Below are 56,654 nucleotides of genomic sequence, written 5' to 3'. Positions count from 1 at the left end.
CAGTGAGTCACAAGGAGCGCGGCGGAGCCGCACGTTGTCACAGCGTCCGGGGAGCTATATGTCCAGCGAATACGCCAAACAGCTCGGGGCCAAGCTCCGCGCCATCCGTACCCAGCAGGGCCTTTCCCTCCACGGAGTCGAGGAGAAGTCCCAGGGTCGCTGGAAGGCGGTAGTGGTCGGGTCGTACGAGCGCGGCGACCGTGCCGTGACCGTGCAGCGCCTTGCCGAGCTGGCGGACTTCTACGGCGTTCCGGTGCAGGAACTCCTCCCGGGCACCCCGCCCGGCGGTGCCGCCGAGCCCCCGCCCAAGCTGGTCCTCGACCTGGAGCGGCTCGCCCACGTCCCGGCCGAGAAGGCAGGCCCCCTGCAGCGTTACGCCGCCACGATCCAGTCCCAGCGCGGCGACTACAACGGCAAGGTCCTCTCCATCCGCCAGGACGACCTGCGCACCCTCGCCGTCATCTACGACCAGTCGCCCTCGGTGCTCACCGAGCAGCTGATCAGCTGGGGCGTTCTCGACGCCGACGCGCGCCGCGCCGTGGCCCACGAAGAGGTCTGATTCTCCCAAGGGAGAGTTGAGCAGAAACGTGCCGCCGGGGTGGCCGGAACCGATTGGGTTTCGGCCACCCCGGCGGCGTTTTTGCGGGCTGCCCACAGGCGACATGTCCCCCGGAATCGGTCGGCGCACGGAAAACGCCCGGCCATGCGCGCCGGCGCGGAATGGAAAACGCCGTAGGGCCCGCAGCCAAACGGCTGCGGGCCCTACGGAGTCCGAGAAAAGAGGCGGCGGCCTACTCCCCCCGGCGAAGACTCGGCTTCAGCTCCTTGAAGCGGCCGAGCAGCCCATTGATGAAGGCCGGCGACTCGTCCGTGGAGAATTCCTTGGCGAGCTGGACGGCCTCGTCCAGAACCACCGCGTCGGGCGTTCCGTCGACCCAGACGAGCTCGTACGCGCCGAGACGCAGGATGTTCCGGTCGACGACGGGCATCCGGTCGAGCGTCCATCCGACGGCGTACTGCGAGATCAGCTCGTCGATGCGGGAAGCGTGCTTCTCGTATCCCTCGACGAGTTCCATCGTGTACTCGCTGACCGGCGGCTGCCGGGTGTCGGAGCGCGCGTGGCGCACCCAGTCCGCGAGGACCGTCAGGACGTCTGCACCGCGCTGGTCGGCCTCGAAGAGGATCTGGAAGGCGCGCTTGCGGGCCGTGTTACGGGCGGCCACGGTTAGCTGTTCACCCGGCCGAGGTAGCTGCTGTCACGCGTGTCGACCTTGATCTTCTCACCGGTCGTGATGAAGAGCGGCACGTTGATCTGGTGGCCGGTCTCCAGGATGGCGGGCTTGGTGCCACCGGTGGAGCGGTCGCCCTGGACGCCCGGCTCGGTCTCCTGGATGACGAGCTCGACAGCGGCCGGCAGCTCGACGAAGAGCACCTCGCCCTCGTGCTGCGCGACGGTGGCCTCGAAGCCCTCGATCAGGAAGTTCGCGGCGTCGCCGACGACCTTCTTGTCGATGTGCAGCTGGTCGTAGGTCTCCATGTCCATGAAGACGAAGTAGTCGCCGTCCATGTACGAGAACTGCATGTCGCGCTTGTCGACGGTGGCCGTCTCGACCTTGACACCGGCGTTGAAGGTCTTGTCGACCACCTTGCCGGAGAGCACGTTCTTGAGCTTGGTGCGCACGAAGGCCGGGCCCTTGCCGGGCTTGACGTGCTGGAACTCGACGACGGACCAGAGCTGGCCCCCGTCGAGCTTGAGCACCATGCCGTTCTTGAGGTCGTTCGTGGAAGCCACGGTTGCGGAATCTCCTGGACTGACGTGGACGACCCCGGGGCACGCGCACGCGCTAGAGCGCGAGCAGCTCCTTGGTCGTGATGGTGAGTAGCTCGGGTCCGCCGTCCGCTTCGCAGCGGACGACGAGCGTGTCATCGATCCGGACCCCGCCCCGGCCCGGGAGGTGGACCCCCGGTTCGACGGTGACCGGCACGCAAGCGTCCAGTTTACCCATGGCCGCGGGCGCCAACTGCGGGTCCTCGTCGATTTCGAGTCCGACGCCGTGTCCGGTGCGCGGAGGGAGCCCGTCCGCGTAGCCCGCGGCGTCCAGTACGTGACGTGCCGCGCGGTCCACGTCACGGCAGGCGGCGCCGGGGGTCAGGGCCTCGCGACCGGCCCGCTGAGCGGCGAAGACGAGGTCGTACAGCTCGATCTGCCAGTCCGCGGGCGAGGTGCCGATGACGAAGGTGCGGCCGATCTCGCTGCGGTAGCCGCGGTAGCAGGAGCCGAGGCAGACGGAGAGGAAGTCGCCCTCCTCGACGCGCCGGTCGGTGGGCCGGTGCCCGCCGCGGCCCGAGTTCGGCCCGGTGCCGACGGATGTCGCGAACGCCGGTCCGTCGGCCCCGTGGTCCACGAGGCGGCGCTCCAGCTCCAGCGCGAGGTGCCGCTCGGTGCGGCCCACCAGGATCGACTCCAGGAGCTCCCCCAGCGCCTGGTCGGCGATCTCGGCGGCGATCCGCAGACAGGAGATCTCCTCCTCGTCCTTCACCAGGCGCAGCTGCTCCACGCCCTGCCCGAGGTCCGTCAGGCGCACCCCCGGCGCGACGGAGGCCAGCGCGTGGTGCCGGGCCACGGTGAGGTGGTGCTCCTCCACGGCCAGCGTCTCGGCCCCCTGCGCGGCGGCCTGCCCCGCCCCCACGACGGCCGGATCGCCCCCGGGGGCCTCGAGGACGTGCGCCCGCAGCCCCGCGTCGGCCAGCTCCGTCCCCGGCTCCTCGCCCGGCGGCCGGCCGCACACCAGTACGTCCTCGGTCCGCCCGAGAAGCAGTACGGCCCCGGTCGGCGCCGTGCCCGCGAGATAGCGCACGTTGGCGGGCCGCGACACGAGCGCGGCCGCGCTTCCCCCACCGGCACAGCGCTCCCTGAGCCGCTCCCTGCGCGCGGCGTACACCTCTGACATGGGGCGAGCCTATGAGCGCGGAGGGGGCGCGGCCGGTTCAGCGCGTCCGGATGGGGTCCGCCCACCGCGAGGGCGCCCCGTGTGGCCGGGGCCGGGGTCGGGCCCCGTCAGGGGTACCCCGTGCGCGACCGGGCCCCGTCAGGGGCACCCCGTGCGCGACCGAGCCCCGTCAGGGGCACCCCATGTGCGACCGAGCCCCGTCAGGGGCGCGGGGAACTGCGCGACCAGCCACAACAAAGCCGCAGCCGCATCTGCCGGGATCTCAGCAGACGCGTCTGCGACTTCTCGCGCGCTGAGCGCGCAGTTCCCCGCGCCCCCTACAGGGCGCACCACCCCCGGACGGCGGGGGCCGTCCCAAGAAGCGGCCAGCGATCACGTGTCGCGCCGCACGGGCAGCGGTCGCGGTGACCGTGGACCGCGCCGCGGCCTGCGTGGACTTCGTGTCGCCCCCGGCGAAGCGCTTGCGGGCCCACCCGCAGAGCCGTACCGGCGGATGTGAAGGAGCTTCGGGGACGGGGTGACCTACTCGTGGCTCATGGGCCGGGAGACTCAGGCCTTACCACTGCGGCGGGCTCGCGATCGCGCGGGCCAGGACGTCGTCCAGGAGCCGGGCGGTGGCGGGGACGTCGAGCTGGGAGTTGTCGATGATCGGCAGCCCCGAGCCGTACCACCCGGCCATGCGGCCGTGGATGCGGGCCACCTCTTCGTCGGTGAGCCTGCGGTTGCCGCTGCGCTGGGCGTTGCGCTCCAGGACGACCTCGAGGCCGGGCAGCAGGACGACGGGCAGCAGGCCGGGGCCGACGTGCCGCTTCCAGCCGCCGAGGCCGACCACGGGCCGGTCGGGGAAGACGGCGTCGTCGAGGATGCAGGAGATGCCGTTGGCCAGGAAGTTCCGCGCGGCGAAGCCGCAGGTGCGGCGGGCCAGGCGGTACTGCGCCTCGGAGTGGTCGTTCCAGCCCGACTGGGGGTCGGCGAAGCCCGAGCGCACCCATTCGCGGACGTCGTCGAGGCTGATGTGGGACGTCGGCACGCGCCGGTGCTCGGCCCAGAACTTGGCGACGCTGGTCTTGCCCGCGCCCGCGGGGCCGATGAGGAGCACGGCGAGCGTGGTGGAGCCCGTGTCGGCCCGGGCCGTGCCGGGCGGCGGGCTCGGCATGGCGACGGGGCCGCCGGGCGGGAGCTGGATGTGGCCGGTGGTGTCGCGGGCGGGCGGCGCGGGGGCGTGGTGCGCGGCGGGGCCGGTCTGGGCGTGCCCGGTGGCCGCGGGGTGCGGGGCATGGCCGGGCGCGTGCGGGGCCGGTCCGGGCGCGTGCGACGTCGGGCCCGGGGCGTGCGGGGCCTGCGGCGCCCCCGGTGCGTGCGCGGGCCCGGGGCGTGCGGCCCGCCCGGGACATGCGGGGCCGGTGCGTGCGAGGCGCCCGGTGCCCCGGGCACGGGCGGCGGAGGGGAGCCCGGAGCCGCACCCGGCGGCGGACCGCTCGGGTGGTGTGCGGCCGGGGACCAGCCGGTGGCCGGTCCGTGCCCCGGCTGAGGGGGCGGCGGCAGCGGAGACCCCACTGCGTGCTGCATCCGGTGCCACTCCGTCTCGTACGACTGCTGATGCGGGCGGCAGCCGGGGCCACCCTTACCGAACGGTACCGTCCCCGGCCGATGTTGTGTGAACGGCCGGGGCGGCCGAGAAGTGCCCATGGCTGATTCATTCCGCCCCGAACAGGGCGGAACGGGCGGTCAGTCGGCGACTTCCCCGTACGCGGCGAGCAGCATCGCCGGGTCCGGGCCCTCAAGCACGGTGGGCTTGGCGAGACCGTCGAGGACGATGAAGCGCAGCAGGTCACCGCGGGACTTCTTGTCGACCTTCATGGTCTCCAGGAGCTTGGGCCACTGGTCGTAGCGGTAGCTCAGCGGCAGCCCGACGGACTCCAGGACGGTGCGGTGACGGTCGGCGGTCGCGTCGTCGAGGCGGCCCGCCAGGCGGCCGAGTTCGGCCGCGAAGTGCATGCCGACGGCGACGGCGGCGCCGTGCCGCCACTTGTAGCGCTCGTTCTTCTCGATGGCGTGCGCCAGCGTGTGCCCGTAGTTGAGGATCTCGCGCAGGCCGGACTCCTTGAGGTCGCCGGAGACGACCTCGGCCTTGACCTTGATGGAGCGCTCGATCAGCTCGGAGGTGTGCGGCCCCGCGGGCGTGCGGGCCGCCTCCGGGTCGGCCTCGATGAGGTCGAGGATGGCCGGATCGGCGATGAAGCCCGCCTTGATGATCTCCGCGAGCCCGGAGACATAGTCGTGCACCGGCAGCGAGTCGAGCGCCGCCAGGTCGCAGAGCACGCCCGCGGGCGGGTGGAAGGAGCCCACCAGGTTCTTGCCCTCGGCGGTGTTGATGCCGGTCTTGCCGCCGACCGCCGCGTCCACCATGCCGAGCACGGTCGTCGGCACGGCGATCCACCGCACCCCGCGCAGCCACGTCGCGGCCACGAACCCGGCCAGGTCGGTGGTGGCACCGCCGCCGACGCCCACGATCACGTCGGTGCGCGTGAAGCCGGACTGGCCGAGCGCCTTCCAGCAGTACGCGGCGACCTCGGCGGTCTTGGCCTCCTCGGCGTTGGGCACCTGCACCGCCACGACCTCGTAGCCCTGGTCGGCCAGGTCCTGGCGCAGCGCGTCGCCGGTCTCGGCCAGCGCCTCGGGGTGGATGACGGCGACGCGCTTGGCGGCGTCGCCGATCAGGGCGCCGAGTTCACCGAGCAGCTGCCGCCCGACGAGCACCTCGTACGGCTCGGTGCCCGCCGTGCCGCCGACGTGGATGCGCGTCACTGCCTCGCTCATGCTTCTTTCAACTCCAGTGCGTCGAGGACCGCTTCCGCGACCTCTTCGGGGGTGCGGTCGTCCGTGGCGACGACGGCGCGGGCGACTTCTTCGTACAGATGGCGGCGCGCGTCCATCAGCTCGCGCCACTGCTTGCGCGGGTTGACCAGGAGCAGCGGCCGGGCGGCGTTGAGCCCGACCCGGCGGACCGCCTCCTCGACGTCCATCGCGAGGTAGACCACGGGCAGGCCGCGCAGCAGCGCGCGCGTGCCCTCGTCGAGGATCGCGCCGCCGCCGAGGGCGAGGACGCCGTCGTGCCCGGCGACGGCGGCCCGCACCGCCGCACGCTCACGCTCGCGGAAGTACGGCTCGCCCTCGTCGAGGAAGAGGTCGGCGATCTCGCGGCCCTCGGCGGCCACGATGTCGGCGTCGGTGTCCCGGTAGGCCACGCCGAGCCGGTCGGCCAGGAGCGCGCCGACCGTGGACTTGCCCGAGCCCATGGGGCCCACGAGCACGACGCGCGGCCCGCTCACCGGTCCGGTCGCGTCGGCCGTCACCGGATCTGGAGGTTGTCGAGGTACGAACGGACGTTGCGGCGGGTCTCGGTGACGCTGTCGCCGCCGAACTTCTCCGCGACCGCGTCCGCGAGCACCAGCGCCACCATGGCCTCGGCCACGATCCCGGCCGCGGGGACGGCGCAGACGTCGGAGCGCTGGTGGTGCGCCTTGGCCGCCTCGCCGGTGGCCACGTCGATCGTCGCGAGGGCGCGCGGCACGGTCGCGATGGGCTTCATCGCGGCGCGCACCCGCAGCAGCTCGCCGGTGGAGAGGCCGCCCTCGGTGCCGCCGGAGCGGCCGGTGGCGCGCTTGACGCCGTCGGCGGTGGCGACGATCTCGTCGTGCGCCTGCGAGCCCGGCACCCGCGCGAGGTCGAAGCCGTCGCCGACCTCGACGCCCTTGATCGCCTGGATGCCCATGAGCGCACCGGCGAGCCGCGCGTCGAGGCGCCGGTCCCAGTGCACGTGCGAGCCGAGGCCCACCGGCACGTCGTACGCGAGCACCTCGACCACACCGCCCAGGGTGTCGCCGTCCTTGTGGGCCTGGTCGATCTCCGCGACCATCGCCTTCGACGCGTCGGCGTCGAGGCAGCGCACGGGGTCGGCGTCGAGCTTCTCGACGTCGGCGGGGGTCGGGTACACGCCGTACGGGGCCTTGGCCGCGGCCAGCTCCACGACATGGCTGACGATCTCGATCCCGGCCGTCTCCTTCAGGTAGGAGCGGGCGACCGCGCCGAGGGCCACGCGGGCCGCGGTCTCGCGGGCGGAGGCGCGCTCCAGGATCGGCCGGGCCTCGTCGAAGCCGTACTTCTGCATGCCCGCGAGGTCGGCGTGGCCGGGCCGGGGGCGGGTCAGCGGGGCGTTGCGGGCCAGGTCGGCGAGGACGCCGGGGTCGACCGGGTCGGCCGACATGACCTGCTCCCACTTGGGCCACTCGGTGTTGCCCACCATGACCGCGACGGGCGAGCCCATGGTCAGGCCGTGCCGGACGCCGCCGATGAACGTGACCTCGTCACGCTCGAACTTCATCCGGGCGCCGCGCCCATAGCCGAGGCGCCGCCGGGCGAGGTGGTCCGCCACCATGTCCGTGGTGATCGGGACGCCGGCCGGAAGGCCCTCCAGCGTCGCCACCAGTGCGGGTCCGTGGGACTCCCCCGCGGTCAGCCAGCGCAACCTGCTCAACGGTGCTCCTCATGCTCGCGCCTGGAACTGCTTGCGGCGCGACCGGGTGCGCGGCCCTGGCCCGCCACCCCGATCCTCCCACGTCTGGGGGCGTGACCCGGCGCCCGGTCCATCTGACGGACGCCAGGACGGGGGTCGGGGCGACACCGCGGCAGCCCGCGCCCCGTCCTGCGGCCGTCAGCGCCCCGCGAGCGCCCGCTCCCCCGCCTTGCGCATCACGTCGAGCGGTCCGGGCGTCCGCCCCGTCATCTGCTCGACCTGAAGCACCGCCTGGTGCACAAGCAGGTCGAGCCCGCTGACGACGGCGCCGCCGTACGCCGACCAGCGCGCCGCGAGCGTCGTCGGCCAGGGGTCGTACAGCACGTCGAAGAGCGTGGTGGGCCGCTCCGGCACGGCGTGGGACAGCGCGTCCGTGGTGCCCGCCGGGGTGGTGGCGATGACGAGCGGCGCGTGCAGGGCCCGCGCGGCATCCGCCCAGTCGGCGGTGCGCACCTCGACGTCGAGCCGCTCGCCCCACTGCCGCATCTCGGCGGCGCGGGCCTCGCTGCGTACGTACGCGACGACCTCGCCGGTGCAGATCCGGGCGAGCGCGGCCAGGGCGGAGGACGCGGTGGCGCCCGCGCCGAGGATCGCGGCGGACTCGACCTGCTCGATGCCGCGCTCCCGCAGGGCGGCGACCATGCCGGGGATGTCGGTGTTGTCGCCGGTGAGACGCCCGTCGCCGGTCCGCACGACCGTGTTGACGGCCTCCACGGACGCGGCGGTGTCGCTGACCGAGTCGAGCAGCGGGATCACGGCGCGCTTCAGCGGCATCGTGAGGGAGAGCCCCGCCCACTCGGGCCCGAGCTGTTCGACGAACCCGGGCAGCGCCTCCTCGTCGACCTCGAAACGGTCGTACGACCAGTCGTCGAGGCCGAGTTCGGCGTACGCGGCGCGGTGCAGCACCGGGGAAAGGGAATGAGCGATGGGCGAGCCGAGTACCGCGGCCCGCCGGTTGTTGACGCTCACTGTCCGTTCTGCTCCTTCAGGTATTTCTCGCGGTTCCGGTTCTGCTCCTCGTTCGTCTCCGCGAAGAGCGTCTTGTCTGCGCTGACGGAGACGAAGTAGTACCAATTACCCTTCGCCGGATTCAGCGCGGACTTGATCGCGACCTCGCCCGGGTTCCCGATCGGCCCGGGCGGCAGGCCCTTGATCTTGTAGGTGTTGTACGGGTCCTTCAGCTTGCGGAGCTCGTCGACGGAGCCGATGGCGAGCTTGGACTGACCCTTCAGGTAATTCACCGTCGAGTCGAAGTCGAGGAGTCCGTACGTCTCGGTGTTGCCGGGCTTCAGTCGGTTGTAGACGACCGTCGCGACCTTCTCGAAGTCGTGCTTGTACTTGCCCTCGGCCTGCACGAGGCTCGCCACCGTGACGACTTCGAGCGGGTTCTTCAGACCCAGCTGCGAGGCCTGTTCCTCGACGCCCATCGCGTCGTACTTGGCGGTGGCTTCGGCCACCATCTTCCGCAGGACGTCCGCGGGCTTCTGCCCCTTGGCGACGGGATAGCTGGCGGGGAAGAGGAAGCCTTCCAGCGGGTCCATGGCCTCGCTGGACATGTTGGCCGTGGCCCACTTGGGGAGGCCGAGACTCTTCCATTCCTTGTGGGCGATGTCCTTCGTGGTGCCCTTCTTCAGCTGCAGCCGCTCATCGATCTGGCTGTACACGCGCACATTTCGCGTACCTTCCGGAATGATGAGGTTGCTACGGCTCTTCGGGCTGAGCATCAATTCTACGGCGGACGCGGCCGACATCTGTTTCTTGAGGGTGTAGACGCCCGCCTGGATCTTCTGTCCGTCCGGGTTCTTGCCCTGCGCGGAGACGAATGCGTCGACGCTCTTGACGACCCCGGCGGCCTTGAGCCGATTGCCGATGTCATAGCCGCCGGAACCCTTTTCGATGGTGACGGTGACATTCGATGCGGTGCCGTCGCCGGAATAGTCGGGGGCCGTGCCGAAACGATCCTGGTAGAACTGGTAGCCGAAGTAGCCGATGCCGCCGAGGCCACCGGCGAAGACCACGGTCACGACCAGGCAGGCGCAGCCGCTGCGGCGTTTCTTGGGTTTCTTGCCGCCGCGCCCGCGCCGGTCGCCGCGACCGGAGCCGCGCCCCGGTTCGTCGTCGTCCTCGTCGGCGCCGTCCGCGAAGAAGGCGTGCTCGCCCTGGTCGGGCCCGGGGTCCCAGTCGGTCTCGGGCTCCGGTTCGGGCGCGGGGCGCCGACGTCCCGGCGGCTCGGGCGGCGGGTAGGCCTCCGGCGTGCCGTAGTAGTCGGGGCGCTCCTCGGCGTAGGACCCGGGCTGGCCGCCGTAGGGGTCCACCGGGTCGCCGCCGTACGGGACCTGGCCGTGCTGTCCGCTGTCCCAGCCGCCGTCGCCGGGCCGGCCGCCCCCGCCGCCGTACTGTGCCTGGGCGGGCGCGTATCCCTGCTGGTCATAGCCCTGCTGGTCGTATCCCTGGGAGCCGTAGGCCTGCTGCTGGCCCGAGTTCCAGTCGCCGTAGGGAGCCTGCTGCTGCGGATGCTGGGGCTGCTGGGCCCCCTGAGAGTGGGGCTGCTGGTGCGGGTACTGCCCTTGCTGCGGGTGGTGCTGGTGGTGCGACTGCTGGGGGTGCTGCTGGTGCGGCTGCTGCTGGTGAGACTGGTGCGGCTGCTGGGAGTGGTACTGCTCCTGGCCGCCGTAGGGGGACGAGCCGTCGGCCTGCTGTCCTCCCCATCCGCCGTCCCCGTACAACGGGTCCTCGGGATGCCACGGTTCGGAGCCTGGGCCCCGGCCATACTCAGTCATCGATCCCCTACGAGCCGCGAGGCGGGGGCCGCCGGCTGGATGTCAGGGCAACCGTTCCGCCTCTTGATGCTGTGCGGCAGCTGTTCGAACGCCGCCGCATCGCGCGGAACGTTACCGTATCGCGATCAGATGACCACTTCGACGCCCTCGCCGGGGGCCCTTCCTGACGCCCGTTCGGACTCCAGCGCCTGCTGCAGGATCACGACGGCCGCCGCCTGATCGATGACAGACCTGCCCTTTTTGGACTTCACACCGGAGGCGCGCAGGCTCTGACTGGCCGTCACTGTGGTCATCCTCTCGTCCACGAGTCTCACCGGAACGGGGGCGATCCCGGCGGCGAGCTCCTGGGCGAAGCCGCGGACCTTCACGGCGGCCGGGCCCTCGCCCCCCTTGAGGGAGCGAGGGAGCCCGACGACGACCTCGATCGGCTCGTACTCCTCGACGAGTTGCCGCAAGCGACGCTGCGCGGCCGGGACGTCGCGTCCCGGCACGGTCTCCACCGGTGTGGCGAGGATCCCGTCGGGGTCGCACGAGGCGACCCCGATCCGGGCGTCCCCGACGTCGATCGCGAGCCTGCGCCCGCGACGGATGCCTTCGGTCATCGGGACGGGCTTCAGACCGTCTCGGTGACGAGGCGCTCGACGGCGGCGACCGCGTCGCCGATGGCGGCCACGTTCTGGCCGCCGCCCTGGGCGACGTCCGGCTTGCCGCCGCCTCCGCCGCCGAGGGTCTTGGCGGCGGTGCGCACCAGGTCACCGGCCTTGAGGCCGCGCTCGCGCGCGGCCTCGTTGGTGGCGATGACCGTGAGGGGCTTGCCGTTGGCCGAGGCGAACAGGGCGACCACGGCCGGGCGGTCGCCCGCCCCAGACAACTGATTCAGCCGGCCGCGCACGTCGAGGACCAGCTTGCGCAGGTCGTCGGCGCCGGTGCCGTCCGGGACCTGGCCGGTGACCAGGGCGACGCCGTGGACGTCCTTGGCGCCCTGGGCGAGACCGGCGGCGGCCTGAAGCACCTTCTCCGCGCGGAACTTCTCGATCTCCTTCTCGGCGTCCTTCAGCTTGGCGAGCATGCCGGAGATCTTCTCGGGCAGCTCCTCGGGACGGCCCTTGACCAGCTCCTGGAGCTGGGCGACGACCGTGTGCTCCTTGGCCAGGAAGTTGTACGCGTCGACACCGACCAGGGCCTCGATGCGCCGCACGCCCGAGCCGATGGAGGACTCGCCGAGCAGCTTGACCAGGCCGAGCTGGGCGGTGTTGTGCACGTGGGTGCCGCCGCACAGCTCCTTGGAGAAGTCGCCGATGGTGACGACGCGCACGCGCTCGCCGTACTTCTCGCCGAACTCGGCGATGGCGCCCTGCTTCTTGGCCTCGTCGATCGACATGACCTCGGCCTGGACGTCCAGCTCGCGCGAGAGCACGTCGTTGATCCGCTGCTCGACGTCCGTCATCACGGTCGTGGGCACGGCGGACGGCGAGCCGAAGTCGAAGCGGAAGCGGCCGGGCTGGTTCTCGGAGCCGGCCTGGGCGGCCGTCGGGCCGAGCGCGTCGCGCAGCGCCTGGTGCGTGAGGTGCGTGGCGGAGTGGGCGCGGGCGATGGCGCGGCGGCGGTGGGAGTCGATCGAGGCCCACACCGGGGCGCCGACGGTGATCTCGCCGACCTGCACGACGCCCTTGTGGACGTGCACGCCCGGCACCGGCTTCTGGACGTCGCGGACCTCGACGACGGCGCCGCTGTCCAGGCGGATGCGGCCGGTGTCGCCGATCTGGCCGCCGCCCTCGGCGTAGAACGGGGTGCGGTCGAGGACGATCTCGACCTCGTCGCCCTCGGTGGCCGCGGGCGAGGACACGCCGTCGACGAGGAGGCCGACGATCACGGCCTCGTTCTCGGTGGCCGTGTAGCCGGTGAAGTCGGTGGCACCGGCGTTGTCGGCGATCTCGCGGTAGGCGCCGAGGTCGGCGTGGCCGGTCTTCTTGGCCTGGGCGTCGGCCTTGGCGCGCTCCCGCTGCTCCTTCATCAGGCGCCGGAAGCCGTCCTCGTCCACGGTCAGGCCCTGTTCGGCGGCCATCTCCAGGGTGAGGTCGATCGGGAAGCCCCAGGTGTCGTGGAGCAGGAACGCCTTGTCGCCGGGCAGCACCGTGGAACCGGCGGCCTTGGTGTCGGTGACGGCGGTGTCGAGGATGTTCGTGCCGCCCTTGAGGGCCTTCAGGAAGGCGGCCTCCTCGGCGAGGGCGACGGTCTCGATGCGCTTGCGCTCGGTGAGCAGCTCCGGGTACTGCTCGCCCATGGTCTTGATGACCGTGTCGACCAGCTCGGCGACGACAGGGCCGGTGGCGCCGAGCAGGCGCATGTTGCGGACGGCGCGACGCATGATGCGGCGCAGGACGTAGCCGCGGCCCTCGTTGCCGGGCGTGACGCCGTCGCCGATGAGCATCACGGAGGTGCGCATGTGGTCGGCGACCACGCGCAGCGAGACGTCCGTGCCGTGCTCGGCGCCGTAGCGCACGCCGGTCAGCTCGGTGGCCTTGTCCATGACGACGCGCAGGGTGTCGGTCTCGTACATGTTCTGTACGCCCTGCAGGATCATGGCGAGGCGTTCCAGGCCGAGGCCCGTGTCGATGTTCTTCGACGGCAGGTCGCCGAGGATCGGGAAGTCCTCCTTGCCCGTGCCGGCGCCGCGCTCGAACTGCATGAAGACCAGGTTCCAGATCTCCACGTAGCGCTCGTCGTTGACGGCCGGGCCGCCCTCCTCGCCGAACTCGGGGCCCCGGTCGTAGTTGATCTCCGAGCACGGGCCGCAGGGTCCGGGGACGCCCATGGACCAGAAGTTGGGGCCCATGCCGAGGCGCTGGATGCGCTCGGCGGGGACGCCGATGACGTCGCGCCAGATGCGCTCGGCCTCGTCGTCCTCCTTGTAGACCGTGATCCAGAGCTTCTCCGGGTCCAGGCCGTAGCCGCCCTTGTCCTGGGGCGAGGTCAGCAGCTCCCAGGCGAGCTGGATGGCGCCTTCCTTGAAGTAGTCGCCGAAGGAGAAGTTGCCGCACATCTGGAAGAACGTGCCGTGCCGGGTGGTCTTGCCGACCTCTTCGATGTCGGGCGTGCGCACGCACTTCTGCACGCTGGTGACGCGGGGGGCGGGCGGCTTGGCCTCGCCCAGGAAGTAGGGCTTGAAGGGGACCATGCCCGCGGGGACGAGGAGCAGCGTCGGGTCGTCTGCGATCAGCGACGCCGACGGCACGACCTTGTGCCCACGCTCCTCGAAGAAGCTCAGCCAGCGGCGGCGGATTTCAGCCGACTCCATCAGTGGTCCTCATTCCGGTTGTACGAGTACGTCGTGTCCGTCGACTTGGCGAGGGACTTGGGGTTCTTCTTGGTCACGGGCTCGACGAGCGCGAAGCGACGCTGTGCGGGCAGTTCGGGGTCGACCGGGGCGTTCACGCCGAGGGCCTCGCCCAGCTCGGCCTCGCGCTCGGCCATGCCGTCGCGGACGTCGAGCGCGAAGTCCTTGAGCCGGTGGCCCGCTTCGAGTGCCTTGTCGGCGGCCCGGGCGGCGAGGCTCTCCGGCGTCAGCTGCTTCAGCTTGCGGTTGACCTTGGTGGTGGCCCAGACGCCGGCGGCTGCGCCCGCGGTGAACCAGAACGTACGTCGGAACATCGCTGCGTCAGTCCTTCTTCCGCTTGCCCCGCCGTGCGGACGGGAGGGTGCGGCCCACGATCACCGTACGACGTGACGGCTTGGCGGGCACTTCCTTACGACTGAGGGCCTGGCGCACTCCGTAGCCGAACGCCGCCACCTTGACCAGGGGGCCGCCGAAGGTGGAGGCCACGGTCGTGGACAGCGCCGACGCGTTCGACGTGACTTCCTGGACATCCGTGGCGATGGCGTCCACGCGGTCGATCTGGGTCTGCGCCGAGCGCACGGCCGTCGAGGCGTCGGCGAGCAGCGGCACCGCCTGCTCGGTCACGTCCGCGACGAGCTTGGTGGTCGCCCTGAGCGTCTGCGCGAGCCTCGCCAGCGCCACGGCCAGGAAGGACACCAGAATCGCCCAGAAGACGGCCACCAGGATCCCGGCCACCTCGCCACCGGACACCGCTCACCGCTCCCTGAGACATCGCCTCGGATCCGCTGGGGATCCCGAGGTCGTCGAACGTCGAAAAGTCGTCCTCCGACCCTATCGCGCCGGGGCCCCGGCTCCGTACCGCATTACCGCACGCGGTACTTGAGCGCGGCAGGACACGCAAGCTCGGGCGAACTGATTGTACGGAATGCTTACGCCTGAGTACGCTCCGTACCCCATGCGACGCTCTCAGCGCCCCGACGACCGTCGGAACGACTCCGCACGCTCCCACGGCTGCCCGCCCGTCGCGGGCAACCTCCCGGCCGAGCTGACCGCCTTCGTCGGGCGCACCGCCGAACTGGCGACGCTGCCCGCGGCCTTGGCCTCGGCCCGTCTGGTGACCGTGACGGGCGTCGGCGGCGTGGGCAAGTCACGGCTCGCGGCGCGGGTGGCGGCGGCGGTCGGGCCGCGGGACGGGGCCTGGCTGGTGGAGCTGGCGGGGGTGCGCGACCCGTACCTCGTGGAGCACGCCGTGGCCGGTGCCCTGGAGCTGACGGACCACACGAGCCGCTCGCCGCGGCAGGTGCTGCTCGACCGGCTCGCGGGGCGTGAACTGCTTCTCGTCGTGGACGGGTTCGAGCACCTGGTGGACGCGACGGCGTCGCTGGTGCGGGACCTGCTGCTGCGCTGCCCGGGTCTGCGGGTGCTCGCGGCGGGCCGCAGGCCGCTCGGCACGGCCGGTGAGCGGGTCCTTCCGCTCGCGCCGATGCCGGAGTCGGACGCGGCCGCGCTGTTCACCGACCGGGCGGCGGCCTGCCTGCCGGGCTTCGCGCCCGAGGGGCGCGACCTCGCGGACGTGCGGGAGCTGTGCCGCCGCCTCGACGGCATCCCGCTCGCCCTGGAGCTGGCGGCGGGGCGGCTGCGGGTGCTGTCCCCGGGGCAGCTCCTGGCCCGTCTCGACGACCGGTTCCGGCTGCTCGCCGGTACGCGCCGCGATGTGCCGCCGCGCCATCAGACGCTGCGGACGGCGATCGGCTGGAGCCATGAGCTGTGCACGGCGCGGGAGCGGCTGCTGTGGGCGCGGCTCTCCGTCTTCTCCGGGCCGTTCGACCTGGAGTCGGTCGAGTACGTGTGCAGCGGTGCCGGGCTGCACGCGGACGACGTCCTCGACGTGCTCGACGAGCTGCTCGCGCAGTCGGTGGTCTCCCGCGAGGAGAGCCCGACGGGGGTGCGCTACCGGATGCTCGACACGGTCCGGGCGTACGGCTCGGAGTGGCTGGAGGCGGCGGGCGACGCGGCACGGATGCGGCGCAGGCACCGCGACTGGTACATGGGGCTCGCCACCTGGTGCGAGCTGGACTGGTTCTCGCCCCGGCAGCAGGAGGTGGCCACGCTCGTCGAGTGCGAGCTGCCCAATCTGCGCACCGCCCTGGAGTTCTGTCTGACCGAGCCGGACGAGACGCACCTCGGCCAGTACCTGGCGGGCACGCTGTGGTTCTGCTGGGTGGGCTGCGGGCGCCTCGCGGAGGGCAGGCACTGGCTGGAGCGGGCCGTCGAGCTGGAGGGCGCGCACGAGGAGTCGCGGCTGAAGGCGCTGTGGGTGCTCGGGTACGTGGCGATCCTCCAGGGCGACACGGTGCCCGCGCTGTGCGCGCTCCAGGAGTGCAAGGACACGGCGGAGCGCACGGGCAGCGACGTCGCGGCGGCGTACGCGGTGCACCGCATGGGCTGTCTGGCCCTTGTCACGGACGACATGCCGCGCGCGGAGCAGCTGCTGCGCACGGCGCTCGAGCAGTACCGGCGGATCGGGGAGCTGAACAGCAACGTCCTGATGGGCCAGGTCGAGCTGGCGATGGCGCTGGCCTTCCAGGGGGCGCTCGGGGACGCGGTGGAGCTGTGCGAGGACGCGCGCCAGGTCTGCGAGGACCACGGGGAGCGCTGGGCGCTCGCGTACGCCCTGTACGTCCTCGGCTACGCGGCCTGGACGCACGGCGAGCACGGGCAGGCGCGGGACCTGGTGACCCGGTGCCTCGACCTGGACCACGCCTTCCACGACCTGCTGGGCACGGTGCTCGCCGTCGAGCTGCTCGCACTCTTCACGGTCGCGGAGGGCGACGCGGCGGAGGCGGCGGTGCTTCAGGGTGCCGCGGCGCGGATCTGGCCGTCGGTGGGGCTGCCGCTGTTCGGCTCGGAGCACTTCGGCGGGCCGCACGTCCTGTGCGAGACGCAGGCCCGGGAGCGGCTCGGCGACGAGCGGTACGAGGCGTGTGTGCGGGCGGGCGCCGAGCTGAGCCCCGATGTGGCGGTCTCGCGGGCGCTGCGCCGCCGCGTGGAGACGCCCGGGACGTGCCACCCGGGCCGTGGTGAGGCGCCGGGCCCGCCGGGGGCCCCGGAAACGCGCGAACCCGCCGTCTCCCCGACCACGCGGGGCGGGGAGACGGCGGGCTGAAGCAGGTGAGGCTACGTCCGGGTCAGCGGGCGTAGTACTCGACGACGAGCTGCTCGTCGCAGATCACGGGGATCTCCTTGCGGTTCGGCTCGCGGTCCAGGCGGAAGGCCAGGGCCTTCAGGTTCACCTGGAGGTAGCGCGGGGTCTCGCCGTCGGCGGCGAAGCCACCCTCGCGCGCGACCTCGAACAGCGGCTTCTGGCGGCTGCGCTCACGGACCATGACGACGTCGTCCGGCTTCACGCGGAAGGACGGCTTGTCGACCTTCTGGCCGTTGACCTCGATGTGGCCGTGGACGACCATCTGGCGGGCCTGGTAGATGGTGCGGGCGATGCCCGAACGCAGAACCAGGGCGTCGAGACGACGCTCCAGCTCGATGACCAGGGCCTCACCGGTCTTGCCCTGGGTCTTCGCGGCACGCTCGTAGGCGCGGACGAGCTGACGCTCGGACACGTCGTACTGCGCGCGCAGCCGCTGCTTCTCGAGCAGACGGACCTTGTAGTCCGAGTTCTGCTTGCGGCCACGGCCGTGCTCGCCCGGCGGGTAGGGGCGGGCCTCGAAGTACTTGACGGCCTTCGGGGTCAGCGCGATGCCGAGGGCACGCGACTTCTTGACCTTGGGGCGGGACTGGTTCGGCATGAACCAAACACCTCTGTTTTCTGTACGGAATCGGCTTCACCAGGGTTAGGGGAGGTCGCATCCGCAGCCTGGGAAACCCGATGGGTCCGGTCGGTCGGACTCACCTGGCAGCCGTTCCCTGGTCTGGGCACTATGTGCAGCACGCGAGTGGCCCACCGACCGTGTCCCGGGATCCGGGAGGGTGGTGGGCTGCCCGCGACACCTTCGACGGTGCGCGACGCTCCTGGAACTTCCCTGCCCTAGGGCGGGGGCTCCGGCTGGATGTCCCGTTCTGGTGGTGCCGGTACGAGACCGGACACGGGACGCAGCACTTCGAGGGATTCTACAGGGCGGTCGGGACCGCTTGCGACACAGGTCGCGGCGCAGGGCTGTCAGGGCCGCTTGCGGCCGAGGTGCTTCCTGGTCCACTCCACGGCGTCGGCGTACCGTGCCTCGGCGCCGTGCCGGGTGGGGGTGTAGTACTCGCGGTCGCGCAGGGCCTCCGGGGCGTACTCCTGGGCGGCGATGCCCTCGGGCAGGTCGTGCGGATAGACATAGCCCTGGGCGTGCCCCAGCTTGGCCGCGCCCTTGTAGTGGCCGTCGCGCAGGTGTGGCGGGACGGGGCCCGCGTGGCCCTTGCGGACGTCTTCGAGGGCGGCGCCTATGGCCGTCGTCGCGGCGTTCGACTTCGGGGCCAGGGCGAGGGCGATGGTGGCGTGGCTGAGGGTGAGGGCCGCCTCCGGGAAGCCGATCATGGCGACGGCCTGGGCGGCGGCGACGGCGGTGGGCAGGGCCGTCGGGTCGGCGAGGCCGATGTCCTCGCTGGCCGAGATCATCAGCCGGCGGGCGATGAAGCGGGGGTCCTCGCCCGCCTCGATCATGCGGGCCAGATAGTGCAGGGCCGCGTCCACGTCCGAGCCGCGGATGGACTTGATCAGCGCGCTCGCGACGTCGTAGTGCTGGTCTCCGGCGCGGTCGTACTTGACCGCGGCCCGGTCGACGGACTCCTCGAGCGACTGGAGCGTGATCTCCTTCTCGCCCTTGGAGAGGGCCGAGCCCGCGCCCGCTTCGAGGGCGGTGAGCGCACGCCGGGCGTCGCCGCCCGCGATCCGCAGGAGGTGCTCCTCGGCGTCATCGGGCAGGGTGACGGCGCCGCCGAGGCCGCGCTCGTCGGTGAGGGCCCGCTTCAGGAGTCCGCGCAGGTCGTCGTCCGTGAGCGGCTCGAGGGTGAGCAGCAGGGAGCGGGACAGGAGCGGGGAGATCACGGAGAAGTACGGGTTCTCCGTCGTCGCGGCGATCAGCGTCACCCAGCGGTTCTCGACGGCGGGCAGCAGGGAGTCCTGCTGGGCCTTGCTGAAGCGGTGGATCTCGTCGAGGAAGAGGACGGTCTCCTTGCCGTGGCCGCCCATCGCGCGGCGGGCGCCGTCGATGACCGCACGGACCTCCTTGACGCCCGCGGTGATCGCGGACAGCTCCACGAAGCGCTTGTTCGTCGCCTTGGAGACCACGTACGCCAGGGTCGTCTTGCCGATGCCGGGCGGGCCCCAGAGGAACACCGACGACGGTCCGGCCGGGCCGCCACTGCCCTCGACGAGTCTGCGCAGCGGCGATCCGGGCCGGAGCAGATGCTGCTGTCCGACGACTTCGTCAAGGGTGCGCGGGCGCATCCGGACGGCCAGGGGACTGCTGGACGGGTCCTTCTCCTGGCGGTCTTCGGCTGCGGCGGTGAACAGGTCGGGCTCCACGTCGAAAACCCTATGTCACCCCACTGACAACCGGCCCCGGCCGCCTCGGATCCAGCCTCAGATCCAGAGGTCGGAGCCCCAGCGCGTGAGGATCAGCATCGCGATGATCCCGACGTGCACGACCGGCAGGGCCCAGGAGAAGTCCTCGAAGAAGGACTTCAGCCAGCCCGGCGCGGGCAGGAAGCCGTGGCGGACGTTGAAGGACGTGACGTACCAGAACATCACGATCGTGGCGACCCAGGCCAGGCAGCACCACAGGCACAGCGCGTTGATGCGGTACAGCGACTGGAACTGCAGCCAGGTGCAGAAGCCGACGCCGAAGAGCGTGCCCGCGTTGAAGGTGAGCCAGTACCAGCGCGGGAAGCGGGCGCGGCCGAGCAGGCTCATGCCGACACCGATGACGACGGCGTACGCGGCGAGGCCCAGCATCGGGTTCGGGAAGCCGAACGCCTCGGCCTGGTCGCTCTTCATGATGCTGCCGCAGGCCACGACCGGGTTGATGCTGCAGCCCGGCTGGAAGTTCGGGTCCTTCAGGAGCTCGAACTTGTCGAGCGTGATGACCCAGGAGGCGAGCAGCCCGGCGGCTCCGGTGATCACCAGGAGCAGCGCGAGCGCCCTGCTGCCACCGACGGCTCCCGGCGCGTCCTCGTGGTCCTGGCCGGCCGCGGCGCCGTCCTTCACTGGCTGCTTCACCGAGGTGGGTTTACTCATCACGCCGTTCCGTCGCTCGTGGTGGCCTGCGGGCAGGGACATTGTGCCGTACGTAGCTGTGTGTCCACCGATCGGTGGACACAAGCAGATACGTATGGGGGTCCCGCCGTGTTCGCCGCGGCGGGAGGCTCGATGTCATGACAACGCATCAACTGGCCGTCGACGTCCGTGGGCTGCGCAAGAGGTACGGCCCCGTGACGGCCGTGGACGGCATCGATCTGACGGTGACGCACGGCGAGGTGTTCGGCATCCTCGGGCCGAACGGCGCGGGCAAGTCCACGACCGTCGAGATCCTCCAGGGCCACCGCACGCGCGACGGGGGCGAGGTGTCCGTCCTGGGCGCCGACCCGGCGACGGCGGGCCGCGCCTGGCGGGCCCGCGTCGGCATCGTCTGGCAGGACGAGTCGGCGCCCGCCGAACTGACGGTGCGCGAGACGGTGAGCCACTTCGCGCGGTACTACCCACGACCGCGCCGACCACAGGACGTGCTGGATCTGGTCGGCCTCCGGGAGAAGGCGGACAGCCGCATCAAGGCGCTCTCCGGTGGGCAGCGCCGCCGACTCGACGTGGCGCTCGGCATCATCGGCGACCCGAGCCTGCTGCTGCTCGACGAGCCGACGACGGGCTTCGACCCGGCCGCCCGCCGCCAGTTCTGGGACGTCATCCGGGCCCTGGCCGACGAGGGCACCACCGTCGTCCTCACCACGCACTACCTCCAGGAGGCCGAGGCCCTCGCCGACCGCCTCGCGGTGATCGCCCGGGGCCGGGTCGTGGCCGAGGGCGACCCCGCGGCCCTGCGCAGGGAGTACGGCAGCGAGGCCGTCGTCGAGTGGACCGAGCCCGACAGCGGCCCCCGCGACCTGCGCACCACCACCCCGACCCGGACCGTCGCCGAGCTGATGAGCCGCTTCGACGGCGAGATCCCCGGCCTGCGCGTCAGCCGCCCCAGCCTGGAGGACGTGTATCTGCGCCTGACCGGACAGGAAGACGGGCCGAAGTCCGAGGAGGACGAGCGATGACCACGACGACCTCGCACGGCACACCCGGGACTCCGCGGACCCCGCGTCTCCCTGGGCGCACCCGGGCCGCGTCCGGTGCCGAGCGGCTTCCCGGCGCCTGGTGGCTGGGGCTGCACCAGGGCACGCTGGAGCTGAAGCAGTTCTTCCGCCAGCGCGAGCAGGGCGTGTTCACGTTCGCGTTCCCGGTGGTGCTGCTCTTCCTGTTCGCGTCCATCTTCAAGGACGACGTGCAGGGCGCGGGCATCACGGCGTCACAGTTGTACGTCGCCGCGATGATCGGCGCGGGCATCATGTCCGTCAGCTTCCAGTCGCTCGGCATCGCCATCGCGATGGAGCGTGACGAGCAGGTGCTGCGACGCCTGCGCGGCACCCCGATGCCACCGGTCTCGTACTTCCTCGGGAAGGTCTGGCTCGTCCTGATCACCGGCCTCCTGGAGACCCTGCTGCTGCTCGTCGTCGGCGCGGCGCTGTTCGACCTGGACCTGCCGACGTCCCCGGAGAAGTGGTTCACCTTCGCCTGGATCTTCGTGCTCGGCCTGACGGGCTGCGCGCTGCTCGGTGTCGCCGTCAGCAGCGTCCCGCGGTCCGGCCGCAGTGCCTCGTCCGTGGTCGTCCTGCCGTTCCTGGTGCTGCAGTTCATCTCCGGTGTCTATATAGCCATCGACACGGTCCCGGACTGGATGCTCACGCTCGGCGCCCTGTTCCCGCTCAAGTGGATGTGCCAGGGCTTCCGCGGAGTGTTCCTGCCGGAGTCGGCCCAGGTCCTTGAGCAGGCGGGAAGTTGGGAGTACGGGCGCATCGCGCTGGTGCTCACGGCCTGGTGCGTCGGAGGATTGGCGCTGTGTCTGTTGACCTTTCGTTGGAAGAGCCGCCGGGACGGGTGAGCGCGGAGCCCGGTCCCCGGGACGGCGACCAGTGGGACCGCGGCTTCCTGCTCTGGGACTGCTACTTCGCCGTCGTGTGGGTCGGCACGCTGGTCCTGACGTTCAGCGTCGAGGAACCCGGCGGCGCCGCCCGCGCGGCGGCGGCCGCACTGGTCGTCCTGCTCCTCGCCTGGTACGTGGTCAGCGGCCGCGCGGTGCTGCTCACGGAGGGCGCCGACCAGCGCAGGGCGGTGCGGTATCTCACCGTCGCCACGGCCCTGTTCGTGGCGTCCGGCGCCCTCATCACCGAGACCCGGCTGCTGACGTTCGCCCTGGTTCCGCAGTGCTTCATCGCGCTGCGGATCCGTCGCGCCCTGGTCACCCTCGCCGTGATCAACGTCGTGCCGGTGGCGGGCTGGGCGCTGCTGTGGCGACCGGACCCGCAGGACGTCTTCCTCAACTCGGTGGGCGCCGTGGTGTCCCTGGTGTTCGGCACGGCGGTCGGCACCTGGATCATCCGCATCATCGCCCAGAGCCAGGAGCGCGCCGACCTCATCGCGGAGTTGGAGGCGAGCCGCGGGGAGGTGGCCCGTCTCTCCGCCGAGCGCGGCGCCCTCGCCGAGCGCGAACGCATGTCCCGCGAGATCCACGACACCCTCGCCCAGGGGTTCACCAGCCTCCTGATGCTGGTCCAGGCCGTCGACGCGGAGCTGGACCACGACGTGGCGGCGGCCCGTCGCCATCTGGAACTGATGCAGGCCACGGCCCGGCAGAACCTCGCGGAGGCCCGGTCCCTCGTGGCCGGGCGCGCTCCGGACGACCTGCGCGGCGGCTCCCTCCCGGACGCCCTGCGCCGGGTCGCCGCCCGCCACGGCGCCGCCGTCACGGTCACCGGCACCGCCCGGCCGCTGCCTCCGGGCCTGGAGGTCGTCGCCCTGCGCTCCTGCCAGGAGGCGCTGGCCAACGCGGCGAAGCACGCGGGCGCCGACGCCGAGGTGCGGGTCGCCCTCGGCTACCGGCCGGGCGAACTCACGCTGGCGGTCACCGACTCCGGGTGCGGCTTCGACACCGGCGCCCCCCACGAAGGCTTCGGGCTGCGCGGGCTGCGCACGCGGGCCGCCGAGGTCAGCGGCACGGCCGAGGTGGTCAGCGCTCCTGGCGGGGGCACGACGGTCACGGTCCGGCTGCCGCTCCCCGAGCCCGACGGCACACCTGCCGCCCCCGAACCGCCGCACCCCACCGCCGCGCCCGCCCCCACCCCCGCAGCACCCTCGGAAAGGACCGCGCCGTGATCCGTGTCCTGCTCGCCGACGACCACCCCGTCGTCCGCGAAGGCCTGCGCGCCATGCTCAGCGCCGAGCCCGACCTGGACGTCGTCGCCGAGGCGGCCAACGGACCGCAGGCCGAGGCGCTCGCCGCCCGACTGCGCCCCGACATCGTCCTGATGGACCTGCGGATGCCCGGCGGCGACGGCGCGGACGCGATCGTACGGATGACGGAGGCGGGCCTTCCGTGCCGGATCATCGTGCTGACCACGTACGAGACCGACCGGGACATCCTGCGTGCCGTCGAGGCGGGCGCGGCGGGCTATCTCCTCAAGGACCTGGCCCGCGGTGAACTCGCCGACGCGGTACGGGCGGCGGCCCGCGGCGAGACCGTCCTCGCCCCGTCCGTGGCGGCCCGGCTCGTGGACCAGTTGCGTGCCAGGCCGGAGCGGCCGCGTCTTTCGGAACGTGAGACGGCCGTCCTGCGGCTCGTCGCGGAGGGTTGCACCAACGCCGAGATCGGCCGTCGGCTGCACATCGGCGAGTCGACGGTGAAGACGCATCTGCTGCGCGTCTTCGGCAAGTTGGAGGTGACCGACAGGACGGCGGCGGTGACGAGCGCGATGCGGCACGGACTCCTGGAGGGCTGACCCGGACGCCGACCAGGCCCGGAGGGCTGACCGGAAAGCCTCAGCCCGCGCGCCCCGGGACATGGCTGGGCCCCGGGCGCGCATCCGCACCCGGGGCCCACCCAGAGCATCAGACCAGCTTGCTCTTCACCACGGCCACGACCTCGTCCACCGCGACCGCCTCCTGCTCACCGGACTCCATGTCCTTGAGCTGCACGACGCCCTCGGCGAGATCACGCTCACCGGCGACGACGGTGAAGCGGGCGCCCGAGCGGTTGGCGTTCTTCATGGCGCCCTTGAGCCCCTTCCCGCCGTACGAGAAGTCGGCGGCGACCCCGGCCCGGCGCAGCTCCGTCACCTTGGCGAAGAGCACGCGGCGCGCCTCCTCGCCGAGCGGCACAGCGAACACGGTGGTGGCCGCGGGCAGGTCGAGCGTGATGCCCTCGGCCTCCAGGGCGAGCACCGTGCGGTCCACGCCGAGCGCCCAGCCCACGGACGGCAGCGCGGGGCCGCCGATCATCTCGGACAGGCCGTCGTAGCGCCCGCCGCCGCCGACCGCGGACTGCGAGCCGAGGCCGTCGTGGACGAACTCGAAGGTGGTGCGCGTGTAGTAGTCGAGCCCGCGGACCAGCTTCGGGTCGTCCTCGTAGCCGACGCCCGCCGCGGTCAGGAGCTCCCGCACCTGCTCGTGGTACGCCTTGCAGGCGTCGCACAGGTAGTCGGCGAGCATCGGCGCGCCCACGAGCTGCTTCTGCACGTCGGCGCGCTTGTCGTCCAGGACGCGGAGCGGGTTGATGTCGATACGTCGACGGGTCTCCTCGTCCAGGTCGAGGCCGCGCAGGAACTCCTGCAGGGCGGCGCGGTAGACGGGGCGGCACTCCTTGTCGCCGAGGGAGTTCAGCAGGATGCGGAACTCCTTCAGGCCGAGCGAGCGGTAGGCCTGGTCGGCCAGGATGATCAGCTCGGCGTCGAGCGCCGGGTCCTCCGCGCCGATGGCCTCGGCGCCGACCTGGGAGAAGTGGCGGTAGCGGCCCTTCTGCGGGCGCTCGTAGCGGTAGTACGAGCCCGAGTACCAGAGCTTGACGGGAAGGTTGCCCGCCTTGTGCAGGTTGCCCTCGAGGGCGGCGCGCAGCACGGATGCGGTGCCTTCGGGGCGCAGCGCGAGCTTGTCGCCCCCCTTGGTCTCGAAGGCGTACATCTCCTTGGTGACGATGTCGGTCGACTCGCCGACACCGCGCGCGAACAGCTCGACGTTCTCGAAGCCGGGCGTCTCCACATAGCCGTACCCGGAGTTGCGCAGCGGCTCGGCGATGGCCTCGCGGACGGCGAGGTAGGTCGCGGAGTCCGGCGGCAGCAGGTCGTACGTGCCCTTGGGGGCCTGGAAGGTACTCACGGGTTTTCTCTCGTCACATTCCTCGTCGGGGAGCGTCGGCTCCCAGGCCGGCGGCCACCTGGCGCAGATACGGGTTGGTGGCGCGCTCACGGCCGATGGTCGTGTGCTCGTTGTGGCCGGGCAGGACCACGGTCGAGTCGTCGAGCGGCAGGCACACGCGTGCCAGCGACTCGAGTATGTCGGCGTGCGATCCGCCGGGCAGGTCGGTGCGTCCGATGGAGCCGGCGAACAGCAGGTCGCCCGAGAAGAACACCGAGGGGACCTCGGCGGACTCGGGCAGCCGGAAGGTCACCGACCCCTTCGTATGCCCCGGCGCGTGCGCGACGGAGAAGTCGAGCCCGGCGAGCTTCAGCTGCTCGCCGTCGGCCAGCTCCCTGAGGTCGGAGGGCTCCCCCACGGTGAGCTCGCCGAGCAGCTGCGCGCCGAAGGAGCGGCCGATGGCCTTCTCCGGGTCGCTCATCATGTACCGGTCGTCGGGGTGGATCCAGGCGGGCACGTCGTGCGCGCCGCAGACCGGGACGACCGACGCCACATGGTCGATGTGGCCATGGGTGAGGATGACGGCGACGGGCTTGAGCCGATGCTTCCGGAGCGCTTCCTCGACTCCTTCGGTGGCCTGGTGCCCCGGGTCGATGATCACGCATTCCTCGCCCGCGGCGGGGGCGACCAGGTAGCAGTTGGTCCCCCAGGCCCCGGCGGGAAACCCGGCAATGAGCACGATCGTCCTTCGTTTCGTCGTCCGGCGGAGGTGGCAGCGGAGATTGCGGCAGTTCAGAGCCTACCGGCGCTGCCGATTCCACAGCTAACCCATATACGGTACGGGGCACACGCGGCCGGTCACGCCGCGCGACGACGACCCAGGCGACGTACGACGGACGCGCCGACCGAGACGTACAAGGAGTGCACCCGGTGGTCAGCCAGGAACAGCGGCGCAAGCAGCTCGCGCGGGAGAAGTTCTTGCGGCAGCAGCAGCGGCGGGAGGCCGCGCGACGTCGGCGGCGGATGCGCAACGCGGTGATCGCCGGTGCGGTCGCCTTGGTGGTGGCGGGCGGCGCGGTGTCGTACGCGGCGGGCGCCTTCGACGACGGTGGCTCGACGAAGGACGACGCGGCCCCGACGCCGACGCCCAGCAAGCCCGAGGACCCCTGCGGCAAGGCCGCGCCGGGCAAGATCAAGCCGCTGTCCTTCAAGAAGGAGCCGGCGCTCACGGTCGACAAGTCGGCGTCGTACGAGATGAAGCTCGCCACGACGTGCGGCGACATAGGCATCGACATGGACGCGGCAAAGGCCCCGCACACCGTGAACTCGTTCAAGTTCCTGGCCGACAAGGGGTACTTGGACCACACGAGGTGCCACCGCCTCACCGCGGGCAACGTCAACGTCCTGCAGTGCGGCGACCCCAAGGGCACCGGCGAGGGCGATCCCGGCTACACCATTCCGGACGAGAATCTGAAGGACAAGCGGCTCAAGGGCGGGGTGTACCCGGCGGGCACGGTCGCCATGGCGAACAAGTACAAGCCGGACACGAAGAAGGGCCGCGACACCGGCGGCAGCCAGTTCTTCCTCGTCTACCAGGACAGCCAGTTGCCGCCCGACTACACACCGTTCGGGACGGTCTCCGACGCCGGCATGAAGGTCCTCAAGAAGATCGCCGCGGCCGGTGAGAGCAGCGGCCAGGGAGACGGCGCGCCGAACGCGACGGTCATCATCGACAAGGCCACCGTACGTAAATCCTGACCACCGGCGGGCGAATTTCGCTCGCGCTGGATGCGGACAGCCGCCCCGCCGGTCGCCTATGTTGGCGGTGACGAAACTGTGGACGATGCCGGGGGCCCGTGGCCTTGTGCAGGCATCATGTGGAGGAGGCGCTGTGAGCAGCGACCCGTGGGGCCGCGTCGACGAGACGGGGACCGTGTACGTGCGTACGGCCGACGGCGGCGAGCGAGTGGTCGGATCGTGGCAGGCAGGTTCTCCTGAGGAGGCCCTGGCCTATTTCGAGCGCAAGTACGACGGTCTGGTCGTCGAGATCGGACTTCTCGAGCGCCGGGTGAAGACGACCGACCTGTCGGCCAAGGACGCGACGACCGCCATCGACCACCTGCGCCAGCAGGTCGACGAGGCGCACGCCGTCGGCGACCTGGACGCGCTCGGCAAGCGGCTCGACAAGCTGGTCGAGACCGTCGAGGCGCGCCGTGAGGAGCGCAAGGCCCAGAAGGCCAAGCAGTCGGACGAGGCACGGCACTCCAAGGAGGCGCTGGTCGCGGAGGCCGAGGAACTGGCCCAGAGCGAGCAGTGGCGTGCGGCCGGTGAGCGCCTGCGGGCCCTGGTGGACACCTGGAAGGGGCTGCCCCGCCTCGACCGCAAGTCCGACGACGAGCTGTGGCACCGCTTCTCGCACGCCCGCTCGGCGTTCTCCAAGCGCCGCAAGGCCCACTTCGCGTCCCTGGACGCGCAGCGCGAGGACGCCCGCAAGGCCAAGGAGAAGCTGGTCGCGGAGGCCGAGTCCCTTTCGGGCTCCACGGACTGGGGCCCGACGGCCGCGCGCTACCGCGAGCTGATGTCCGACTGGAAGGCGGCGGGCCGCGCCCAGCGCGAGCACGAGGACGACCTGTGGAACCGCTTCCGCGGCGCCCAGGACGTGTTCTTCGCGGCGCGCAGCGCGGTCTTCGCGGAGCGCGACGCCGAGCAGGGCGAGAACCTCAAGCTCAAGGAGGAGCTCGCGGACGAGGCCGAGAAGCTCGTCCCGGTGACGGACCTGAAGACGGCCCGTGCGGCGTTCCGGTCCATCAACGAGCGCTGGGAGGCCATCGGCCACGTACCGCGCGACGCCCGGCCGAAGGTCGAGGGCCGGATGCACGCGGTCGAGCGGGCGCTGCAGGAGTCCGAGGAGGCCGAGTGGCGCCGGACGAACCCGGAGGCGCGTGCGCGCGCCGAGGGTCTGACCGGTCAGCTCCAGGCCGCCGTGGACAAGCTCCAGGGCCAGATCGAGGCGGCACGCACGGCGGGCAACACCGCCAAGGCCGACAAGCTCCAGAAGGAGCTCGACGGCCGTCAGGCGCTGCTCGACCAGGCGCTCAAGGGCCTGCACGAGTTCGGCGGCTGAAGCCCCTCTTTGCGGCTGAACCGCCGCCGCTCTCGCGGAGCTGGTGGCTCGCCGCTGTGGTTCCTCAATTGATGGCTGATGTGCCATCACACGAAGCGGCCCCGGTACGGATGTACCGGGGCCGCTTCGCATCAGGGCCTACGGCCTGCGCGCCGACGTCACCCGGTACACGTCGTAGACGCCCTCCACTCCCCTGACGGCCTTCAGGACGTGCCCCAGGTGCTTGGGGTCGCCCATCTCGAAGGTGAAGCGGGAGGTGGCGACGCGGTCGCGGGAGGTCTGCACGGCCGCGGACAGGATGTTGACGTGCTGGTCCGAGAGGATGCGCGTGACGTCGGAGAGCAGTCGGGAGCGGTCCAGGGCCTCCACCTGGATGGCCACCAGGAAGACCGACGACTGCGTGGGCGCCCACTCGACCTCGAGGATGCGCTCCGGCTCCCGGGACAGCGAGTCCACGTTCACGCAGTCGCTGCGGTGAACCGATACGCCACTGCCGCGCGTGACGAAGCCGATGATGGGGTCGCCCGGCACCGGCGTGCAGCAGCGGGCCAGCTTGACCCACACGTCGTCGACGCCCTTGACGACGACTCCGGGGTCGGCGTTGGAGCGGCGCTTGGACCGGCTGCGCGAGGGCGGCGCGCTCTCGGCGATGTCCTCGTTGGCGGCCTCCTCGCCGCCGAGCGCCTGGACGAGCTTCTGCACGACGCTCTGCGCGGTGACGTGGCCCTCGCCGATCGCCGCGTACAGCGAGGAGATGTCGGGGTAGCGCATCTCGTGCGCGAGGGTGACCAGGGAGTCGCCGGTGAGGATGCGCTGGATCGGCAGGTTCTGCTTGCGCATGGCGCGCGCGATGGCGTCCTTGCCCTGCTCGATGGCCTCCTCGCGGCGCTCCTTGGAGAACCAGGCGCGGATCTTGTTGCGGGCCCGCGGGGACTTGACGAAGCCGAGCCAGTCGCGGGACGGGCCCGCGCCCGCGGCCTTGGACGTGAAGACCTCGACCAGGTCGCCGTTGTCCAGGGTCGATTCGAGCGGCACGAGCCGGCCGTTGACCCGGGCGCCTATGGTGCGGTGGCCGACCTCGGTGTGCACCGCGTAGGAGAAGTCGACCGGGGTCGCGCCCGCGGGCAGCGCGATGACGTCGCCCTTCGGCGTGAAGACGAAGACCTCGTTGCGCGACAGGTCGAAGCGCAGGGACTCCAGGAACTCGCTGGGGTCCTCGGTCTCCTTCTGCCAGTCCAGGAGCTGGCGCAGCCACGCCATGTCGTTGAGGTGGTCGTCCTTGCCGGTCTTCTTCGGCACGTCGGTGCGCACCTTGGAGGCGCCGGCGACGGCCTCCTGCTTGTACTTCCAGTGCGCGGCGATGCCGTACTCGGCGCGGCGGTGCATGTCGAACGTGCGGATCTGCAGCTCGACGGGCTTGCCGTTGGGGCCGATGACCGTCGTGTGCAGCGACTGGTACATGTTGAACTTCGGCATCGCGATGTAGTCCTTGAACCGGCCGGGGACCGGGTTCCATCGCGCGTGGACGGTGCCGAGCGCCGCGTAGCAGTCGCGGACGGTGTCCACGAGGACGCGGATGCCGACCAGGTCGTAGATCTCCGCGAAGTCACGGCCGCGGACGATCATCTTCTGGTAGACGCTGTAGTAGTGCTTGGGCCGCCCGGTGACGGTGGCCTTGATGCGGGCGGCGCGCAGGTCGGCCTGGACCTCGTCGGTCACTATGGCCAGGTACTCGTCGCGCTTGGGGGCGCGCTCGGCCACCAGACGCACGATCTCGTCGTACATCTTGGGGTAGAGGATCGCGAAGGCGAGGTCCTCCAGCTCCCATTTGATGGTGTTCATGCCCAGGCGGTGCGCGAGCGGAGCGTAGATCTCCAGCGTCTCGCGGGCCTTCTTCTCCTGCTTCTCGCGCTTGAGATAGCGCATGGTGCGCATGTTGTGCAGGCGGTCGGCGAGCTTGATGACCAGGACGCGGGGGTCCTTGGCCATGGCGACGACCATCTTGCGCACGGTCTCGGCCTGCGCGGCCTCGCCGAACTTGACCTTGTCGAGCTTGGTGACGCCGTCGACGAGCAGGGCGACCTGGTCGCCGAAGTCCCGGCGCAGGGTGTCGAGGCCGTACTCGGTGTCCTCGACGGTGTCGTGCAGGAGGCCCGCCATCAGGGTCGCGGGGTCCATGCCGAGCTCGGCGAGGATGGTGGTGACGGCGAGCGGGTGCGTGATGTACGGGTCGCCGCTCTTGCGCTTCTGGCCGCGGTGCCAGCGCTCGGCGACCTGGTAGGCGCGCTCGATCTGGCGGAGCGTCGCGGTCTCGATCTTCGGGTCGTTGCTCCGCACTATGCGGAGCAGGGGCTCGAGGACCGGGTTGTACGGGTTGGAGCGCTGGACGCCGAGGCGGGCGAGGCGGGCGCGCACGCGGTTGGAGGAGCCGGAGCGCTCGGTCTTGCCGCTGACGGGGGGCTTGCTCGGGGCGGGGGTCCGACCCGAGGGCGGACGGACCGGCGGGGCGGCGGGCACCGGTGGGGCGGGCTGCGGCTCGGCCGGCGGCTTGGGGCGGGTCTGCTCGCCCGACCGCGTCTCGGCCGGTCGCGGAGCACCCTGCTCGCCCTGTGCGGACGTCCCGCCGGGCGCGCTCGGTGCCTTCTTCGCGGGCGCGACAGCGGGCGCCGCGGCCCGCTCGGCCTGCTGGGCGGACTTGGCGGCGGCAAGTGGCTGGGACTCGTCTGGCAAGAGCGCTCCCTGTGCGCGATCGGGTCCCCCGGTGAGGTCCCGAAGTGCCCATGGTATCGATCCTGGGCCGACGGCTCGCCCTCGGCCGGTGAGACGGCTCTGTACTGGAGAAACACCAGAGGCGGGCGCCGGATTCCACCGGGCCCGCCTCTGGTGTCGCTGGGGTGCTGCCGGAGTGCCTCGCGCCGGCCGCCGCGGCCGGGCACTCCCTTCCGGGCCTCTGGGGCCCTCTCCCGGGTCCTCAGACCGTGAGCAGGGCCTCCAGGGGCGCGCCGTCCAGAGCGGGATTCAGCCGCTCGCGGCCGTTCAGGAAGCCCAGCTCCATCAGGACCGCCACACCGGCCACCTCGGCCCCGGCACGGCGGATGAGCCGCAGCGAGGCCTCGGCGGTGCCGCCGGTGGCGAGGACGTCGTCGATGACCATGACGCGGTCGTCGGGCTTGAGGTCCTCGGCGTGCACCTCGATCTCGGCGCTGCCGTACTCCAGGTCGTAGCGCTGGCTGAGGGTCGCTCCGGGGAGCTTGCCCGCCTTGCGTACGGGAATGAAGCCGACCCCGGCCTTCAGCGCGACGGGGGCGCCCAGGATGAACCCACGCGCCTCCAGGCCGACGACCTTGGTGGCCCCGTGCCGCACGCTCAGGTCGGCGAGGGCGCCGGTCAGAGCGGTGAACGCGGCCGGGTCCGCGAGCAGCGGCGTGATGTCCTTGAACAGCACGCCGGGCTCGGGGTAGTCCGGCACGTCACGGATGCGGCTCAGGAGCAGCGCGTTGACGTCGACGAGCTCGGTCATCGGCGCTTCCCCGACGGGCGGCCGCGGCCGCGGTTGCGGGTGGGCTGCGCGCGGGGGCCCGAGCGCGGGCCGACCACGGCCGGGGCAGAGTCCTCGTCGGGCTCCGCGTCCTCGGGGCTCTCGGCCGCGGACACCGGGGTCTCGGCGGACTCGCCCTTGGCGGCGGCCGCCCTGCGCTTGGCGAGCACCCGCTTCTTGAGCGCCTTCATCGCCGGGTCGGTCTCCTTGAGATCGGCGACCAGCGGGGTCGCGATGAAGATCGAGGAGTACGCGCCCGCGGCGAGGCCGACGAACAGCGACAGCGAGATGTCGTTCAGCATGCCCGCGCCGAGGAAGCCGCCGCCGATGAACAGCAGACCGGCGACCGGAAGCAGCGCCACCACCGTGGTGTTGATGGAGCGCACCAGGGTGCTGTTGATCGAGCGGTTGGCGACCTCGCTGTAGGTGAAGCGGGTCTGCTTGGCGAGGTCCTTCGACTGTTCCTTGAGGCTGTCGAAGACCACGACCGTGTCGTACAGCGAATAGCCGAGGATGGTCAGCAGACCGATCACCGTGCCCGGTGTGACCTCGAAGCCCACGAGGGCGTACACACCCACGGTGATGGTGATGTCGTGGATGAGCGCGATGAGGGCGGCGAGCGCCATGCGCCACTCGAAGGCGATCGCCAGATAGACCACGACCAGGATCATGAAGATCGCCAGGCCTTGCCAGGCCTTGTTGGCGATCTGTTCACCCCAACTCGGACCCACCAGGTCCGCGTTGATGTCGTCGGCCTTCATGTCGAACTCCTTGGCGAGCTCGACCTTGATCTGGTCGGACTTGGCGGTGTCCACGCCGGCGATCTGGATGCGCAGGGTGTCGTTGCCGAGCTTCTGCACGAGCGCGTCGTGGCCGGAGGCCTCTTCCGCGGCCTCTTCCGCCTTGGCGACCGACACGCTGGTCTTCGGCGTGTTGAAGACGGCGCCGCCCTCGAACTCGATGCCCATGTTCAGGCCGCGCACCGCCAGGCCGACGATGGCCGTGATGGTGATCAGGATCGAGATGCCGTACCAGATCTTGCGCTTGCCGACGAAGTCATAGCCGACCTCGCCGCGGTAGAGCTTGGCGCCGAGATCTCCGAGTTTCGACATCTCACGCCTCCTTCGGGGTCGAGTCGACGGGGGCGGCGGTCGCGGCGGCGCGCGAGCGGCGCAGCGGCGGCTTGGCACCGAGACGCTTCGGGTCGAGCCCGGACCACTTGCCGCCGCCCGCGAAGAACTTCTTGCGGGCCATGATCGTCATCAGTGGCTTGGTGAAGAAGAACACCACGACGACGTCGAGCAGCGTGGTCAGACCCAGCGTGAACGCGAAGCCCTGGACCTTGCCCACGGTGACGACGAAGAGCACCGCGGCGGCGAGGAAGGACACGAAGTCGGACACCAGGATGGTGCGCCGGGCCCGCGGCCAGGCGCGCTCGACGGCGGGCCGCAGCGTGCGGCCCTCGCGGATCTCGTCCCTTATGCGTTCGAAGTAGACGATGAACGAGTCGGCGGTGATACCGATGGCGACGATGGCACCACAGACCGCCGGCAGGTTCAGCGCGAACTTAATCGTCGGGCCGAGCAGCGTCATGATCGTGTACGTCAGCGCCGCGGAGACGCCGAGGGACGCGATGGCGATGAAGGCCAGGCCGCGGTAGTACGCCACCAGGTAGATGATGACGAGCGCGAGGCCGATGGCGCCGGCGATGAGGCCGGCGCGCAGCTGCTCGCCGCCGAGGGCCGCGCTGACGGTCTGGACGCTCTGCTCCTTGAAGGTCAGCGGGAGCGCGCCGTACGACAGGATGTTGGCCAGGTCCTTGGCCTCGTCCTGGGTGAAGCTGCCGGAGATCTCGGCCTCACCGGAGGTCAGCGCCTGCCGCACGTACGGCGCGGAGACGACCTCGCCGTCCATCACGATGCCGAACTCGTTCTGCGGCGGCTGCTTGCTGGCGAGCTTGCCCGTGATGTCACCGAACTGCTTCGTGCCCTTGCCGGTGAACTTCATCGTGACCTTCCAGCCAGCGGCACCCTGGGTGTCGTAGACGGCCTTCGCGTCATCGACCTCCTTGCCGTTGACCTCGGAGGGTCCGAGGATGAACTTGTCCCAGCCCTTGCCGTCGCCGCTCTTGCCGCAGGCCACGACCGGGTCGGTGGGCTTGACGCCCTCCTTGACCTTCAGGCGGGCCTTCTCGTCGGTGCAGTCGAGCTTGGTGAACTGCTCCTGGAGCTCGGCGGTGGGGTCGGGCGGCGGCGGGGCCTTCACGCCCTTGCCCTTGTCGGCATCGTCCTTGGCGTCGCCCGTGGGCGTACCGGACGGGGTGGGCTCGTCCTTCAGGCCGTCGGTGACGGAACGGCCCTGGGTCGTCGGCGTCCCGGTCGGCGAGGTCGCCTTGTCCTCGGGCTTCTCGCTCTCCTTGGGCTTGTCGCCCTTGTCGCCGCCCGTGCCGTTGTCGCCCTTGTCGCCCTTGTCGGAGGACGACGGCTTCGGCTTCGGCTTCTCGGCCGGGCCGGTGCTGGGCTGCTGGGCGAGGACAGGCCGGAAGTAGAGCTGAGCGGTCGTGCCGACCTGCTCCCGCGCCTGCTTGGCGTTGGTGCCCTTGGGGATGTTGACGATGATGTTCCGGTCGCCCTGGGTCTGCACCTCGGCTTCGGAGACACCCAGACCGTTGACTCGGTTGTTGATGATGTCAACAGCCGTGTTCAGGTTGGTCTGGTTGATCGCGTTCTTCTGGCCCGGCTCGTTCTTCGCCTCGAGCGTGATGCTCGTACCCCCGGCGAGGTCGATGCCCAGGCGGGGGGTGGTGTGCCCGGAGAGGAACATCCCTCCGGTGAGCGCCACCAGGGCGATCATGATCAGGACCAGGGTGCGGCCCGGTTTCCCCTGGGCGGCCTGCCTACGGCCCTTCTTGGGTGCTGCCACCTTCTCGTTCTCCCTGTCCAACCGTCCGGCCTGCGGGGTGCCTCCCCGTCACCTGCGCTGAGCGGAGGCCTGAGCGGGAGAGGCCCCGGGCGGGCGGCCATGAAGTTGTGTCGAGACGCGGCGCGAAATCACCTGGGGCGGGGGCCGCGATGCGCGAGCGGGCGCACGGCGGGCCCCCGGCCGTGACTACTTCGCGCCGGACTCGCCGTCGGTCTTCTTCGGCTCTGCGTCTGCGGCCTCGGGGGCCTCGTCGACCGTGTCGGCCGTGTCCTTCTTGCCGAGGTCGATGCGCAAGTCGTCCGAAGCGTCCGCGGCCTCGTCGGTCTCGGTGAGGGAGGAGGCGTCGTCGGGCACCACGGGGGCGTCGTCGGACTTCAGGTCGTCCTCGGTGCCGTGAACGATGCGGTTGTACTCGTCGTCGTCGAGGACGGCGCCGATGGAGTTCTTCGCGTACACCGCGTGGACGCCGGGGGCCACCTCGAGGAGGACCGCGTCGTCGTGGACCTCCTTGACGGTGGCGTACATGCCTCCGATCGTGCGGATGCCGGTGCCAGGCGTCATGTCGTTGCGCATCTGGGCGGCCGCCTGCTGCTTCCGCTTGGCGGACCGGGTCATCAGGAACATGGCCCCGATGAGCACGATGAAGGGGAGGAGGGTCACGATATTCACGGGACGGAGTTTCCTTCGCACGACCGCGTTCTCGAGCGGCCTGATGGATGGGGGTGGGCGGCGCCGCCCACAAGGGCGGCATCGGCGGAGTCTAAGCGAGTCCGCACCATACGAACAACGCTCAGCATGGCACCGCAGTTCCGGATGGTGCGACTCTCCGCGCCGCCGCTTCTTCAGGTCACGACCCGAACAAGTCCTGTTGTCCAGTTCCCGCTCCCTGCCGGGGCGGTACGAGACCCAGATGGGCCCATGCCGCGGGCGTCCCCACCCGGCCCCGGGGCGTCCGGGCGAGCAGCCCCTCCCGGACCAGGAAGGGCTCGGCCACCTCCTCGACGGTCTCCCGCTCCTCCCCCACGGCGACGGCGAGGGTGGACAGGCCGACGGGGCCGCCGCCGAACAGCTTCAGGAGGGCTTCGAGGACCGCGCGGTCCAGGCGGTCCAGGCCGCGGGCGTCGACCTCGTAGACACTCAGGGCGGCGCCCGCGATCTCGCGGTTGATCACGCCGTCGGCCTTGACCTGGGCGTAGTCCCGGACGCGGCGCAGCAGGCGGTTGGCGATGCGGGGGGTGCCGCGGGAGCGGCCGGCGATCTCGGCGGCGCCGTCGGTGTCGATGGCCACGTCGAGCAGGTTCGCGGAGCGGTGGATCACGCGCTCCAGCTCGGCGGGTTCGTAGAACTCCATGTGGGCCGTGAAGCCGAAGCGGTCGCGCAGGGGCGGCGGGAGCAGGCCCGCGCGCGTGGTGGCGCCGACGAGCGTGAAGGGCGGCAGTTCGAGCGGGATGGCCGTGGCGCCGGGGCCCTTGCCGACGATCACGTCGACGCGGAAGTCCTCCATGGCCATGTACAGCATTTCCTCGGCGGGCCGCGACATGCGGTGGATCTCGTCGAGGAAGAGGACCTCGCCCTCCTGGAGGGAGGACAGGATCGCCGCGAGGTCGCCCGCGTGCTGGATGGCCGGGCCGCTGGTGATGCGGATCGGGGCGCCCATCTCGGCGGCGATGATCATCGAGAGCGTGGTCTTGCCGAGGCCGGGGGCGCCGGAGAGCAGCACGTGGTCGGCGGTGGCGCCGCGCGCGCGGGCGGCGCGCAGGACCAGGTCGAGCTGCTCCCTGACCTTCTCCTGGCCGATGAACTCGCCCAGGTCCTTGGGGCGCAGGGCGGCCTCGACGGCCTGGTCCTCGCCGTCGGCGGACGCACCGACGAGACGCTCGGCCGCCCCGGCAGCGTCGTCGGTCGTGTCGTCCCAGTTCATGCGGTGTGCCTCGCGATGCGGATCGGGGGTGGCTGTCGGGGGGCTGTCGGGGGTGGCTAGCGGGTGCGGTTCAGGGTCTGGAGCGCCGCCTTCAGGAGCCGGCCGACCTGCGGCGACTCCATGGCCTCCGCCTGCGGGGCGACGGCGGTGACGGCCTCGTCGGCCTCACGCGTCGCGTACCCGAGGCCGATCAGGGCGGCGTGCAGCTGGTCGCGCCAGCCCTGGGTGACGGGGGCGCCGATGGCGGGGCCGCCGGTGCCGAGCGGCTCGCCGAGGCGGTCCTTCAGCTCCAGGAGCAGCTTCTGGGCGCCCTTCTTGCCGATGCCGGGCACGGCGGTGAGGGACTTCTCGTCGCCCGTGGAGACCGCGCGGCGCAGGGCGTCCGGGCTGTGCACGGCGAGCATCGCCTGCGCGAGCCGGGGGCCGACGCCGCTCGCGGTCTGGAGCAGCTCGAAGGTCTGGCGCTCGTCGTCGTCCGCGAAGCCGTAGAGCGTGAGGGAGTCCTCGCGCACGACCAGGGACGTGGCGAGCTTGGCCTGCTGGCCGATGCGGAGCGTGGAGAGGGTGTTCGGCGTGCACTGGACGGCCATGCCGACGCCCCCCACTTCGACCACGGCGGTGTCCGGGGCGAGGGCGGCCACCGGGCCGCTCACGAAGGCGATCATGGCGTACGGCCTTTCGGTGCTTGCTGGGCTTGCGGTGTCCGCTGGGCGGGGCGGGCCCGCTGGAGCTGCTGCGCGTGCCGGGCGGTGGCCTGCTGGAGGCGGCTTTGGGCCACGGCCTGCTGGAGGCGGTTCTGCGCGGGGGCGCGCCAGATGTGGCAGATGGCGAGGGCGAGGGCGTCGGCCGCGTCGGCGGGCTTGGGCGGCGCGTCCAGGCGGAGCAGTCGGGTCACCATCGCGCCGACCTGGGCCTTGTCCGCGCGGCCGCTGCCGGTGACGGCGGCCTTGACCTCGCTGGGGGTGTGCAGGGCGACGGGGATGCCGCGGCGTGCGGCGCACAGCATGGCGACGGCGCTGGCCTGGGCGGTGCCCATGACCGTGCGGACGTTGTGCTGGCTGAACACGCGCTCCACGGCGAGGACTTCGGGCTGATGCCGGTCGAGCCACTCCTCGATGCCCTGCTCGATGGCGACGAGGCGGTGGCCGAGCTCGGCGTCCGCGGGGGTGCGCACGACGCCGACGCCGCGCATGGTCAGGGGACGTCCCGCGACCCCGTCGACCACCCCCACGCCGCACCGGGTCAGCCCCGGGTCAACGCCAAGTACCCGCACTCCCATCCCCCTCTTCGATCGCCTGTTTGTGCAGGCTATCGGGTGCCACTGACAAAGCGACGGGCCGACGGGGTGTGTCCCGTCGGCCCGTTCGCCCGTTGCCGTGGTGCGCGACTCAGGCGTCGACCTTCGCCATGACGTCGTCGGAGACGTCGAAGTTGGCGAAGACGTTCTGCACGTCGTCGCTGTCCTCCAGGGCGTCGATGAGCTTGAAGATCTTGCGGGCGCCCTCCTCGTCCAGCTCGACCTGCATGGTCGGGACGAAGTTGGCGTCGGCCGAGTCGTAGTCGATGCCGGCCTCCTGGAGCGCGGTGCGCACCGCGACCAGGTCGGTGGCCTCGCTGAGGACCTCGAAGGACTCACCCAGGTCGTTGACCTCTTCGGCACCGGCGTCCAGGACGGCCGTCAGGACGTCGTCCTCGGTCAGCTCGCCCTTGGGGACGATCACGACGCCCTTGCGGTTGAAGAGGTACGACACCGAGCCCGGGTCGGCCATGGAGCCGCCGTTGCGGGTCATCGCCACGCGCACGTCGGAGGCCGCGCGGTTGCGGTTGTCGGTCAGACACTCGATGAGCACCGCGACGCCGTTCGGGCCGTAGCCCTCGTACATGATCGTCTCGTAGTCGGCGCCACCGGCTTCGAGACCGGCGCCGCGCTTGACCGCGGAGTCGATGTTCTTGTTCGGGACCGAGCTCTTCTTGGCCTTCTGGATGGCGTCGAAGAGGGTCGGGTTGCCGGACACGTCGGCGCCGCCCGTACGGGCCGCGACCTCGATGTTCTTGATCATCTTCGCGAAGAGCTTGCCGCGCTTGGCGTCGATCACGGCCTTCTTGTGCTTCGTCGTAGCCCATTTAGAGTGGCCGGACATCTGCCTGTCTCCTTCGCGTAACCAACCAGTACGAACGCCAGAGATCCTACAAGGACCGCGGCGCCTGCTTCGCCCGCACCATGTCGACGAACAGGGCGTGCACCCTGTGGTCGCCCGTCAGCTCGGGGTGGAAGGACGTGGCGAGCGCGTCTCCCTGGCGTACGGCGACGATGTGGCCCTCGTGCTCGGCGAGCACGTCGACGTCGGCGCCGACCGACTCCACCCAGGGGGCGCGGATGAAGACGCCCTCCACAGGGTCCCCCGCGACGCCCTTGATGTCGACGGTCGCCTCGAAGGACTCGTTCTGCCGCCCGAAGGCGTTGCGGCGCACGATCATGTCGATGCCGCCGAGCGTCTCCTGCCCCGAACGCGGGTCGAGGATCTTGTCGGCGAGCATGATCATGCCCGCGCAGGTGCCGTAGACCGGCATGCCGTCACGCACGCGCGCGCGAAGCGGTTCGAGCAGGCCGAAGAGGGCTGCCAGCTTGGAGATGGTGGTGGACTCGCCGCCGGGGATGACCAGGCCGTCCACCTCGGCGAGTTCTTCGGGGCGCCGCACCGGCCTGGCCACGGCGTCCGCCGTGGCCAGGGCGACGAGGTGCTCCCGTACGTCGCCCTGGAGGGCCAGGACGCCGATCACGGGGGTGTCGTTCATGGGTTACCAGCCGCGGTTGGCGTAGCGCTCGGCCTCGGGCAGGGTGTCGCAGTTGATGCCGACCATGGCCTCGCCGAGGTTGCGGGACGCGTCCGCGACGATCTTCGGGTCGTCGAAGAAGGTGGTGGCCTTCACGATGGCGGCGGCGCGCTTGGCCGGGTCGCCGGACTTGAAGATGCCGGAGCCCACGAAGACGCCCTCGGCGCCGAGCTGGCGCATCAGCGCGGCGTCGGCGGGGGTCGCGACACCACCGGCGGAGAAGAGGACCACGGGCAGCTTGCCCAGCTCGGAGACCTCCTTGACCAGCTCGTACGGGGCGCGCAGCTCCTTGGCGGCGGCGTACAGCTCGTTGTTGTCGAAGCCGCGCAGCTTGGCGATCTCGTTCTTGATCTGGCGCAGGTGGCGGACGGCCTCGACGACGTTGCCGGTGCCGGCCTCGCCCTTGGAGCGGATCATGGCGGCGCCCTCGGCGATGCGGCGCAGGGCCTCGCCGAGGTTGGTGGCGCCGCACACGAAGGGGGTCGTGAACGCGAACTTGTCGCTGTGGTTGACCTCGTCCGCCGGGGTCAGGACCTCGGACTCGTCGATGTAGTCGACGCCGAGGGACTGGAGCACCTGGGCCTCGACGAAGTGGCCGATGCGGGACTTGGCCATGACGGGGATGGAGACGGCCTCGATGATCTCTTCGATCATGTTCGGGTCGGACATCCGGGCCACGCCGCCGTCCTTGCGGATGTCGGCGGGGACGCGCTCCAGGGCCATGACGGCGACCGCGCCCGCGTCCTCGGCGATCTTCGCCTGCTCGGCGTTGACCACGTCCATGATCACGCCACCCTTGAGCTGCTCGGCCATGCCGCGCTTCACGCGGGCGGTGCCGGTCGCGGGGGTGGCGGCCTGGTTGGTGCTGGGGAGCGTGCTGGACACGGGTGACCTCACTCGGGACAGAAGGCTGTGGCTGGGGAAGCCGGGGCTTGAGGGAGCCGGGGCTTCGGGAAGCTGTGGCTCGGGCGCGCGGAAGGGCGGCTTCCCGCTTTCTTCCGTTCCGACCCGTTCTGGCTTCCCTCGCGTTTCCGCTGTACCGAGGAAACGTCGCCGGACCAGGCCACAGCAAGGGCCAATGGTGAGGCTGTGGATCGTTTTCGGGTGCTCCAGGGGCTGCCGTACGTGACGTCGCACGAGGCGGTAGCCGTGCCGCTACGTTCGGCGACCTCTCCCTGGGGGCGGCACTATGCCCCATCCTCGGGGGATGGGGAGAATCTGGGCTTGGGTGCGGGCCGTGGCAGCACCCGTCAGGAGGTCGGGGGAACGGTTCGACAAGTGGTGGGACCGGCACAAGCTGGTCACACTGCTGGTCCTGCCGATGTTCGTCCCCTGGTCCCTCGTGGTGTACGGATTCCGCTGGTGGACGGTGCCGTTCGGGGTGCTCGCGGCCGTGGCCCTCATGCAGTGGGTGCAGGTGGTGGCCAGACGGTTGCGCGGGACGCGCCGGGGCTAGGGCGTCCCGCCCACCCCGGGAGGTCAGGTGCCCGGCCGGTCCGCCAGTGCCTCGGGGGCCACGTCGTCCATCTCGAAGGCCATCGGGAACGGGGCGTGTCCGGCCAGCCGGAACCAGCGGACCTTGCGGTGGCGGCGCAGGGCGCGGGCCGCGCGCACGGCGTCGTTGTGGAAGCGGCGGGCCATGGGGACCCGGCGGACCGCCTGGGCCAGCTCGACCGCGGCCCCCTCGCCGCCCGGGGCCTCGCGGACCGCGTCGACCTGGGCCGCGTCCTCGAAGACCGCCCGCAACGCCTGGCTCAGCTCGCTCTCGGCGACCTCCCGGTGTTCCTCCTCCGCCTGCCGGGCGGCGTGCGCCGCCTCGTACAGGACGATGGACGCCGCCGGGTCGAGCACTCCGGAGGTCGCCACCTCCTGGGTCACCGAGGCACGGCGCAGCAGTTGCGCGTCGAGAGCGGCACGGGCCGCGTCGATGCGCGCGTGCAGCCGGTCGAGGCGGCCCGCGGTCCAGCTCAGGTACAGGCCGATCGCGAAGAGGGCTACTGCGATCCAGATCAACGTGGAGGTCACGGCCGCAAAGGTACCCGGCGGGGGCGCTGGGGACGGCGGGGGCTGGTCGGCCTCCGCGCCCGGGGGCCCGGGGTGCCCGTTCGTCGGGGGCGCCCTTGATCGGCCTTCGGCCTTGTCCTCAAGCGCCGGACGGGCTGAATCGTCCCCGTCCGCCGGTGGGGGGTTGTCGGCCTTCGGCCTCGTCCTCAAACGCCGGACAGGCTGAATCGTCCCCGTCCGCCGATGGCGGGGCTGTCGGCCTTCGGCCTCGTCCTCAAACGCCGGACAGGCTGAATCGTCCCCGTCCGCCGATGGCGGGGCTATCGACCTGCGGCCTCGTCCTCAAACGCCGGACAGGCTGAATCGTCCCCGTCCGCCGGGCCGGATCTCTCCCTCGCACGCGCCCCGAGGGCTACAACTTGTCCTTTGCCAAGCCGAAGCGTGCCCGCAAGCCCGTGCGTTCGTCCGTCGCCACCGCTGCGGCGCCGTCCGTGACCGTCTCGTAGACGGAGAGGATGTCGGCGCCGACCGTGGACCAGTCGAAGCGGCGTACGTGCTTGGTGCCGCGTTCGCGGAGTTCCTCGCGGCGTTCGGGGTCGCGCAGGAGGCGGATGGCGGCGTCGGCGAGCGAGTAGGCGTCCTCGTTGGTGAAGAGGTCGCCCGCCGCGCCCTGGTCGAGGACCTGGGCGAAGGCGTCGAGGTCGCTGGCGAGGACGGGGGCGCCCGCCGACATCGCCTCGACGAGGATGATGCCGAAGCTCTCGCCGCCTGTGTTCGGGGCGACGTACACGTCGACGCTGCGCAGCAGCCGCGCCTTGTCCTCGTCGCTGACCATGCCGAGGAACTCCACCCGGGAGCGCAGCTCGGCGGGCAGGGAGGCGACGGCCTCCTCCTCGTCCCCGCGGCCTGCCACCAGGAGGCGTGCCTCGGGGCGCGCCGCGAAGATCCGGGGCAGCGCCCGCATCAGGACCGGCAGGCCCTTGCGGGGCTCGTCGATGCGTCCGATGAAGCCGATCGTCTGGCCCTGCCACTCGGGCTTGGGCTCGGCGCGGGCGAAGAAGTCGACGTCGACGCCGTTGGGGATGACCACGGCGTCGCCGCCCAGGTGCTCCACGAGCGTGCGGCGCGCGTACTCGCTGACGGCGATGCGCGCGCTGATCTTCTCCAGGGCGGGCTGGAGGATCGGATACGCGGCGATCATGGCCCGCGAGCGCGGGTTGGAGGTGTGGAACGTGGCGACGATCGGCCCCTGCGCCGCCCAGCACGTGAGCAGCCCGAGCGACGGCGAGGTCGGCTCGTGGATGTGGATCACGTCGAAGGTGCCGTCATGGAGCCAGCGGCGTACCCGCGCGGCCGAGATGAATCCGAAGTTCAGCCGCGCCACGGAGCCGTTGTAGGGAACCGGAACGGCCCGGCCCGCCGACACCACGTACGGCGGCAGGGGGGTCTCGTCGTCGGCGGGGGCGAGGACGGAGACCTCATGCCCGAGGCGGATGAGGTGCTCCGCCAGATCGCGGATGTGGAACTGGACGCCGCCCGGCACGTCCCACGAGTAGGGGCAGACGATGCCGATCCTCACGGCGACCCCTCGGCCGCCGGGGCGTCCGGCGCCTTGGCCGGGTCCAGGTCGGCGAGCCACAGGCGCTGGAGCATGTGCCAGTCCTGCGGGTGGTCGGCGATGCCGGTGGCGAAGGCGTCGGCGAGGGCCTGCGTCATGGCGGCCGTCTTCTCGCCGCGCGTCCCCGTCTCGGGCACGTCGACCGGCGGGTGCACGCGGCCGCGCATGACCGGCGAGTCGTCGTACCAGAGCGTCACCGGGAGCAGCAGCGCGCCGGTCTGCTGGGCGAGCGCGGCGGGCCCGGCCGGCATCCGCGCGCTCTCGCCGAAGAACTTCACCTCGACGCCGGACGCCGACAGATCGCGGTCGGCGACCAGGCAGACGAGGCCGCCCGCGCGCAGCCGGCGGGCCAGCGTCCCGAAGGCGGAGCCGCCGGTGTGCGGCAGGACCTCCATGCCGAGGCCGCTGCGGTAGGCGACGAAGCGGTCGTACAGGGACTCGGGCTTCTGCCGCTCCTGGACGGTCGTGAACGGCGTCTCCAGCTTCGTGGTGACCCACGCGCCCGCCAGATCCCAGTTGCCGAGGTGCGGCAGCGCGAGGATCACGCCACGGCCCGATGCCAGGCCGTCGGTGAGGTGGTGCAGATCGTCGGGGACGAAGCCGTTCCTGATCCGGTCCTTGCTCCAGGCGGGCAGCCGGAAGGACTCCATCCAGTACCGCATGTACGACCGCATGCCCGCCCTGGACAGCTCGGCGAGGCGCGCCGGGGTGGCGTCGGGCACCACGCGCGCGTAGTTCGCCTCCAGGCGCAGGACGCCCTTGCCGCGCCGCTTCCAGGCGAGGTCGGCGATGGTGCGGCCGAGGCGCACGGCGGCGGGCTCGGGAAGCTTCTTGACGGTGCTCCAGCCGAGGCCGTACAGCGCGTCCGTGAGCTTCTCCGTAGTAGGGCTCATGAAGCCGTCTCGCTCTCCTGGGGCGTCTCGCTGGCGGCCTCCTGGTCCGCCTCCTCCGCCTCACGGCGCACGGTGACCACGCGCTGCACCAGCGTCACGAGGCTGCCGACGGCGACGATCCACAGGGCGACGGGAAGCAGCACGTCGATGCCGGGCACCCCGAACTTGTGCAGTCCGGCGAAGCCCGCGGCGACCAGCGAGATCACCAGGCGCTCGGCCCGCTCGACCAGGCCGTTGACGGCGACGGGCAGCCCGATGGCCTCGCCGCGCGCCTTCGTGTACGACACGACCTGGCCGCTGGCCAGGCAGAAGATGGAGACCGCGCACAGCACGTTGTTGTCGCCGGACCCCGCGTACCAGAGCGCGAAGCCACCGAAGATCGCGCCGTCCGCGACCCGGTCGAGCGTGGAGTCGAGGAACGCCCCCCACCGGCTGGACCGGCCGAGCTGGCGCGCCATGTTCCCGTCGACCAGGTCCGAGAACACGAACAGCGTGATGACGACCGTGCCCCAGAAGAACTCGCCCCGGGGGTAGAAGACCAGCGCTCCCGCCACGACACCGGCCGTGCCGATGAACGTCACCGTGTCGGGGCTGACCCCGCGGCGGATGAGAAACGCGGCGAACGGTGTGAGGACACGCGTGAAGAATGCACGCGCGTACTTGTTCAGCATGGCCTTCCCGAGGGTCGGTGCCCATGGCGGCCCCGTTGGCCACCGGCTGGCCCATCGTAGTCACGCCCGCGACACACCGGCTCGCCCCCTCACGATCGCGTACGACGTATGGACGCACCGTGACGCGAGTGCAAAGCTCGAAAGCACCGCGGGCGTCGCCGGAGCCGCCTCCGCACGCGGGTCCCGTGTGTCCGCGCACAGCCAGCATCCCTGAGGGGGCTGAGCCTCCTCATCCATGCGCGTAACCGGGAGGCCAAGGCATGGGCGACAAGGCGAATGCACACCCCGGAGCCGCCGGCAGGGCAGCGACGGCCGACCATCCCGCGTCCGTACGGAATGTGGTGCTGGTCGGCCACAGCGGATCGGGCAAGACGACTCTGGTGGAAGCCCTCGCGCTGACCGCGGGGGCGGTGAACCGGGCGGGCCGGGTGGAGGACGGCACCTCGGTCTCGGACTACGACGACATAGAGCACCGCCAGCAACGCTCCGTACAGCTGTCCCTCGTCCCCGTCGAATGGGGCGGCTACAAGATCAATATCCTGGACACCCCGGGATACGCCGACTTCGTCGGTGAGCTGAGGGCCGGTCTGCGTGCCGCGGACGCGGCCCTCTTCGTCGTCTCGGCGGCCGAGGGCGCCGAGGGCATCACCGGGGCGACCCGCATGGTGTGGGAGGAGTGCGCCGCGGTCGGCATGCCGCGGGCCATCGTGGTCACGCACCTGGAAGCGGCGCGCGCCGACTTCACCGACATCACGCGGTGCTGCGCCGAGGCCTTCGGCGCGGACGACCCCGACGCCGTGCTTCCGCTGTACCTGCCGCTCCACGGCGAGCAGGGCCCCGACGGGCACGCGCCCGTCACCGGCCTGGTCGGGCTGCTCTCGCAGCGGATCTTCGACTACGCGTCGGGCGAACGCAAGGAGTCCGAACCGGGCGCCGACCAGCTGCCGGTGATCGAGGAGGCGCGCAACAAGCTCATCGAGGGGATCATCGCCGAGAGCGAGGACGAGTCCCTGATGGACCGCTACCTGGCCGGCGAGGACATCGACTACGAGACCCTCGTCCAGGACCTGGAGCGGGCCGTCGCGCGCGGCATCTTCCACCCGGTCCTCGCCGCCGCCCCGGCCGCCGAGGGAGCCCGCCAGGGCATCGGCACCGTCGAGCTCCTGGAGCTGATCACCGGCGGCTTCCCCACCCCTCTGGAACACCCCGCCCCGGCCGTCACCACCCCCGCGGGAAAGCCCCGCCCGGCCCTCACCTGCGACCCCGATGGCCCCCTCGCCGCCGAGGTGGTCAAGACCGCGTCCGACCCCTACGTCGGCCGGATCTCGCTGGTCCGCGTCTTCTCCGGGACCCTGCGCCCCGACGAGACCGTGCACGTGTCGGGGCACGGCCTCGCCGACCGCGGCCACGAGGACCACGACGTCGACGAGCGCGTGGGCGCCCTGTCCTCGCCGTTCGGCAAGCAGCAGCGCACGCTCAGCCAGGCCATCGCGGGCGATCTGGCCTGCGTCGCCAAACTGGGCCGCGCCGAGACCGGCGACACCCTCTCCGCCAAGGACGACCCGCTCCTGATGGAGCCCTGGGACATGCCCGACCCGCTGCTCCCGCTCGCCATCGAGGCGCACAGCAAGCCCGACGAGGACAAGCTCTCGCAGGGCCTGTCCCGCCTCGTCGCCGAGGACCCGACGATGCGGCTCGAACAGAACCAGGACACCCACCAGGTGGTCCTGTGGTGCCTGGGCGAGGCCCACGCGGACGTCGCCCTGGAGCGGCTGCGCCACCGCTACGGCGTGCAGGTCGACCTCGTGCCGCACAAGGTCTCGCTGCGGGAGACGTTCGGGGGCAGGGCCTCCGGGCGCGGCCGGCACGTGAAGCAGTCGGGCGGCCACGGGCAGTTCGCGATCTGCGAGATCGAGGTGGAGCCGCTGCCCGGCGGCAGCGGCATCGAGTTCGTCGACAAGGTCGTCGGCGGCGCGGTGCCCCGGCAGTTCATCCCGTCCGTGGAGAAGGGCATCCGGGCGCAGGCGGCCAAGGGGGTCGCGGCCGGGTATCCGCTCATCGACGTGCGCGTCACGCTGCTCGACGGCAAGGCGCACTCGGTGGACTCCTCCGACGCCGCGTTCCAGACGGCGGGCGCGCTCGCGCTGCGGGAGGCGGCCGCGGACGCCACCATCCATCTGCTCGAACCCGTCGCCGAGGTGCGTGTCCTCGTCGGCGACGAGCACGTGGGCTCGGTCATGAGCGACCTGTCCGGGCGGCGCGGCCGCGTCGTGGGCACCGAGCAGGCCCCGGGCGGCCGCACCCTGGTCCGGGCCGAGGTGCCCGAGATCGAGATCGGCCGGTACGCGGTGGACCTGCGCTCCCTCTCCCAGGGCACCGCACGCTTCAGCCGGTCCTACGCCCGGCACGAACCGATGCCCGCCCAGCTGTCCCAGAAGATCCGTGAACAGGCGGAGCACGGCGTCTAGTTGACCGTGAGTGCCCCGATGCCGCCCGCCCGGAGCCCGTCCGGCGGGCGGCATTCCACGGCCCCCTGCCGGATGTCAGTGCGCACCTATACGCTGATGACCTGATCAAAAGCTGTATCGGCCGGCTCAACAGGTGTGCCTGGCAACGCAGTCGGGAATCTCGGGAAACAACGCAGTCGGGAAGAGTCGCGGCGCCAGGGGCGGTGCGGCGTTGGGGGCGGCAGGTGGCGGACGACGTATTCGACTTCAGGCCGGGGGCCCAGGTCCCGCTGGCCGGAGCCGCAGGGCAGACCGCGGCGACCCACGCCCTGGCGTCGGCGGCGTATCGCGACGGCGAGGTCGACGACATCCTGAAGGCCAACAGCGACTGGCACAAATCCGTGGTCAAGCCCGGACTGTGGTCGCTCTGCAAGCCCAGCCTGGGCGAGGCCTTCTCGCGCACCGTGCAGGTGCGGATGCTCGGCGGCGCCCGCCCGGCGCTCATCCAGTCCTTCGGCACCGAGCCGCAGGCGGTCGTCGAGCACTGCCTGGCGGCCAACCGCATCCGCAGGCAGCGCGACAGCTGGCTCACGGCCGTGATGGCGATCTGCGGGCTCCTCTTCCTGCCGGGCCTGCTCGCCTGGCTCCTGGTGTTCACCGCCCGCAGGTGGATCTCCAAGCAGAAGGACAAGCGCACCCAGGCCGTCGCCACGGCCGTGCTCGTCGCCCTCGGCGTGCTCGTCGTGCTGCTTCTGATCAAGCTGCCCTTCGGCGGCTTCTGGGCCTGGTATCTGCGGATCTGCCCCATCGTGCCCGTGCTCGGCTGGTTCTGGGCCAAGCATGTCGCCGAGGGCACCGCCAAGGACCTGCGGGACCGCTGGGACAGCCTGCTCGCGGGCGGCGGCATCGGCGCCAAGATCCCCGAAGCGGTCCCCGGCAGCCCCGGCGAGACCGCGGCCGAGCGGCTGCGCCAGGGCCTCGCCCGGCTCTCCGCCGAGCAGCAGTCCAACTCCGTCTTCTACGCGGGCCCCAAGGGAATACTGGGCATGGGCACCCGCTGGGGCAGCTGGCAGCTCGCCGAGGAGCTGACCCCCCGCGACGAGGGCAAGGAGATCAACCCGTTCCGCAGCTGGGACGTCATACGCGCGGTGCACGACCAGCTCCGCATGCTGGAGCGCGGCCCGCTGCACACCGGCGGCTTCCCCAAGCCGTCGATAAAGCACTGGGTCGTCACCCCCATCGGCGAGAACGCGGGATCGGTCTCCCGCCCTTCGGGCACCGACGTCGACGCCTTCCAGATCAAGGGCCACGAGATACAGCGCATCTGCAACGAGCAGCAGTTCGGCAGCGGCGACCGGCACTATCTGGGCGTCCAGTTCACCCTCTGGGACGGCCAGTTGGTGATCACGATGCTGATCACGGTCACCGTGCTCCACGAGACCCTGCGCATCGAGGTCACCGGGCACGCCCTCGGCCCCGTGCACTCGCTGTTCACCAGCAAGCCCTCCCCCAAGACCAAGACGGTCAGCAAGACCGTGAAGTTCTGGGAGACCAAGACCCAGCAGCTGCCGCTCGTCGACGCCCAGGAGGTGGTGCGCCTCGCCGTGCGCGCCCCCTTCACCTGGTATCCGCCGATGCTGGACTACCTGGGCGGCAAGCTCGTCCTGCCCGAGCCGTTCGGCCTCCGGCACGCCTGGGCCGACAAGCCGTGGCGGCACCGCTTCATGGCCGACGACGCGCTGCGCGCGGCCACACCGGTGCTGCGCGTGGTGCACTCGGCGGCCATCAAGGTCCTGGAGGAGAACGGCGTGAACACCGACCGCTTCAGCGGCCGCGCCACGTTCCTCAGCGGGGCGGTGCAGGACCCCATGCCGCGCAACGCGGACGTGTACGGCACCTAGACCCGGCCATGGCGAAGGGGGCGGCGCGATCCAGACCGCGCCGCCCCCTTCGCGTCCACCCGGGCACGCGTCCCGGCAGCCGGGCGTCACGCCACCGGCCACGCCTCGGCGAGCATCTTGCGGGTGTCGGCGAGGAGTTGGGGCAGCACCTTGGTGTGGCCGACGACCGGCATGAAGTTGGTGTCGCCGCCCCAGCGCGGCACGATGTGCTGGTGCAGATGGGCGGCGATCCCGGCGCCCGCGACGGTGCCCTGGTTCATGCCGATGTTGAAGCCGTGCGCCCCGGAGGCGGTGCGCAGCGCCGTCATCGCCTGCTTGGTCAGCTCGCCGAGCTCGACGGTCTCCGGTCCTGTCAGCTCCGTGTAGTCCGCGACGTGGCGGTAGGGCACCACCATCAGGTGGCCGCCGTTGTACGGGTAGAGGTTGAGCACCGCGTAGACATGCTCACCCCGGGCGATGACAAGACCGTCCTCGTCCGATTTCGCCGGGATCGAGCAGAAGGGGCAGCCGTCGTCCGCCCCTGGACCGGTGGGCTTGTTCTCGCCCTGGATGTACGCCATCCGGTGAGGCGTCCACAGGCGCTGGAACGCGTCCTGCGTCCCCACTCCGATCTGCTGCTCCGGCTCAATCGTCATGCTGTGCAGCATATGACTTCGCCCGTTCGCAGCGTGTCGCCGGGGCGGACCCCGGACCGCTCTTCCTCGTCGCGTACGCGGTGCGGTCCTGGCCCATGGCCTGCCCCCGGCCTGCCCCGTGCTCGCGTCGGCCACGTGGGCGGTCTACGCGGTCGGCTAAGCGGTGCGCCGGCGTCTGAGCGGGCAGCGGTTCGGCTTCGTCCGCGGCCATCTGCCCGCCACGTCGGGTACGGGGACGTGGCGCCGGTGACGCCGCTCGGCAGGCTGGTCGCGGTCGGCCTGATGGGGTGCGGGCTCGCGCTGCTCGGCACGGTGACGGGGTCGTTCTCGTCGTGGCTGCTCCAGGTCTTCGCCCGCGAGGACGACGAGGCCCCCGGGGGCCCGGGAGGGGCGCCCCCGGGGGCCTCATGAAGCGTCCTGCGCGGCGTCAGACCTGCACGCGCTCCTCGACGACCTTCACGATCTTCGCGATGGCCTCGTCGACCGGGATGCCGTTCTCCTGCGAGCCGTCGCGGTAGCGGAAGGACACGGCGCCGTGCTCCATGTCCTCGTCGCCCGCGATGACCATGAAGGGCACCTTGGCCTTCTGCTGGTTGCGGATCTTCTTCTGCATGCGGTCCGAGGAGGCGTCCACCTCGACCCGCAGCCCCTGGGCGCGCGCCTTCTCGGCGAACTCGCGCAGGTAGGGGATGTGGGCGTCGCCGATCGGGATGCCGACCGCCTGCACCGGGGCGAGCCAGGCCGGGAAGGCGCCCGCGTAGTGCTCCAGGAGCACGCCGAAGAACCGCTCGATGGAGCCGAACAGGGCGCGGTGCAGCATGACGGGCTGCTGGCGCGAGCCGTCCGCCGCGGTGTACTCCAGACCGAACCGCTTGGGCTGGTTGAAGTCGACCTGGAGGGTCGACATCTGCCAGGAGCGGCCGATCGCGTCCTTCGCCTGGACGGAGATCTTCGGGCCGTAGTACGCGGCGCCGCCCGGGTCGGGCACCAGCGGAAGCCCCTGCTTCTCGGCGGCCAGACGCAGCGCCTCGGTGGCCTCGGCCCAGTCCTCGTCGGAGCCGATGAACTTGTCCGACTCGGGGTCGCGGGTGGACAGCTCCAGCTCGAACTCGTTCAGGCCGTAGTCGCGCAGCAGGTCGAGGACGAAGGTGAGGAGCTTGTCCAGCTCGTCCGCCATCTGCTCCTTGGTGCAGTAGATGTGCGAGTCGTCCTGGGTGAAGCCGCGCGAGCGGGTCAGGCCGTGCACGACGCCCGACTTCTCGTAGCGGTACACGGTGCCGAACTCGAAGAGGCGCAGCGGCAGTTCACGGTAGGAACGCCCGCGCGACTTGAAGATCAGGTTGTGCATCGGGCAGTTCATGGCCTTGAGGCGGTAGTTCTGCCCGTCGAACTCGATGGGCGGGAACATGCCCTCGGCGTAGTGCGGCAGGTGCCCCGAGGTCTCGAAGAGGTGCTCCTTCGAGATGTGCGGGGTGTTCACGAACTCGTAGCCGGTCTCCTCGTGGCGGCGCCGCGAGTAGTCCTCCATCACCTTGCGGACCACGCCGCCCTTGGGGTGGAACACGGCGAGGCCCGGGCCGAGCTCCTCGGGGAAGGAGAACAGGTCCAGCTCCGCGCCGAGCTTGCGGTGGTCGCGCTTCTCGGCCTCGGCGAGGAACTCCAGGTGCGCCTTCAGCTCGTCCTTCGACGGCCACGCGGTGCCGTAGATGCGCTGGAGCTGGGGGTTCTTCTCGCTGCCCCGCCAGTAGGCGGCGGCGGAGCGCATCAGCTTGAACGCGGGGATGTTGCGGGTGGTGGGCAGGTGCGGACCGCGGCAGAGGTCCTTCCAGCACAGCTCGCCGGTCTTGGCGTCGATGTTGTCGTAGATGGTCAGCTCGCCGGCGCCCACCTCGGCGTCCGCGCCGTCGGCGGCGTTCGCGGCGTTGCCCTTGAGGCCGATGAGCTCCAGCTTGTACGGCTCGTCGGCGAGCTCGACGCGGGCGTCGTCGTCGTTGGTGACGCGGCGCGCGAAGCGCTGGCCGCGCTTCTGGATCTCCTGCATCTTCTTCTCGACGCGCTTGAGGTCCTCCGGGGTGAAGGGCTCGGCGACGTCGAAGTCGTAGTAGAAGCCGTCGCGGATGGGCGGCCCGATGCCGAGCTTGGCCTCCGGGAACAGCTCCTGCACGGCCTGCGCCATGACGTGCGCGGTGGAGTGCCGCAGGATGTTCAGGCCGTCCTCGGAGGAGATCTCGACGGGCTCGACGACCTCGCCGTCGGCGACCGCGTACGTCAGGTCCTTCAGCTCGCCGCCCACGCGGGCCGCGACGACGGTGCGCTCGCCGTCGAACAGGTCGGCGGCCGTGGTGCCCGTGGTCACCACGCGTTCATCCCGCTCGGAATCGCGTTGGATGATCACACGGACGTCTGACACCGGTTTCTCCTGCCTGAAGGGGGCTGCCCTGCTGGAAGCGGGCCGCGCAGATCTGCCCCTGCGCGCGCAACGAATCGTACCGAGCCCCCGGGGCGCATCGCGAAACGGATAAGCGCGGCGCCGGACCGCCCCGGCTCCGCAGCGCCCTCAGCGACGGCCGACTCAGACCCGCCCAGTCCCCGCCACCCGGCCCCTCCGTCCCGCCGCGCGCCCCCTCAGTCCCCGCTGCACGCCTCCTCGAAGAAGTCCAGATTCTCCTGGAGCGACTTCATCAGGCGGTCCCGCTCGGCCTCGTCGACCTGCACCGGCACCACCTCGGCCGCCTCCGTGAGCCTGCGGAAGCCGCCCCTGCTCTCGAGCCGCCCCTGCACCCGGATCGGCAGGCCGACCAGATGCGCGTGCCCCGCGATGCGGTAGTCCTCCTCGTCCAGGGCCATCCGGACATGCGGGACCTCCGCGCCCGCGAGCACCCGCACCCGTACCGTCCCGGCCCCGCGCGGCCCCGACCGCCGCATCCGCACCACGGTCCCGGTGATCCGCACCGGCACCGACGGCTCGGCGCGCAGATAGCGGGCGCTGGCCTCGCGCAGCACGGGCAGGTCCCCGGGCGAGAACTCGACGGGCCCGGCGGCCGCGGCGCAGCCCTCGGGCACCCCGGCGGCGGGCGACCAGGACACCTCGACCCGGGCGCCCTCGGTGCCGCGGACCAGGGCGACGACGGCCTCGACCAGTTCGTGGCTGACGCCCGCGGCGACGGCGCCGTCGAAGGCGTCCATGCCGCCGGTGGCCCGCCGGTAGTCGACGGCCTCGCGGGCCGCGTAGAGCGCCTGGTGCAGCCGCACGGCGAGCGGCCGGCCCGCGGCGACCGGGACGAACGCGGTCAGGCGGCGCCCGCCGGGGGCGGGTCCGACGAGGATGTCCTCCAGTAGGGCGGTCGCGGGGCGGCGGTGGCGCGCGCCGTAGTACCCGGCCCGGGCCCGTGCGGCGAGCGCCCCGGCGAGCAGCATCTGGCGCGCGGCGGCGCGCAGGCGTTCCTCGACGGTCCAGGACGCGGTGTCGGCCGGCCCGCTCGGCACGTCGCGCCACCAGCGGATCTCGTCGCTGGGCACGGTGAGGGAGACCAGCACGTCGCGGGCGGACGGCGAGGAGCTGCGGGCGAGTGCGGTCAGGGCCTCGCCGATCAGGTCCTCGCAGTCGGGGAAGGAGCGGCTCTCGGGGACGAGCAGGCTGGTGCCGCCGTTGCCGGGTCCTGGCGGGGTCCAGCGGGAGTAGCGTCCGGCGGCGCCGCCGCGGCGGTTCCAGCCGTGCCGGTCGAGCAGCGCGCCGAGCACGGCGGGGTCGACCTGGCCGGGTGCGGGCGGGTCGGTCCAGAGGGCGGAGGTGTGGACGGGGTGGGGCCGGGGGCCGCGTGGCGGCGCGGGGTCGTCGATCGGGCGGTGCATCAGGGTCTCCCTCCCGTCCCGACCCGCGTCATGATCTCGCAGAGCGCGCGGTCGTCGAAGATCCGCGAGGTCGGGACGCGGACGGTGGTCCTTCGCCTGCCCGTCACCGGGTGTCCGGCGAGGTTGGTCCAGTAGCAGCAGTGCCGCAGGTCGAGCCGGTCGTGCCCGGCACGCAGCCAGTCGTCGCGGGAGCGGGGCACGATCATCACGACGAGGATCTTGTGCACCGACACGGGGGTGCGGGCGAGCTTCTCCAGGTGCGCGTTGTCCAGGGTGAAGGAGAAGGCGGGCCCCGCCGGCCGGGGCGGTATCTGGTACGTGCACTTGAGCTGCACCTTGATGGTGACTTCGTCGTCGACCGTGTGCCCGGGGGCGCTGTGGCTGACGTGCCAGTCGATGCCGTTGTCCGGAAAGGGCTGGGAGAGCGAGCACCCCGCCGCCGCCGCGACGGCGTGCAGGTAGCCCACCTGAAGGGTCTCCATGCAGGCGGTGGTGGCGAGTGTGCCGCGCGGCGGTGCGATCCGCTCGGGCAGCAGCCCACCCTGTTCGGGCTGCGCGAGCGCCATGTTCAACAAGCCTTCCGAACCAGACGTTTCCCCGCTCGGGCCGGTCGATGTCCATGCCCTGTACCTCTGTTGTCTCCGGGCCGGGTTCGGCGCAAACGGCCCGGGTATCACCAGCGTGGGCAGTTACGCAGGTCAACTGCCGGAGCGACACGAGGAGTTGCGTCAGGATGACGTGCTGGTACGAGGGGCCATTGGCCGCATTCGACACGGAGACCACGGGTGTCGACGTCGAGACCGACCGGATCGTGTCGGCCGCCGTCGTCGTTCAGAACGGCGCGGGGGCCCGGCCCCGCGTCACCCGCTGGCTGGTGAACCCGGGCGTTGTGGTGCCCGCCGCCGCGACCGCGGTGCACGGGCTCACCCAGGAGCATCTGGAGCGCAACGGCCGCTGGCCGGCTCCGGTGATGGAGGAGATAGGGCGCGAGCTTGCGGAGCAGGGCGCGGCGGGCCGGCCGCTCGTGGTGATGAACGCTCCGTTCGATCTGACGCTGTTCGACCGGGAGTTGCGCAGGCATCGCGCCTCGTCGCTCGCGCGGTATCTGGAGAGCCGACCGCTGTGCGTGCTCGATCCGCGGGTGCTCGACCGCCATCTGGACCGCTACCGCAAGGGCCGCCGCACCCTGTCGGACCTGTGCGAGCACTACGAGGTGGAGCTGACCGGCGCGCATGACGCGGCGGCCGACGCGCAGGCCGCGCTGGATGTCGTCCGCGCGGTGGGGCGCCGTTTCTCGGCCCGCCTCGACCGGCTGTCCCCCGCCGAGCTGCACACGCTGCAGGCGGTGTGGCACGCGGCCCAGGCGCGCGGGTTGCAGGCGTGGTTCGCACGCAGTGGTACGCCGGAGGCGGTCGATCCCGCGTGGCCGCTGCGGCCCGAACTGCCCGCCGCCGCCTGAGCGTCGGGGCGTCGCCCGCCGATGCGCGGGCATGAAAAAACCGGTCCGTCGGGGACGGACCGGCATTCTCCGGGTGGGCGATACTGGGTTCGAACCAGTGACCTCTTCGGTGTGAACGAAGCGCTCTCCCACTGAGCTAATCGCCCGGGAACGCACTGAACAATACAGGTCCAGGCGCGGTTGGTTCAAACCGCTTCCAGGTACGCGACGAGCCCCCGCCGCCCCGACCGCATCATCAGGGCGTGGTTGACGAGGAACAGGGGCCGGCCGGGTACGGCGAGGCGTCGCATCAGGGCCTTGCGGACGTCGACCTCCTGGTCGTAGCGCGCCCTGGTGCCGCCGTCGACCGCGGTGAGCGTCCAGCGCGCCCAGCCGTCCAGGTCGCCGGTCATGGTGATCTCCAGGACCCCGCGGCCGGGGTCCCGGCGGCTCTCCTCGGCGGTGACGACGAGGTCGTACGGGAGCAGCGAGCGCAGGCGGGCGGTGCCGGTGCGCCCGTCGAGGGCGGTCACGGAGCGCACCTGTGGCCACCAGCGCGGGTAGTCCTCGGCCCGCTCCAGGACGGCGTACACCGTCTCGGGTGCGGCGGGCAGATTCCATACGCTGCGGAAGCGGTAATGGCACCAGTCCATGGGACCAGTCTGCGGTCCGGTCGATTTCCGCGCGACAGAGCGGACGGATCGTCAACTCGCAGAAATAGGAACGAGTTATTCCGGAAGGCTCGCACGGGATGCGAATTCCATGAAAGGCCGTCACATACGGCCGCGTATGCGATCCGGCGGACTTCCGGACATACGACAGTGGCCCGGAGGCTGTTTCCAGCCTCCGGGCCACAATCCCGGGTGGGCGATACTGGGTTCGAACCAGTGACCTCTTCGGTGTGAACGAAGCGCTCTCCCACTGAGCTAATCGCCCGGGCGCAGAGAGAACATTACCCCATGTCAGAGGGTGCCTCCGACCACCCCGACCGGGGCGCCGCGCACCCCGACGGAGCCCGCCTCACTGATCGTTGATCTTCCAGGGCATCTGGATGCCGAACTTCCACAGATAGATCCCGCCGAGGGCCCCGACGATCACCAGGGCGATGCTCGTGAGGATGATGTTGCGCCGGCGGACGCGGGGGTCGAGGGCGCGCTGCGCGGCCTCGGTGACCTTCCGCTTCGTCCAGCGGAGCACCAGCTGCGCCCACACGAACTCGGTCGCCCAGATCGCCATGCCACCGAAGATCACGACCCAGCCCGGTCCCGGCAGGGGCAGCATGATGATGCCGGCGACGACCACCGCCAGGCCCACGATGAAGACGCCGACCTGCCAGCTGAGGTGCAGCGTCCTGCGGGCCTTGATGAACTCAGGCGCCTTGGACCCGAAGGGCTTCTCGGCTTTGACCTGCTCGGCCACGTCGTCGACGGCGTCGGCCACCTTCGACTCGTCACTCCCCGTATTCATGCCGCCAAACCTTACCGGACAGAAACCCGTCACCGGAATGGCCGTACGAACCAATCGGACAGTCCGCCATACGAGCCACCTAAAGACACCCAAAACTCCCAGAGGGGTTTACAACGGCACCGTAGGTGGCATGTCGATTTCGCCGACGTGCGAATCCCCGAGCGCACACTGAGCGAAAGGCCCTGGCGCTTATGAACACCACGGTCAGCTGCGAGCTGCACCTGCGCCTCGTTGTGTCGAGCGAGTCCTCACTGCCTGTACCCGCAGGACTGCGGTATGACACGGCCGATCCCTATGCCGTGCACGCCACCTTCCACACCGGAGCCGAGGAGACTGTCGAATGGGTGTTCGCCCGCGA

Annotated in this window: 50 protein-coding genes, 2 tRNA genes and 3 pseudogenes (1 of these 55 only partly in view); 14 read left to right on the top strand and 41 right to left on the bottom strand. The window is 71.3% G+C overall.

The features are described 5' to 3' along the window. Positions 1 to 58 precede the first annotated feature (58 nt). Positions 59 to 559: a transcriptional regulator BldD gene (gene bldD / locus AB6L24_RS12960; RefSeq protein ID WP_016638847.1), complete on the top strand. Its 501-nt coding sequence runs from the start codon at positions 59 to 61 to the stop codon at positions 557 to 559. Positions 560 to 791: 232 nt separating this feature from the next. On the opposite strand, the gene nusB is transcribed toward bldD, so the two are convergent. From nusB to AB6L24_RS12895, 13 genes and pseudogenes are all read right to left on the bottom strand, one after another. After that, on the bottom strand, positions 792 to 1,223 hold the full coding sequence (nusB, locus tag AB6L24_RS12955; protein ID WP_289953505.1) for a transcription antitermination factor NusB: 432 nt from the start codon (positions 1,221 to 1,223) through the stop codon (positions 792 to 794). A gap of 2 nt (positions 1,224 to 1,225) precedes the next feature. Next, the gene (gene efp, locus AB6L24_RS12950; protein WP_405655197.1) at positions 1,226 to 1,792 is read right to left on the bottom strand and encodes an elongation factor P; all 567 of its coding nucleotides are present in this window, start codon (positions 1,790 to 1,792) and stop codon (positions 1,226 to 1,228) included. Positions 1,793 to 1,844: 52 nt separating this feature from the next. Beyond that, positions 1,845 to 2,951: an aminopeptidase P family protein gene (locus tag AB6L24_RS12945; protein ID WP_405655196.1), complete on the bottom strand. Its 1,107-nt coding sequence runs from the start codon at positions 2,949 to 2,951 to the stop codon at positions 1,845 to 1,847. Positions 2,952 to 3,507: 556 nt separating this feature from the next. Continuing rightward, a pseudogene (locus AB6L24_RS12940) lies at positions 3,508 to 4,520 on the bottom strand (AAA family ATPase). Positions 4,521 to 4,679: 159 nt separating this feature from the next. Beyond that, positions 4,680 to 5,771 (bottom strand): 3-dehydroquinate synthase, encoded by a 1,092-nt coding sequence (aroB, locus tag AB6L24_RS12935; RefSeq protein WP_405655195.1) that lies wholly within the window; start codon positions 5,769 to 5,771, stop codon positions 4,680 to 4,682. Next, the gene (locus AB6L24_RS12930) at positions 5,768 to 6,250 is read right to left on the bottom strand and encodes a shikimate kinase (protein WP_405657143.1); all 483 of its coding nucleotides are present in this window, start codon (positions 6,248 to 6,250) and stop codon (positions 5,768 to 5,770) included. The genes aroB and AB6L24_RS12930 overlap by 4 nt, the downstream gene beginning before the upstream one ends. Positions 6,251 to 6,303: 53 nt before the next feature. After that, entirely contained in the window at positions 6,304 to 7,488 is a 1,185-nt protein-coding gene (aroC, locus tag AB6L24_RS12925) for a chorismate synthase (RefSeq protein WP_405655194.1), read from the bottom strand. A 177-nt stretch (positions 7,489 to 7,665) separates the two neighbouring features. After that, on the bottom strand, positions 7,666 to 8,496 hold the full coding sequence (locus tag AB6L24_RS12920; protein WP_405655193.1) for a shikimate dehydrogenase: 831 nt from the start codon (positions 8,494 to 8,496) through the stop codon (positions 7,666 to 7,668). Then, positions 8,493 to 10,307: an endolytic transglycosylase MltG gene (gene mltG / locus AB6L24_RS12915; protein WP_405655192.1), complete on the bottom strand. Its 1,815-nt coding sequence runs from the start codon at positions 10,305 to 10,307 to the stop codon at positions 8,493 to 8,495. Before mltG ends, AB6L24_RS12920 begins: the two co-directional genes overlap by 4 nt. 125 nt (positions 10,308 to 10,432) lie before the next feature. Next, positions 10,433 to 10,897 (bottom strand): Holliday junction resolvase RuvX, encoded by a 465-nt coding sequence (gene ruvX / locus AB6L24_RS12910; RefSeq protein ID WP_030360486.1) that lies wholly within the window; start codon positions 10,895 to 10,897, stop codon positions 10,433 to 10,435. 23 nt (positions 10,898 to 10,920) lie between these two features. Next, positions 10,921 to 13,605 carry an alanine--tRNA ligase gene (alaS, locus tag AB6L24_RS12905; RefSeq protein WP_405655190.1) on the bottom strand — a complete coding sequence of 895 codons (2,685 nt, stop codon included), beginning with the start codon at positions 13,603 to 13,605 and terminating at the stop codon, positions 10,921 to 10,923. Continuing rightward, entirely contained in the window at positions 13,605 to 13,958 is a 354-nt protein-coding gene (locus AB6L24_RS12900) for a DUF6167 family protein (protein ID WP_405655189.1), read from the bottom strand. Before AB6L24_RS12900 ends, alaS begins: the two co-directional genes overlap by 1 nt. Positions 13,959 to 13,965: 7 nt before the next feature. Next, the gene (locus AB6L24_RS12895) at positions 13,966 to 14,394 is read right to left on the bottom strand and encodes a DUF948 domain-containing protein (RefSeq protein WP_380853015.1); all 429 of its coding nucleotides are present in this window, start codon (positions 14,392 to 14,394) and stop codon (positions 13,966 to 13,968) included. A gap of 205 nt (positions 14,395 to 14,599) precedes the next feature. Here AB6L24_RS12895 and AB6L24_RS12890 point away from each other — a divergent pair, with 205 nt between their 5' ends. Continuing rightward, complete coding sequence (locus tag AB6L24_RS12890) at positions 14,600 to 16,810, top strand: ATP-binding protein (protein ID WP_405655188.1); 2,211 nt, start codon at positions 14,600 to 14,602, stop codon at positions 16,808 to 16,810. Positions 16,811 to 16,832: 22 nt separating this feature from the next. Here AB6L24_RS12890 and rpsD read toward each other — a convergent pair whose 3' ends face one another. From rpsD to AB6L24_RS12875, 3 genes are all read right to left on the bottom strand, one after another. Further along, complete coding sequence (gene rpsD, locus AB6L24_RS12885) at positions 16,833 to 17,447, bottom strand: 30S ribosomal protein S4 (protein ID WP_030360491.1); 615 nt, start codon at positions 17,445 to 17,447, stop codon at positions 16,833 to 16,835. Between the two features lie 371 nt (positions 17,448 to 17,818). Continuing rightward, positions 17,819 to 19,171, bottom strand: a complete 1,353-nt coding sequence (locus AB6L24_RS12880) for a replication-associated recombination protein A (RefSeq protein WP_380853011.1) — start codon at positions 19,169 to 19,171, stop codon at positions 17,819 to 17,821. 57 nt (positions 19,172 to 19,228) lie between these two features. Next, positions 19,229 to 19,882 carry a vitamin K epoxide reductase family protein gene (locus AB6L24_RS12875; protein ID WP_405655186.1) on the bottom strand — a complete coding sequence of 218 codons (654 nt, stop codon included), beginning with the start codon at positions 19,880 to 19,882 and terminating at the stop codon, positions 19,229 to 19,231. A gap of 137 nt (positions 19,883 to 20,019) precedes the next feature. On the opposite strand from AB6L24_RS12875, the gene AB6L24_RS12870 reads away from it, so the two are divergent. The 4 genes from AB6L24_RS12870 to AB6L24_RS12855 are packed head-to-tail and all read left to right on the top strand — an operon-like array spanning position 20,020 to position 23,679. Beyond that, positions 20,020 to 20,901 (top strand): ABC transporter ATP-binding protein, encoded by an 882-nt coding sequence (locus AB6L24_RS12870; RefSeq protein ID WP_405655184.1) that lies wholly within the window; start codon positions 20,020 to 20,022, stop codon positions 20,899 to 20,901. Beyond that, on the top strand, positions 20,898 to 21,785 hold the full coding sequence (locus AB6L24_RS12865; RefSeq protein WP_405655183.1) for an ABC transporter permease: 888 nt from the start codon (positions 20,898 to 20,900) through the stop codon (positions 21,783 to 21,785). Before AB6L24_RS12870 ends, AB6L24_RS12865 begins: the two co-directional genes overlap by 4 nt. Next, positions 21,743 to 23,056, top strand: a complete 1,314-nt coding sequence (locus AB6L24_RS12860; protein ID WP_405655181.1) for a sensor histidine kinase — start codon at positions 21,743 to 21,745, stop codon at positions 23,054 to 23,056. The genes AB6L24_RS12865 and AB6L24_RS12860 overlap by 43 nt, the downstream gene beginning before the upstream one ends. Continuing rightward, a complete protein-coding gene (locus AB6L24_RS12855; protein WP_380853001.1) occupies positions 23,053 to 23,679 on the top strand; it encodes a response regulator in 627 nt (208 codons plus the stop codon). The genes AB6L24_RS12860 and AB6L24_RS12855 overlap by 4 nt, the downstream gene beginning before the upstream one ends. 109 nt (positions 23,680 to 23,788) lie before the next feature. Here the strand turns inward: AB6L24_RS12855 and hisS are convergent, their stop codons facing one another. Together hisS and AB6L24_RS12845 are read right to left on the bottom strand one after the other, a co-directional pair. Beyond that, a complete protein-coding gene (hisS, locus tag AB6L24_RS12850; protein WP_405655178.1) occupies positions 23,789 to 25,051 on the bottom strand; it encodes a histidine--tRNA ligase in 1,263 nt (420 codons plus the stop codon). Positions 25,052 to 25,064: 13 nt separating this feature from the next. Beyond that, positions 25,065 to 25,769, bottom strand: coding sequence for an MBL fold metallo-hydrolase (locus AB6L24_RS12845; RefSeq protein WP_405655176.1), 705 nt, complete (start codon positions 25,767 to 25,769; stop codon positions 25,065 to 25,067). A gap of 191 nt (positions 25,770 to 25,960) precedes the next feature. Between AB6L24_RS12845 and AB6L24_RS12840 the strand changes: the two genes are divergently transcribed. Together AB6L24_RS12840 and AB6L24_RS12835 are read left to right on the top strand one after the other, a co-directional pair. Next, a complete protein-coding gene (locus AB6L24_RS12840; protein WP_405655175.1) occupies positions 25,961 to 26,788 on the top strand; it encodes a peptidylprolyl isomerase in 828 nt (275 codons plus the stop codon). Positions 26,789 to 26,921: 133 nt separating this feature from the next. Further along, positions 26,922 to 28,154 (top strand): DUF349 domain-containing protein, encoded by a 1,233-nt coding sequence (locus tag AB6L24_RS12835; protein ID WP_405655174.1) that lies wholly within the window; start codon positions 26,922 to 26,924, stop codon positions 28,152 to 28,154. 138 nt (positions 28,155 to 28,292) lie between these two features. On the opposite strand, the gene AB6L24_RS12830 is transcribed toward AB6L24_RS12835, so the two are convergent. The 11 genes from AB6L24_RS12830 to pdxS all read right to left on the bottom strand — a co-directional run bounded on the left by AB6L24_RS12830 (position 28,293) and on the right by pdxS (position 40,255). Further along, on the bottom strand, positions 28,293 to 30,884 hold the full coding sequence (locus tag AB6L24_RS12830) for a RelA/SpoT family protein (RefSeq protein ID WP_405655173.1): 2,592 nt from the start codon (positions 30,882 to 30,884) through the stop codon (positions 28,293 to 28,295). 241 nt (positions 30,885 to 31,125) lie between these two features. Continuing rightward, a complete protein-coding gene (locus AB6L24_RS12825) occupies positions 31,126 to 31,674 on the bottom strand; it encodes an adenine phosphoribosyltransferase (RefSeq protein ID WP_380852991.1) in 549 nt (182 codons plus the stop codon). Then, complete coding sequence (gene secF / locus AB6L24_RS12820; RefSeq protein WP_405655172.1) at positions 31,671 to 32,804, bottom strand: protein translocase subunit SecF; 1,134 nt, start codon at positions 32,802 to 32,804, stop codon at positions 31,671 to 31,673. Before secF ends, AB6L24_RS12825 begins: the two co-directional genes overlap by 4 nt. A 1-nt stretch (position 32,805) precedes the next feature. Then, on the bottom strand, positions 32,806 to 34,614 hold the full coding sequence (secD, locus tag AB6L24_RS12815; RefSeq protein ID WP_405655171.1) for a protein translocase subunit SecD: 1,809 nt from the start codon (positions 34,612 to 34,614) through the stop codon (positions 32,806 to 32,808). A gap of 186 nt (positions 34,615 to 34,800) precedes the next feature. Then, positions 34,801 to 35,283 carry a preprotein translocase subunit YajC gene (gene yajC / locus AB6L24_RS12810; RefSeq protein WP_405655170.1) on the bottom strand — a complete coding sequence of 161 codons (483 nt, stop codon included), beginning with the start codon at positions 35,281 to 35,283 and terminating at the stop codon, positions 34,801 to 34,803. Positions 35,284 to 35,461: 178 nt separating this feature from the next. Continuing rightward, the gene (ruvB, locus tag AB6L24_RS12805) at positions 35,462 to 36,535 is read right to left on the bottom strand and encodes a Holliday junction branch migration DNA helicase RuvB (protein ID WP_030360506.1); all 1,074 of its coding nucleotides are present in this window, start codon (positions 36,533 to 36,535) and stop codon (positions 35,462 to 35,464) included. 56 nt (positions 36,536 to 36,591) lie between these two features. Beyond that, a complete protein-coding gene (ruvA, locus tag AB6L24_RS12800) occupies positions 36,592 to 37,200 on the bottom strand; it encodes a Holliday junction branch migration protein RuvA (protein WP_405655169.1) in 609 nt (202 codons plus the stop codon). Next, positions 37,197 to 37,808 carry a crossover junction endodeoxyribonuclease RuvC gene (gene ruvC, locus AB6L24_RS12795; RefSeq protein WP_405655168.1) on the bottom strand — a complete coding sequence of 204 codons (612 nt, stop codon included), beginning with the start codon at positions 37,806 to 37,808 and terminating at the stop codon, positions 37,197 to 37,199. Before ruvC ends, ruvA begins: the two co-directional genes overlap by 4 nt. 115 nt (positions 37,809 to 37,923) lie before the next feature. After that, the gene (locus tag AB6L24_RS12790) at positions 37,924 to 38,676 is read right to left on the bottom strand and encodes a YebC/PmpR family DNA-binding transcriptional regulator (RefSeq protein ID WP_030360509.1); all 753 of its coding nucleotides are present in this window, start codon (positions 38,674 to 38,676) and stop codon (positions 37,924 to 37,926) included. Between the two features lie 46 nt (positions 38,677 to 38,722). Beyond that, positions 38,723 to 39,331 (bottom strand): pyridoxal 5'-phosphate synthase glutaminase subunit PdxT, encoded by a 609-nt coding sequence (pdxT, locus tag AB6L24_RS12785; RefSeq protein ID WP_030360510.1) that lies wholly within the window; start codon positions 39,329 to 39,331, stop codon positions 38,723 to 38,725. A gap of 3 nt (positions 39,332 to 39,334) precedes the next feature. Then, on the bottom strand, positions 39,335 to 40,255 hold the full coding sequence (gene pdxS / locus AB6L24_RS12780; protein WP_380852979.1) for a pyridoxal 5'-phosphate synthase lyase subunit PdxS: 921 nt from the start codon (positions 40,253 to 40,255) through the stop codon (positions 39,335 to 39,337). 352 nt (positions 40,256 to 40,607) lie between these two features. On the opposite strand from pdxS, the gene AB6L24_RS12775 reads away from it, so the two are divergent. Continuing rightward, positions 40,608 to 40,826 (top strand): hypothetical protein, encoded by a 219-nt coding sequence (locus AB6L24_RS12775; RefSeq protein ID WP_405655167.1) that lies wholly within the window; start codon positions 40,608 to 40,610, stop codon positions 40,824 to 40,826. Positions 40,827 to 40,849: 23 nt separating this feature from the next. On the opposite strand, the gene AB6L24_RS12770 is transcribed toward AB6L24_RS12775, so the two are convergent. From AB6L24_RS12770 to pgsA, 4 genes and pseudogenes are all read right to left on the bottom strand, one after another. Next, a complete protein-coding gene (locus AB6L24_RS12770) occupies positions 40,850 to 41,395 on the bottom strand; it encodes a hypothetical protein (RefSeq protein WP_030360513.1) in 546 nt (181 codons plus the stop codon). 391 nt (positions 41,396 to 41,786) lie between these two features. Next, on the bottom strand, positions 41,787 to 42,953 hold the full coding sequence (locus AB6L24_RS12765; RefSeq protein ID WP_405655166.1) for a glycosyltransferase family 4 protein: 1,167 nt from the start codon (positions 42,951 to 42,953) through the stop codon (positions 41,787 to 41,789). Next, positions 42,950 to 43,885, bottom strand: a complete 936-nt coding sequence (locus tag AB6L24_RS12760; RefSeq protein ID WP_405655165.1) for a phosphatidylinositol mannoside acyltransferase — start codon at positions 43,883 to 43,885, stop codon at positions 42,950 to 42,952. The genes AB6L24_RS12765 and AB6L24_RS12760 overlap by 4 nt, the downstream gene beginning before the upstream one ends. Further along, positions 43,882 to 44,611 (bottom strand): annotated as a pseudogene (gene pgsA, locus AB6L24_RS12755) (phosphatidylinositol phosphate synthase). Before pgsA ends, AB6L24_RS12760 begins: the two are co-directional and overlap by 4 nt. A 205-nt stretch (positions 44,612 to 44,816) precedes the next feature. Between pgsA and AB6L24_RS12750 the strand changes: the two are divergent. Both AB6L24_RS12750 and AB6L24_RS12745 read left to right on the top strand, forming a co-directional pair. After that, positions 44,817 to 47,024: an elongation factor G-like protein EF-G2 gene (locus tag AB6L24_RS12750; protein ID WP_405655164.1), complete on the top strand. Its 2,208-nt coding sequence runs from the start codon at positions 44,817 to 44,819 to the stop codon at positions 47,022 to 47,024. Positions 47,025 to 47,248: 224 nt separating this feature from the next. Then, positions 47,249 to 48,904 carry a hypothetical protein gene (locus AB6L24_RS12745; RefSeq protein ID WP_405655163.1) on the top strand — a complete coding sequence of 552 codons (1,656 nt, stop codon included), beginning with the start codon at positions 47,249 to 47,251 and terminating at the stop codon, positions 48,902 to 48,904. A gap of 86 nt (positions 48,905 to 48,990) precedes the next feature. Here AB6L24_RS12745 and AB6L24_RS12740 read toward each other — a convergent pair whose 3' ends face one another. Next, positions 48,991 to 49,551, bottom strand: coding sequence for an HIT family protein (locus tag AB6L24_RS12740; protein ID WP_405655161.1), 561 nt, complete (start codon positions 49,549 to 49,551; stop codon positions 48,991 to 48,993). Between the two features lie 210 nt (positions 49,552 to 49,761). Here AB6L24_RS12740 and AB6L24_RS12735 point away from each other — a divergent pair. Further along, a pseudogene (locus AB6L24_RS12735) lies at positions 49,762 to 49,950 on the top strand (ion channel); the annotation flags it as partial. Positions 49,951 to 49,966: 16 nt separating this feature from the next. Here the strand turns inward: AB6L24_RS12735 and thrS are convergent. The 3 genes from thrS to AB6L24_RS12720 all read right to left on the bottom strand — a co-directional run bounded on the left by thrS (position 49,967) and on the right by AB6L24_RS12720 (position 53,957). Further along, positions 49,967 to 51,949 (bottom strand): threonine--tRNA ligase, encoded by a 1,983-nt coding sequence (gene thrS / locus AB6L24_RS12730; RefSeq protein ID WP_380852961.1) that lies wholly within the window; start codon positions 51,947 to 51,949, stop codon positions 49,967 to 49,969. 215 nt (positions 51,950 to 52,164) lie between these two features. Next, positions 52,165 to 53,394 carry a hypothetical protein gene (locus AB6L24_RS12725; protein ID WP_405657142.1) on the bottom strand — a complete coding sequence of 410 codons (1,230 nt, stop codon included), beginning with the start codon at positions 53,392 to 53,394 and terminating at the stop codon, positions 52,165 to 52,167. Further along, positions 53,391 to 53,957, bottom strand: a complete 567-nt coding sequence (locus AB6L24_RS12720) for a DUF4365 domain-containing protein (protein ID WP_030360522.1) — start codon at positions 53,955 to 53,957, stop codon at positions 53,391 to 53,393. The genes AB6L24_RS12725 and AB6L24_RS12720 overlap by 4 nt, the downstream gene beginning before the upstream one ends. A gap of 167 nt (positions 53,958 to 54,124) precedes the next feature. Here AB6L24_RS12720 and AB6L24_RS12715 point away from each other — a divergent pair, with 167 nt between their 5' ends. Beyond that, positions 54,125 to 54,850, top strand: coding sequence for an exonuclease domain-containing protein (locus AB6L24_RS12715; RefSeq protein WP_405655160.1), 726 nt, complete (start codon positions 54,125 to 54,127; stop codon positions 54,848 to 54,850). A 74-nt stretch (positions 54,851 to 54,924) separates the two neighbouring features. Here AB6L24_RS12715 and AB6L24_RS12710 read toward each other — a convergent pair. The 4 genes from AB6L24_RS12710 to AB6L24_RS12695 form a co-directional block, all read right to left on the bottom strand. Then, positions 54,925 to 54,996: transfer RNA gene (locus AB6L24_RS12710), tRNA-Val, on the bottom strand. Between the two features lie 39 nt (positions 54,997 to 55,035). After that, complete coding sequence (locus tag AB6L24_RS12705) at positions 55,036 to 55,482, bottom strand: SRPBCC family protein (protein WP_405655159.1); 447 nt, start codon at positions 55,480 to 55,482, stop codon at positions 55,036 to 55,038. Between the two features lie 211 nt (positions 55,483 to 55,693). Then, positions 55,694 to 55,765 (bottom strand) — tRNA-Val (locus AB6L24_RS12700). 84 nt (positions 55,766 to 55,849) lie between these two features. Next, positions 55,850 to 56,296 carry a TIGR02611 family protein gene (locus AB6L24_RS12695; RefSeq protein ID WP_405655158.1) on the bottom strand — a complete coding sequence of 149 codons (447 nt, stop codon included), beginning with the start codon at positions 56,294 to 56,296 and terminating at the stop codon, positions 55,850 to 55,852. A 191-nt stretch (positions 56,297 to 56,487) separates the two neighbouring features. Between AB6L24_RS12695 and AB6L24_RS12690 the strand changes: the two genes are divergently transcribed. Next, a protein-coding gene (locus AB6L24_RS12690; RefSeq protein WP_003959770.1) for an SsgA family sporulation/cell division regulator crosses the window boundary here: on the top strand, positions 56,488 to 56,654 show its start. The gene runs 247 nt beyond the window's last position; the window shows 167 of its 414 coding nt (coding positions 1–167); it begins with the start codon at positions 56,488 to 56,490; its stop codon lies beyond the right edge, outside the window.

The organism is Streptomyces sp. RK9, from assembly GCF_045070545.1.
Taxonomy (GTDB): domain Bacteria; phylum Actinomycetota; class Actinomycetes; order Streptomycetales; family Streptomycetaceae; genus Streptomyces; species Streptomyces alboflavus.
Note: the sequence above shows the minus strand (reverse complement) of the source record. Positions and strands in the feature narration are given on the sequence as shown.

Excerpts from the sequence above, each read along its gene's own strand:
- bldD (WP_016638847.1), top strand. The coding sequence starts at position 59 with ATGTCCAGCGAATACGCCAAACAGCTCGGGGCCAAGCTCCGCGCCATC.
- AB6L24_RS12945 (WP_405655196.1), bottom strand. The coding sequence starts at position 2,951 with ATGTCAGAGGTGTACGCCGCGCGCAGGGAGCGGCTCAGGGAGCGCTGT.
- aroB (WP_405655195.1), bottom strand. The coding sequence starts at position 5,771 with ATGAGCGAGGCAGTGACGCGCATCCACGTCGGCGGCACGGCGGGCACC.
- AB6L24_RS12930 (WP_405657143.1), bottom strand. The coding sequence starts at position 6,250 with ATGGGCTCGGGCAAGTCCACGGTCGGCGCGCTCCTGGCCGACCGGCTC.
- mltG (WP_405655192.1), bottom strand. The coding sequence starts at position 10,307 with ATGACTGAGTATGGCCGGGGCCCAGGCTCCGAACCGTGGCATCCCGAG.
- alaS (WP_405655190.1), bottom strand. The coding sequence starts at position 13,605 with ATGGAGTCGGCTGAAATCCGCCGCCGCTGGCTGAGCTTCTTCGAGGAG.
- AB6L24_RS12900 (WP_405655189.1), bottom strand. The coding sequence starts at position 13,958 with ATGTTCCGACGTACGTTCTGGTTCACCGCGGGCGCAGCCGCCGGCGTC.
- AB6L24_RS12890 (WP_405655188.1), top strand. The coding sequence starts at position 14,600 with ATGCGACGCTCTCAGCGCCCCGACGACCGTCGGAACGACTCCGCACGC.
- rpsD (WP_030360491.1), bottom strand. The coding sequence starts at position 17,447 with ATGCCGAACCAGTCCCGCCCCAAGGTCAAGAAGTCGCGTGCCCTCGGC.
- AB6L24_RS12875 (WP_405655186.1), bottom strand. The coding sequence starts at position 19,882 with ATGAGTAAACCCACCTCGGTGAAGCAGCCAGTGAAGGACGGCGCCGCG.
- AB6L24_RS12870 (WP_405655184.1), top strand. The coding sequence starts at position 20,020 with ATGACAACGCATCAACTGGCCGTCGACGTCCGTGGGCTGCGCAAGAGG.
- AB6L24_RS12865 (WP_405655183.1), top strand. The coding sequence starts at position 20,898 with ATGACCACGACGACCTCGCACGGCACACCCGGGACTCCGCGGACCCCG.
- AB6L24_RS12825 (WP_380852991.1), bottom strand. The coding sequence starts at position 31,674 with ATGACCGAGCTCGTCGACGTCAACGCGCTGCTCCTGAGCCGCATCCGT.
- secF (WP_405655172.1), bottom strand. The coding sequence starts at position 32,804 with ATGTCGAAACTCGGAGATCTCGGCGCCAAGCTCTACCGCGGCGAGGTC.
- ruvB (WP_030360506.1), bottom strand. The coding sequence starts at position 36,535 with ATGAACTGGGACGACACGACCGACGACGCTGCCGGGGCGGCCGAGCGT.
- ruvA (WP_405655169.1), bottom strand. The coding sequence starts at position 37,200 with ATGATCGCCTTCGTGAGCGGCCCGGTGGCCGCCCTCGCCCCGGACACC.
- AB6L24_RS12790 (WP_030360509.1), bottom strand. The coding sequence starts at position 38,676 with ATGTCCGGCCACTCTAAATGGGCTACGACGAAGCACAAGAAGGCCGTG.
- pdxT (WP_030360510.1), bottom strand. The coding sequence starts at position 39,331 with ATGAACGACACCCCCGTGATCGGCGTCCTGGCCCTCCAGGGCGACGTA.
- AB6L24_RS12760 (WP_405655165.1), bottom strand. The coding sequence starts at position 43,885 with ATGAGCCCTACTACGGAGAAGCTCACGGACGCGCTGTACGGCCTCGGC.
- AB6L24_RS12750 (WP_405655164.1), top strand. The coding sequence starts at position 44,817 with ATGGGCGACAAGGCGAATGCACACCCCGGAGCCGCCGGCAGGGCAGCG.
- AB6L24_RS12740 (WP_405655161.1), bottom strand. The coding sequence starts at position 49,551 with ATGCTGCACAGCATGACGATTGAGCCGGAGCAGCAGATCGGAGTGGGG.
- AB6L24_RS12720 (WP_030360522.1), bottom strand. The coding sequence starts at position 53,957 with ATGGCGCTCGCGCAGCCCGAACAGGGTGGGCTGCTGCCCGAGCGGATC.
- AB6L24_RS12715 (WP_405655160.1), top strand. The coding sequence starts at position 54,125 with ATGACGTGCTGGTACGAGGGGCCATTGGCCGCATTCGACACGGAGACC.
- AB6L24_RS12705 (WP_405655159.1), bottom strand. The coding sequence starts at position 55,482 with ATGGACTGGTGCCATTACCGCTTCCGCAGCGTATGGAATCTGCCCGCC.
- AB6L24_RS12695 (WP_405655158.1), bottom strand. The coding sequence starts at position 56,296 with ATGAATACGGGGAGTGACGAGTCGAAGGTGGCCGACGCCGTCGACGAC.